This window comes from Cupriavidus ulmosensis, from assembly GCF_977008105.1.
The window spans coordinates 1,306,772-1,362,168 of the sequence record NZ_CDRMWP010000002.1; the positions used below are offsets into that span (position 1 = coordinate 1,306,772).

The 55,397-nt window shown below is 71.2% G+C and carries 50 protein-coding genes and 1 riboswitch (2 of these 51 running past the window's edge); of the genes, 20 read left to right on the plus strand and 30 right to left on the minus strand.

Features of this window, described 5'->3' with window-relative positions; translation table 11 throughout:
- A protein-coding gene (locus tag ACWTPI_RS25480; protein ID WP_454734017.1) for an MFS transporter crosses the window boundary here: on the plus strand, positions 1-1,076 show its 3' portion. The gene continues 223 nt to the left of window position 1, outside the view; only the last 1,076 of its 1,299 coding nucleotides appear in the window; its start codon lies off the left edge, out of view; the stop codon is at positions 1,074-1,076.
- Between the two features lie 66 nt (positions 1,077-1,142).
- Here ACWTPI_RS25480 and ACWTPI_RS25485 read toward each other — a convergent pair whose 3' ends face one another.
- Entirely contained in the window at positions 1,143-1,850 is a 708-nt protein-coding gene (locus ACWTPI_RS25485) for a GntR family transcriptional regulator (RefSeq protein WP_020204755.1), read from the minus strand.
- Positions 1,851-1,945: 95 nt separating this feature from the next.
- On the minus strand, positions 1,946-2,158 hold the full coding sequence (locus tag ACWTPI_RS25490; RefSeq protein ID WP_059414129.1) for a DUF3820 family protein: 213 nt from the start codon (positions 2,156-2,158) through the stop codon (positions 1,946-1,948).
- 232 nt (positions 2,159-2,390) lie between these two features.
- Between ACWTPI_RS25490 and ACWTPI_RS25495 the strand changes: the two genes are divergently transcribed.
- Positions 2,391-2,861 (plus strand): DUF2127 domain-containing protein, encoded by a 471-nt coding sequence (locus ACWTPI_RS25495; protein ID WP_020204752.1) that lies wholly within the window; start codon positions 2,391-2,393, stop codon positions 2,859-2,861.
- A 38-nt stretch (positions 2,862-2,899) separates the two neighbouring features.
- Here ACWTPI_RS25495 and ACWTPI_RS25500 read toward each other — a convergent pair whose 3' ends face one another.
- Entirely contained in the window at positions 2,900-4,780 is a 1,881-nt protein-coding gene (locus ACWTPI_RS25500; RefSeq protein ID WP_454733099.1) for an ExeM/NucH family extracellular endonuclease, read from the minus strand.
- 383 nt (positions 4,781-5,163) lie between these two features.
- Between ACWTPI_RS25500 and ACWTPI_RS25505 the strand changes: the two genes are divergently transcribed.
- Positions 5,164-5,787, plus strand: a complete 624-nt coding sequence (locus ACWTPI_RS25505) for an HAD family hydrolase (protein ID WP_020204749.1) — start codon at positions 5,164-5,166, stop codon at positions 5,785-5,787.
- A gap of 60 nt (positions 5,788-5,847) precedes the next feature.
- The gene (locus ACWTPI_RS25510) at positions 5,848-6,480 is read left to right on the plus strand and encodes a CDP-alcohol phosphatidyltransferase family protein (RefSeq protein ID WP_454733100.1); all 633 of its coding nucleotides are present in this window, start codon (positions 5,848-5,850) and stop codon (positions 6,478-6,480) included.
- 78 nt (positions 6,481-6,558) lie between these two features.
- On the opposite strand, the gene ACWTPI_RS25515 is transcribed toward ACWTPI_RS25510, so the two are convergent.
- From ACWTPI_RS25515 to ACWTPI_RS25565, 11 genes are all read right to left on the minus strand, one after another.
- Positions 6,559-8,010: an aldehyde dehydrogenase family protein gene (locus ACWTPI_RS25515; protein WP_020204747.1), complete on the minus strand. Its 1,452-nt coding sequence runs from the start codon at positions 8,008-8,010 to the stop codon at positions 6,559-6,561.
- A gap of 270 nt (positions 8,011-8,280) precedes the next feature.
- On the minus strand, positions 8,281-10,119 hold the full coding sequence (locus tag ACWTPI_RS25520; protein WP_020204746.1) for an ATP-binding response regulator: 1,839 nt from the start codon (positions 10,117-10,119) through the stop codon (positions 8,281-8,283).
- Between the two features lie 3 nt (positions 10,120-10,122).
- The gene (locus ACWTPI_RS25525; protein ID WP_020204745.1) at positions 10,123-10,818 is read right to left on the minus strand and encodes a response regulator; all 696 of its coding nucleotides are present in this window, start codon (positions 10,816-10,818) and stop codon (positions 10,123-10,125) included.
- 518 nt (positions 10,819-11,336) lie between these two features.
- Positions 11,337-12,224, minus strand: coding sequence for a phosphodiesterase (locus ACWTPI_RS25530; protein WP_454733101.1), 888 nt, complete (start codon positions 12,222-12,224; stop codon positions 11,337-11,339).
- Positions 12,225-12,279: 55 nt separating this feature from the next.
- The gene (locus ACWTPI_RS25535) at positions 12,280-13,347 is read right to left on the minus strand and encodes an ABC transporter ATP-binding protein (RefSeq protein ID WP_020204743.1); all 1,068 of its coding nucleotides are present in this window, start codon (positions 13,345-13,347) and stop codon (positions 12,280-12,282) included.
- A complete protein-coding gene (locus tag ACWTPI_RS25540; RefSeq protein ID WP_029043967.1) occupies positions 13,340-14,221 on the minus strand; it encodes an ABC transporter permease in 882 nt (293 codons plus the stop codon). The genes ACWTPI_RS25535 and ACWTPI_RS25540 overlap by 8 nt, the downstream gene beginning before the upstream one ends.
- Before the next feature lie 14 nt (positions 14,222-14,235).
- Positions 14,236-15,051, minus strand: coding sequence for an ABC transporter permease (locus ACWTPI_RS25545; RefSeq protein WP_020204741.1), 816 nt, complete (start codon positions 15,049-15,051; stop codon positions 14,236-14,238).
- A gap of 177 nt (positions 15,052-15,228) precedes the next feature.
- Positions 15,229-16,251 carry an ABC transporter substrate-binding protein gene (locus ACWTPI_RS25550; RefSeq protein WP_020204740.1) on the minus strand — a complete coding sequence of 341 codons (1,023 nt, stop codon included), beginning with the start codon at positions 16,249-16,251 and terminating at the stop codon, positions 15,229-15,231.
- Between the two features lie 47 nt (positions 16,252-16,298).
- Entirely contained in the window at positions 16,299-17,402 is a 1,104-nt protein-coding gene (locus ACWTPI_RS25555) for a substrate-binding domain-containing protein (protein WP_020204739.1), read from the minus strand.
- 493 nt (positions 17,403-17,895) lie between these two features.
- Positions 17,896-18,438: a cytochrome b gene (locus tag ACWTPI_RS25560; RefSeq protein WP_454733102.1), complete on the minus strand. Its 543-nt coding sequence runs from the start codon at positions 18,436-18,438 to the stop codon at positions 17,896-17,898.
- Positions 18,435-19,544, minus strand: a complete 1,110-nt coding sequence (locus tag ACWTPI_RS25565) for a catalase family peroxidase (RefSeq protein WP_454733103.1) — start codon at positions 19,542-19,544, stop codon at positions 18,435-18,437. Before ACWTPI_RS25565 ends, ACWTPI_RS25560 begins: the two co-directional genes overlap by 4 nt.
- 251 nt (positions 19,545-19,795) lie before the next feature.
- Between ACWTPI_RS25565 and ACWTPI_RS25570 the strand changes: the two genes are divergently transcribed.
- Together ACWTPI_RS25570 and ACWTPI_RS25575 are read left to right on the plus strand one after the other, a co-directional pair.
- Positions 19,796-20,044: a hypothetical protein gene (locus ACWTPI_RS25570; RefSeq protein WP_454733104.1), complete on the plus strand. Its 249-nt coding sequence runs from the start codon at positions 19,796-19,798 to the stop codon at positions 20,042-20,044.
- Between the two features lie 48 nt (positions 20,045-20,092).
- Positions 20,093-20,413, plus strand: a complete 321-nt coding sequence (locus tag ACWTPI_RS25575; protein WP_454733105.1) for a type II toxin-antitoxin system PemK/MazF family toxin — start codon at positions 20,093-20,095, stop codon at positions 20,411-20,413.
- Between the two features lie 236 nt (positions 20,414-20,649).
- On the opposite strand, the gene ACWTPI_RS25580 is transcribed toward ACWTPI_RS25575, so the two are convergent.
- From ACWTPI_RS25580 to ACWTPI_RS25590, 3 genes are all read right to left on the minus strand, one after another.
- Positions 20,650-20,874, minus strand: coding sequence for a hypothetical protein (locus ACWTPI_RS25580; protein ID WP_454733106.1), 225 nt, complete (start codon positions 20,872-20,874; stop codon positions 20,650-20,652).
- Positions 20,875-21,227: 353 nt separating this feature from the next.
- A complete protein-coding gene (locus ACWTPI_RS25585; protein ID WP_454733107.1) occupies positions 21,228-21,884 on the minus strand; it encodes an AraC family transcriptional regulator in 657 nt (218 codons plus the stop codon).
- Between the two features lie 117 nt (positions 21,885-22,001).
- Positions 22,002-22,670 carry a Crp/Fnr family transcriptional regulator gene (locus tag ACWTPI_RS25590; protein ID WP_454733108.1) on the minus strand — a complete coding sequence of 223 codons (669 nt, stop codon included), beginning with the start codon at positions 22,668-22,670 and terminating at the stop codon, positions 22,002-22,004.
- A 254-nt stretch (positions 22,671-22,924) separates the two neighbouring features.
- On the opposite strand from ACWTPI_RS25590, the gene ACWTPI_RS25595 reads away from it, so the two are divergent.
- A complete protein-coding gene (locus ACWTPI_RS25595) occupies positions 22,925-24,562 on the plus strand; it encodes an acyl-CoA synthetase (RefSeq protein WP_020204730.1) in 1,638 nt (545 codons plus the stop codon).
- A gap of 92 nt (positions 24,563-24,654) precedes the next feature.
- Positions 24,655-25,095: a glyoxalase gene (locus ACWTPI_RS25600; RefSeq protein WP_454733109.1), complete on the plus strand. Its 441-nt coding sequence runs from the start codon at positions 24,655-24,657 to the stop codon at positions 25,093-25,095.
- A gap of 92 nt (positions 25,096-25,187) precedes the next feature.
- On the opposite strand, the gene ACWTPI_RS25605 is transcribed toward ACWTPI_RS25600, so the two are convergent.
- The 6 genes from ACWTPI_RS25605 to ACWTPI_RS25630 all read right to left on the minus strand — a co-directional run bounded on the left by ACWTPI_RS25605 (position 25,188) and on the right by ACWTPI_RS25630 (position 34,020).
- The gene (locus tag ACWTPI_RS25605) at positions 25,188-26,507 is read right to left on the minus strand and encodes a D-amino acid dehydrogenase (protein ID WP_059414141.1); all 1,320 of its coding nucleotides are present in this window, start codon (positions 26,505-26,507) and stop codon (positions 25,188-25,190) included.
- A gap of 48 nt (positions 26,508-26,555) precedes the next feature.
- A riboswitch (glycine riboswitch) is annotated at positions 26,556-26,680 on the minus strand.
- A 150-nt stretch (positions 26,681-26,830) separates the two neighbouring features.
- Positions 26,831-27,415, minus strand: a complete 585-nt coding sequence (locus ACWTPI_RS25610) for a DUF1294 domain-containing protein (RefSeq protein WP_454733110.1) — start codon at positions 27,413-27,415, stop codon at positions 26,831-26,833.
- A 101-nt stretch (positions 27,416-27,516) separates the two neighbouring features.
- A complete protein-coding gene (locus ACWTPI_RS25615; protein ID WP_020203608.1) occupies positions 27,517-27,927 on the minus strand; it encodes an FKBP-type peptidyl-prolyl cis-trans isomerase in 411 nt (136 codons plus the stop codon).
- Positions 27,928-28,047: 120 nt separating this feature from the next.
- A complete protein-coding gene (locus ACWTPI_RS25620) occupies positions 28,048-29,493 on the minus strand; it encodes a short-chain fatty acid transporter (protein WP_020203607.1) in 1,446 nt (481 codons plus the stop codon).
- A 10-nt stretch (positions 29,494-29,503) separates the two neighbouring features.
- The gene (locus tag ACWTPI_RS25625) at positions 29,504-30,487 is read right to left on the minus strand and encodes an ornithine cyclodeaminase family protein (protein WP_454733111.1); all 984 of its coding nucleotides are present in this window, start codon (positions 30,485-30,487) and stop codon (positions 29,504-29,506) included.
- A gap of 65 nt (positions 30,488-30,552) precedes the next feature.
- On the minus strand, positions 30,553-34,020 hold the full coding sequence (locus ACWTPI_RS25630) for a molybdopterin-dependent oxidoreductase (RefSeq protein ID WP_454733112.1): 3,468 nt from the start codon (positions 34,018-34,020) through the stop codon (positions 30,553-30,555).
- Between the two features lie 96 nt (positions 34,021-34,116).
- On the opposite strand from ACWTPI_RS25630, the gene ACWTPI_RS25635 reads away from it, so the two are divergent.
- Positions 34,117-35,028, plus strand: a complete 912-nt coding sequence (locus ACWTPI_RS25635) for a LysR family transcriptional regulator (RefSeq protein ID WP_454733113.1) — start codon at positions 34,117-34,119, stop codon at positions 35,026-35,028.
- Between the two features lie 51 nt (positions 35,029-35,079).
- Here the strand turns inward: ACWTPI_RS25635 and ACWTPI_RS25640 are convergent, their stop codons facing one another.
- Complete coding sequence (locus ACWTPI_RS25640; RefSeq protein ID WP_454733114.1) at positions 35,080-36,072, minus strand: Bug family tripartite tricarboxylate transporter substrate binding protein; 993 nt, start codon at positions 36,070-36,072, stop codon at positions 35,080-35,082.
- Between the two features lie 177 nt (positions 36,073-36,249).
- Positions 36,250-37,161 (minus strand): LysR family transcriptional regulator, encoded by a 912-nt coding sequence (locus tag ACWTPI_RS25645; protein ID WP_020203602.1) that lies wholly within the window; start codon positions 37,159-37,161, stop codon positions 36,250-36,252.
- 315 nt (positions 37,162-37,476) lie between these two features.
- Between ACWTPI_RS25645 and ACWTPI_RS25650 the strand changes: the two genes are divergently transcribed.
- From ACWTPI_RS25650 to ACWTPI_RS25665, 4 genes are all read left to right on the plus strand, one after another.
- Positions 37,477-38,832 carry an MmgE/PrpD family protein gene (locus ACWTPI_RS25650; RefSeq protein ID WP_454733115.1) on the plus strand — a complete coding sequence of 452 codons (1,356 nt, stop codon included), beginning with the start codon at positions 37,477-37,479 and terminating at the stop codon, positions 38,830-38,832.
- Between the two features lie 16 nt (positions 38,833-38,848).
- Positions 38,849-41,083: an acetate--CoA ligase family protein gene (locus tag ACWTPI_RS25655; protein WP_454733116.1), complete on the plus strand. Its 2,235-nt coding sequence runs from the start codon at positions 38,849-38,851 to the stop codon at positions 41,081-41,083.
- A 46-nt stretch (positions 41,084-41,129) separates the two neighbouring features.
- On the plus strand, positions 41,130-42,293 hold the full coding sequence (locus ACWTPI_RS25660; protein WP_020203599.1) for an acyl-CoA dehydrogenase family protein: 1,164 nt from the start codon (positions 41,130-41,132) through the stop codon (positions 42,291-42,293).
- A 234-nt stretch (positions 42,294-42,527) separates the two neighbouring features.
- Entirely contained in the window at positions 42,528-43,760 is a 1,233-nt protein-coding gene (locus ACWTPI_RS25665) for a bifunctional alpha/beta hydrolase/OsmC family protein (protein WP_020203598.1), read from the plus strand.
- A 144-nt stretch (positions 43,761-43,904) separates the two neighbouring features.
- Here the strand turns inward: ACWTPI_RS25665 and ACWTPI_RS25670 are convergent, their stop codons facing one another.
- The gene (locus ACWTPI_RS25670) at positions 43,905-44,306 is read right to left on the minus strand and encodes an OsmC family protein (protein WP_454733117.1); all 402 of its coding nucleotides are present in this window, start codon (positions 44,304-44,306) and stop codon (positions 43,905-43,907) included.
- 397 nt (positions 44,307-44,703) lie between these two features.
- Between ACWTPI_RS25670 and ACWTPI_RS25675 the strand changes: the two genes are divergently transcribed.
- Entirely contained in the window at positions 44,704-45,579 is an 876-nt protein-coding gene (locus ACWTPI_RS25675) for a transporter substrate-binding domain-containing protein (protein ID WP_231586607.1), read from the plus strand.
- 43 nt (positions 45,580-45,622) lie between these two features.
- Here the strand turns inward: ACWTPI_RS25675 and ACWTPI_RS25680 are convergent, their stop codons facing one another.
- On the minus strand, positions 45,623-46,516 hold the full coding sequence (locus ACWTPI_RS25680) for a MurR/RpiR family transcriptional regulator (RefSeq protein ID WP_454733118.1): 894 nt from the start codon (positions 46,514-46,516) through the stop codon (positions 45,623-45,625).
- A gap of 202 nt (positions 46,517-46,718) precedes the next feature.
- Here ACWTPI_RS25680 and ACWTPI_RS25685 point away from each other — a divergent pair, with 202 nt between their 5' ends.
- The 6 genes from ACWTPI_RS25685 to ACWTPI_RS25710 all read left to right on the plus strand — a co-directional run bounded on the left by ACWTPI_RS25685 (position 46,719) and on the right by ACWTPI_RS25710 (position 52,321).
- A complete protein-coding gene (locus ACWTPI_RS25685; protein ID WP_454733119.1) occupies positions 46,719-48,044 on the plus strand; it encodes an aspartate aminotransferase family protein in 1,326 nt (441 codons plus the stop codon).
- Positions 48,045-48,295: 251 nt separating this feature from the next.
- Positions 48,296-49,126, plus strand: coding sequence for a phosphonate ABC transporter ATP-binding protein (gene phnC, locus ACWTPI_RS25690; protein ID WP_059414160.1), 831 nt, complete (start codon positions 48,296-48,298; stop codon positions 49,124-49,126).
- 109 nt (positions 49,127-49,235) lie between these two features.
- Complete coding sequence (gene phnD / locus ACWTPI_RS25695; RefSeq protein WP_020203592.1) at positions 49,236-50,231, plus strand: phosphonate ABC transporter substrate-binding protein; 996 nt, start codon at positions 49,236-49,238, stop codon at positions 50,229-50,231.
- A 177-nt stretch (positions 50,232-50,408) separates the two neighbouring features.
- Entirely contained in the window at positions 50,409-51,200 is a 792-nt protein-coding gene (gene phnE, locus ACWTPI_RS25700; RefSeq protein ID WP_020203591.1) for a phosphonate ABC transporter, permease protein PhnE, read from the plus strand.
- 67 nt (positions 51,201-51,267) lie between these two features.
- Positions 51,268-51,813, plus strand: a complete 546-nt coding sequence (locus ACWTPI_RS25705; RefSeq protein ID WP_059414162.1) for a phosphonate degradation HD-domain oxygenase — start codon at positions 51,268-51,270, stop codon at positions 51,811-51,813.
- A 1-nt stretch (position 51,814) separates the two neighbouring features.
- A complete protein-coding gene (locus ACWTPI_RS25710; RefSeq protein ID WP_020203589.1) occupies positions 51,815-52,321 on the plus strand; it encodes a GNAT family N-acetyltransferase in 507 nt (168 codons plus the stop codon).
- Positions 52,322-52,345: 24 nt separating this feature from the next.
- Here ACWTPI_RS25710 and ACWTPI_RS25715 read toward each other — a convergent pair whose 3' ends face one another.
- The 3 genes from ACWTPI_RS25715 to ACWTPI_RS25725 form a co-directional block, all read right to left on the minus strand.
- The gene (locus ACWTPI_RS25715) at positions 52,346-53,458 is read right to left on the minus strand and encodes an alkene reductase (protein WP_454733120.1); all 1,113 of its coding nucleotides are present in this window, start codon (positions 53,456-53,458) and stop codon (positions 52,346-52,348) included.
- A 61-nt stretch (positions 53,459-53,519) separates the two neighbouring features.
- The gene (locus ACWTPI_RS25720; protein ID WP_454733121.1) at positions 53,520-54,722 is read right to left on the minus strand and encodes an alpha/beta hydrolase family protein; all 1,203 of its coding nucleotides are present in this window, start codon (positions 54,720-54,722) and stop codon (positions 53,520-53,522) included.
- A 55-nt stretch (positions 54,723-54,777) separates the two neighbouring features.
- A protein-coding gene (locus ACWTPI_RS25725) for an FAD binding domain-containing protein (protein ID WP_454733122.1) crosses the window boundary here: on the minus strand, positions 54,778-55,397 show its 3' portion. The gene runs 574 nt beyond the window's last position; only the last 620 of its 1,194 coding nucleotides appear in the window; its start codon lies off the right edge, out of view — the gene reads right to left on this strand; its stop codon occupies positions 54,778-54,780.

The following is a 55,397-nucleotide window of genomic DNA, read 5'->3' on the forward strand; positions in this document are numbered from 1 at the left end:
GCGTGGTGTTCGGCCACCTCGGCGATAAGCTCGGGCGCCGCTTCGTGCTGGTGGCCACGCTGGTCGTGATGGGCGTGGCCACCGGCCTGATGGGCGTGCTGCCGACCTACCAGTCGTGGGGCGTCTGGAGCCCGCTGCTGCTGGTGGCGCTGCGCTTCGTGCAGGGCGCGGCCATCGGCGGCGAGTGGGCCGGCGCGGTGCTGCTGTCGATGGAGCACGGCGCGCAGCACCAGCGCGGGCGCAATGCCTCGTTCACGCAGGTGGGGCCGTCGTGCGGCACGCTGCTGGGCACCGGCTTCATCGCGCTGGTGTCGCTGTGGCTGAGCCCCGAGGACTTCCAGGCGTGGGGCTGGCGCATTCCCTTCCTGTCCAGCGTGCTGCTGGTCGTGTTCGGGCTATGGCTGCGCCGCGGCGTGGAGGAAACCCCGCTGTTCCGGGAGATGGAAGCGCGCAAGAGCACGGCGAAGACGCCGATCAAGGACGTGTTCGCGGACCACTGGCGGCGCCTGCTCGTCGCCGGCGGCGCGCGCATCGGCTCGGACGTGCTCTATGCGCTGGTGGTGGTGTTCACGCTGACCTACGTGACCGGCGTGCTGCACCTGTCGCGCCCGCTGGCGCTGACCGCCACCATGATCGGCGCCGGCTGCAACGCGCTTGCCGTGCCGCTGTTCGGCAGCCTGTCCGACAGGCTCGGCCGGCGGTCGGTGTATGTCGCCGGGGCGCTGCTGGCGGTGGCGTGGGCCTTCGTGTTCTTCCGCCTGATGGACAGCGCGCAGCCGTGGCAGATCTGCGCGGCGGTGGTGGGCGGGCTGGTGATCCACGCCATGATGTACGGCCCGCAGGCCGCCTTCGTGACGGAGCAGTTTCCCACGCGGGTGCGCTACGCCGGCTCGTCGCTGGCCTACACGCTGGCGGGCATCCTCGGCGGCGGCTTCGCGCCGCTGATCATCGCCAGCTTGTACAAGGCGTATGGCTCGACCACCGCGATCTCGCTCTACGTGAGCCTGGCGCTGGCCGTCACGCTGGTGGCCTTGCTGGTGGCGCGCGAGACGGCGCGCAAGCCGCTGGAGAACTGACGGCGGCGTTGACTGCTGTGTTGGCGGCGCCCGCGTGGCGCCGGCCGGTCGCCCGTTAGCCGGCCGCTAGCCGGCCGCGCCGGTCATGGCGAAGACCGGCTCGCGGCGGCCCTGCAGCAGGGCCTGGCGGAACGACAGCACGTGGGCCGTCACCGCGCTGGCCGCCGCCGCGCCGTCGCCGTCGCGCAGCGCCTGCAGGATGGCGCGGTGTTCCTCGCCGACCTCGCCGAGGTGCCCCTCGGACGACAGCGAGATGGCCCAGAAGCGCTGCGAGCGCGCGTGCAGCACCTTCAGGATCTCGATCAGGATGGGGTTGCCGGACAGTTGCGCCACTTCCTCGTGGAACAGGCGGTCCAGGTTCGTCACCAGCGGCAGGTCGCGCCGCGCCACGGCCGCGTCCAGCTCGCGCAGGATGCCTTCCAGCGCGGCGATCCCCTGCGCGGTGACGCGCTCGGCGGCCAGCCGCGCGCACAGCGTCTCGTTGGCCAGCCGCACGTCGATCAGGTGCAGCGCGTCGTCGAGCGACAGCGGCGCGACCACCACGCCCTTGCGCGGCAGGATCTGCACCAGGCCTTCGTTGGCCAGGCGGTGCAGCGCCTGGTTGATGGGCGTGCGGCCGATCTCCAGGTCGTCCACTAGCGTGGAGATGTTGAGATGCTCGCCGGGGCGGTAGACCAGCGTGGTCAGGCGCTCGCGCAGGCCGGCATAGGCCCGTTCGTTCTCCGACACGGTCTCGGTCCGGGCGCGCGGCGAGCCGGCGCTGCGGCGTTCCACTGATGGCAAAACTCTCCCCCTGCTGTATGGCGTTGCGTGGCAAGGGCGTAATCGTACTACCAATCCGTGGCGCCGCCGCGGCGGGCGCCGCGCGGCTAGCGCCCGCGCAGCGGCTCCAGCAGTCCCTTGAGGCCGTTGTGGTCCAGCTCGTGCATCAGCGCCAGCAACTGGCCGATCTCGCCGGGCGGGAAGCCTTCGCGCGCGAACCAGTTCAGGTAGTTGCCCGGCAGGTCCGCGATCGCGCGGCCCTTGTACTTGCCGTAGGGCATGGTGCGGGTGAGCAGGAGCTGCAGGTGTTCGGGGTTCATGGCGCGGGCGTCGGATGGCGGCGGCAGCCCGATGGTAACAGCGTGCCGGCGGCACGGCGCCGGCAATGGCACTGGCAATGGCGCTGGCAACGGCAACGGCAACGGCAACGGCGCGCCGGTGCGCGGCCCGCGTCCGGCGGCGCCGATTGCCGCGCGCGGGCGCGGCGCGGTACGATCCCGCCTTGGGTCCGCGGCGCGTCCGGCAGGCCGGTTTCGACAAAGGAAAGGCAATATGGCAAAGCACGCAGCGGGAGGCGCGGGCCTGAAGGGCATCGCCCTGTTCGAGGCCGCCAAGGGCGCGCTGGTGATCCTGGCCGGGCTGGGGCTGGTCGCGCTCCTGCACCGCGACGCGCAGGCGCTGGCCGAGACCATCGTGATGCGGCTGCACCTGAATCCGGGCAGCCGCTATCCCACCATCTTCCTGTCGCTGCTGAACCATCCGAGCGATGCGCGGCTGTGGGCGATCGGCGGCTCGGCCGCGATGTACGCGGCGATGCGCTTCACCGAGGCCTTCGGGCTGTGGCACCAGCGCGTATGGGCAAGCTGGCTCGGCGTCTGGTCCGGCGCGGTCTACATCCCGGTGGAGGCCTACGAGGCCATCGCCCATCCGACGCCGGTCCATCTCGGCCTGGCCGTGGCCAACGTGCTGATCGTGGTCTACCTGGCCAACGGCATTCGGCGCGCGCCGGCCAGCGCGCGCTAGCGCCACTGGCGCCACCGGCGTTACCTGCGCCACCGGCGTCATTTGCGCCGGCGCCAGCGGCGTGGCCAGCGCCGCCGCCGCGCGATGCATGCCGCCCCGGCCAGCGCGAGGGCCGGCAGCGGGTCCACGGCGCCACCGCCGCCACTGCTGCCTTCGGCCGGCCACGCCAGCGCGCCGTTCTCCTGACTGTCCGCTGCCGGCGTTCCGCCGGCGGGCGGCGCGGCCTCGTCGCGCATCGCCACGTCGACCAGCACCGGATCATGGTCGGACGAGCGGTAGGCGTCGGCCGCGTAGAAGGATTGCCGCTGCGCCGCGCTCTTGCCGGCGAACGGGTAGGCCAGCGCCGCCGGCTCGTCGGCGTTGATATGCCAGTGGCGCGCGGCGCGGACGCGGCCGGCCGCGGCGGCATCGGCCAGCGCGTGGTCCAGGTAGCCGGCCTCGCCGCCGAACACGAAGCTGTACGGCGGCGCCACGGAAAAGCGCGCGATCATGTCCGCGTAGCCGCGTTCGGCCAGATGGCGGACGGGGTCTTCGCGCGCATAGCTGTTGAGGTCGCCGATCACCAGCTTGCCGTCGTCGGGCACGCCGGTGGGCGAGCCGGCCAGCCAGTTGGCCAGGCGCATCGCCGCCGCGATGCGCGCGCGGTTCCAGCAGGCCTGCCCGTCGCCCTGGTCGGCGTCGGCGCCGCGCGCGTCGGTGCAGCGCTTGGACTTGAAGTGGTTCACGGCCACGGTGAGCCGGCGCGCGTGGCCGGGCAGGCTGAAGGTGGCAGCCAGCGGCTGGCGCGTGCGCTCGCCGAACCACAGCGTGGCGGGCCGGCCCGCCAGTTGCACCGCGCGGCTGTCGTAGAGCAGCCCGACCGCGATGGCGTCGCCGCCGATGCTGACCCCGCCGGGGTCGACCACGCGCCAGTCCGGCCCCATCCGCGCCGCCAGCCGGTGGATGGCGCTGCCGGCGCCGAAGCCGTCGTTCTCGATTTCCATGAGGCCGATCACGTCGGCGTCGAGCGCGCGCAGCGCGGCCAGCAGCTTGGCTTCCTGGCGGGCGAACTCGGCCGCCGAGGCCGCGCCACGGTTGGCGGGGTCGTCGAAGCCGCCGCCCTTGCCGTCGCCGGTGAAGTAGTTCTGCAGGTTGAAGGCGGCCACGCGCAGGTCGCTGCCGGCCGCGCGCAGCGGCGCGCCGGCGCGCGGGTTGGCCGCCACGAAGCGCGGCGGCGGCGCGTCCGGCAGCGGCTGCACGCGCCAGCCGCCGTAGCGCCAGTCCAGCACGCCTTGCACGCCGGCCACCGTGGCGCCGGCGCGCAGCGTGTTGGCGGCGCTCAGGCCCGGCGCCGGATGGATGACCGTGGCCGGGTTCTGGCGGCTGGAGCCGTCGTCCAGCGCCAGCCGGTTCAGCGCGTTGGCGGCGGCCTGTGCCCGGGCGCCGTCGCCGGGCGCGGCGACGCTGGTGGGGATCGGCAGGCGGCCGTTGCTGAGCACCACGCTGCCGTAGCGGCCCAGCTCGTAGGTGTCGCTCACGGTGAGCGCCTGCGGCAGGCGCACCAGCATGCCCGCGTGGGCGGCCGGCGCCTCCGCGTGCGCGAACGGCAGCGCGATGTCCACCGGCGTGAGCGGCCGGTCCCGCGCGCAGACCGTGGCCGCGCCCGACAGGCGCAACTGCATCTGGCCGGCGCGCTGCTCGACGGTGCCCTCCAGCCGCACGAGGTCGCCGGCGCGCATGCCGGCGCGCGGCGCGGACACGAACATGCCGTCCGAGATGCCGGGGCGGCGCTGGCGCTGCGCGTCGTCCTGCTGGACGAAGAAGCCGGCGAAGCCGTTGCCGCCGGTGTAGTCGGCGCTGACCACGGCTTCGAGCGTGACGCGGCGGCCGACCGAGGACGCGCCGGCCGCGCGCAGCTCGGCGATGGCCGTGGCGGGCATGCCGCACTGGGCCGCGCGCGGCGCGGCATGGGCGGGCAAGGCAAGCCACGGCGCCGCCAGGCAGGCCCAGGCGAGGCCGGCGCGGGCAAGGCGCCGGAACGGAGACGACGCGGGCGGCGCGGGTGATTCTGGTGGCGCCGATGGTGTTGGTGGCGCCGATGACGACGGTGGCGCGGGCGGAAACGGCAGGGCGGACGGCGGAGGCATCGGGCGCATGGCTTGGGCCGGCTGGCGGCAGAGGTCGCGATGCCTTCAGCGTATGGCGCGCGGCGCGCCGGTTCGCTGAGAAAAATCTCATTTTGGTCCGCCGCACGGTTTGCCGTCGACAGACTCTGCGAGAATGCCTGCTATTCCGCTGACTTCCGCCCGCCCGGCGAGATCCCGTGACCGTCAATGCCGTCGTGTTCGATTTTGGTGGCGTCCTGTTCGACTGGAACCCCGAATACCTCTACCGCGAACTGATTCCCGATGCCGCGCAGCGCGCGCGCTTCCTGTCGGAGGTCTGCTCGCCCGCGTGGAACCTGCGCCAGGACGCGGGCCGCCCGCTGCGCGAGGCGACCGAGCAGCTCGTCGCCGAGCATCCCGCGCAGGCGGGCCTGATCCGCGCGTTCTACGGCCGCTGGCCGCAGATGCTGCGCGGCCCGCTGGATGCCGGCGTGGACCTGCTGGGCCGCCTGCATGCCGCCCGCGTGCCGCTGTTCGGCCTGACCAACTGGTCCGTCGAGACCTACCCGCACGCGCAGCGCATGGGCGATTTCCTGCACGTGTTCCGTGACATCCTCGTGTCCGGCGAGGTGGGCGTGGCCAAGCCCGACCCGGCCATCTACCGCCTCATGCAGGCGCGCGTCGGCAGGCATCTGCCGGGCATCGCGCCGCACGAGATGCTGTTCATCGACGACAACGCGGCCAACGTGGCCGCCGCCGCCGCGCTCGGCTGGCAGGCGGTGCACCATGTCGGCGCCGCCGGCACCGAGCTTGCCCTGCGCGAGGCGGGCCTGCGTTTCTAGCGGCGGGCTCGCGCCTTGCGAGCCATCGCCACATGCCAACGGACCCAGGAGCCCGCCAGGATGGCCTCGACACCGGAACGTCCCAAGCATTTCTCCATGCTGCGCGAGATGCAACTCGCCGACCTGTTCACGCTGGGCAATGCCGCCTGCGGCATGGCGTCGGTCTTCTTCGCCATGTTCTACGTGGCCGCGCGCGCGCCGGCGCATTTCTACGCGGCCGCCGCGCTGGCGCCCGCGGCATTCCTCTTCGACGTGCTGGACGGCCGCATCGCGCGCTGGCGGCACCAGCACTCGGCGCTCGGCCGCGAGCTGGACTCGCTGGCGGACATCATCTCGTTCGGCGTGGGGCCGGCCGCGCTGGCGTTCGCCGCGGGCATGCGCGGCGGCTGGGACATGGCCGCGCTGATCTACTTCGTGTGCTGCGGCGTGAGCCGGCTGGCGCGCTTCAACGTGACCGCCGAGATCTTGTCCGCGGGCGCCGACAAGGTGGCCTACTTCGAGGGCACGCCGATCCCCACCAGCGTGCTGCTGACCGGCGTGCTGGCGTGGTGCGCATGGCGCGACCGGCTCGGCGACGCGCTGTTCGGCGGGGTGTGGACCATCGGCCCCGCGGACCTGCATCCGCTGGCACTGCTGTTCGTGCTGTCGGGCTCGCTGATGATCAGCAAGACGCTGCGGATTCCGAAGATCTAGCGCGCGCGGTCGCAAGACGTGCGGCGCGGGGCGGGATATTCACGGCCGCGCGCGCCACTGCCCGCCCCGCTGGGCCGCCTACTGCCGCAGCGCCAGCCAGATCGCCTTGGGCTCGGTGAAGTTGTCGATGGCCGCGTCGCCGTGCTCGCGCCCCAGGCCCGAGTCTCCGGCGCCGCCCCAGGGCAGGCGCACGTCGGTGTGGCCGTAGGTGTTGATCCACACGGTGCCCGCGCGCAGCTCGCCGGCCACCTGGTGGACGCGGCCGATGTCCGCGCTCCACACGCCGGCGGCCAGGCTGAAGGCGGTGCCGTTGGCGATGCGCACGGCGTCGGCTTCGTCCTCGAAGCGGATCACGCTGGCCACCGGGCCGAAGATCTCTTCCTGCGAGATGCGCATCTCGTGCTCGACGTTGGCGAACACCGTGGGCGCCACGAAGTAGCCCTTGTCGCCGAGGCGCGCGCCGCCGGTGACGGCGGTGGCGCCCTCGCGCCTGCCGATCTCCACGTAGTCGAGCACGGTCTTCATCTGCGCGGCGGAGACCACCGGGCCCATCGTGGTGTCGGGCGAGGCCGGGTCGCCCACGCGGATCGAGCTGGCGCGCGCCGCGAGCTTTTCCACCACCTCGTCGTAGATCTCGCGCTGGGCCAAGATGCGCGAGCCCGCCGAGCAGACCTGGCCGGAGTTGAAGAAGATGCCGGAGGCGGCGGCGCGCACGGCGGCGTCCACGTTGGCGTCGGCGAAGATCAGGTTGGCGGACTTGCCGCCCAGCTCCAGCGTGACGCGCTTGAAGTTGGCCGCGGCGCCCTGCATGATGCCGCGCCCCACGCCGGGCGAGCCGGTGAAGGTGACTTTGTCGATGCCGGGGTGCGCCACCAGCGCGTTGCCCACCACGCTGCCCTTGCCGGTGACGATGTTGAGCACGCCCGGCGGCAGCCCGGCTTCCAGCGCCAGCTCGGCCACGCGCAGCGCGGTCAGCGGCGTGATCTCGGCGGGCTTGACGATCAGCGTGCAGCCGCAGGCCAGCGCCGGCGCGATCTTCCACATGCCGATCATGAGCGGGAAGTTCCACGGCACGATGGCCGCCACCACGCCGACCGGCTCGCGCACGGTATAGGTCAGCGCGCCGGGGCGCGCCGGCACCACCTGGCCGTTGATCTTGTCGGCCCAGCCGGCGTAGTAGCGCAGCGTGTCGATCACCGCCGGCATGTCCTGGCGCCGCACCGCGGCGAGCGGCTTGCCGGCGTCCAGGCTTTCCAGCGCGATGAGTTCCTCCTGGTGCAGCTCGAGCAGGTCGGCCAGGCGGTACAGGATGCGGCCGCGCTCGGCGGCGCGCATGCCGTTCCAGACCTTGAGCGCGGCGCGCGCGGCCGCCACCGCGAGGTCGACGTCGGCGGCGCTGCCCTGCGCCACCAGCGCGATGGGCGCCTCGGTGGCGGGGTTGAGGTCGGTGGAATATTCGCCGGTGCCGGGCGGCTGGCGCTTGCCGTCGATCAGCAGGTCGTGTCGGGGCAGTTCGGGCTGCGTGCTCATGGTCGCTCCTCGCTTGGGTCGGTGGAACCGGGCGGCACGGTGACGCGGGGCGCATGCGGCTTGCCGGAGCCCGTGCCTGCTGTCATGCATGCAGTGTGGGCGGGCGCCGGCTCTAAGTCCAATTAATAGGATGGATTGATTAATACGAAATTTGCATGAGTCGGGCGAGCACGCGCCGCGGCCGGCGCCGGCCCGCGCACCTTAGCCGCGCCGTTAGTCGTACCGCGGCGGCACCTTGGTCACACCTCGGCAGCACCTCGGCCGCGCACCTCAGCCATGCGCCCGCATGCCGGCCGCGCGCGGGATCTCGGGCCGCCAGCCGGCTTCGCTCAGCAGCGCCGTCATGGCCGTGTGCAGGTGCTGCGCCACCACCGGCTTGTGCAGCAGCGCCGCGCTGTCGGCATGGACGCTGCGCAGGCGGTCCGGCGCGGTGTCGCCGGTGATGATGACGGTGGGGATGGGCCGGCCCAGCCGCGCGCGGATGGCTTCCATCGCCTGGCTGCCGGTGCGCTCGCCGCGCAGGCGGTAGTCGGCCAGCAGCAGGTCGGGCTTGAAGTCGTCGAGCGTGTCCAGCGCTTCGTCCTCGGACTCCACCGCGAGGCAGGCGGCCTGCCAGCTTTGCAGCAGTTCGCGCATGGCGGTGCGGATGTCGGGGTCGTCGTCGAGCACCAGCACGCGCAGCCCGTTCAGCGCGGGCCGCGGCAGCAGGCCGGCGGCGATGTCGTCCGGCGCGTCCTCGGGCTGCGCGGCCTGCATGGCCTGCGTGGCATGGCCCATGAGCGGCAGGGCGAAGCGGAACACCGAGCCGCGCCCGGGGCGCGAGTTGAGCAGCACGCGGGTCGAGATGGTGCGCGCCAGGCCTTCCACGATGGCCAGCCCCAGCCCCAGCCCCTTGCGCTGGTCGCGCTCCGGGTTGCCGAGCTGGTGGAACTCGCGGAAGATCGCGCGCCGCTGGCCCAGCGGGATGCCGATGCCGGTATCCCAGACTTCCAGCACCGCCGTGTCCCGCCGCAGGCGGCACGCCACCAGCACGCCGCCCTGGCTGGTGTAGCGGATGGCGTTGGCGATCAGGTTGCGCAGGATCAGCTCGACGAGGTTGGGGTCGGCGAACACCGCGACGGTGGTGTCGCGCGTGCGGTAGAACAGGCCGCGCGCGTCGGCCTGCGGCGCGAACTCGTTCTCCAGCTTGTAGAGCATCGGCTGCAGCGGGAACAGGCGCGGCCGCGGCGTGATCACGCCGGCATCCACCTTGGAGAAGTCCAGCAGCGTGTTGAGCATCTCGCGCGCCGCGCCCGAGGCCGCCTCGATATGCGCCAGCAACTGGCGCTGCTTGTCGTTGAGCTCGGAGCGGCCCAGCGTGACCACGAACAGCCCGAGCGCGTGCAGCGGCTGGCGCAGGTCGTGGCTGGCCGAGGCCAGGAACACGGACTTGGCGCGGTTGGCTTCCTCGGCCTCGCGCTGGGCCGACTCGGCGCGCGCGGTCTGCTCGCGCAGGCGCGCGATCAGCTCGACGTTGGCGAAGCGCAGCGCGATGGCGTGGCGCGCCACGCGCGCGTAGTTGCGCGCGAACACCATCAGCACCGCCAGGTAGAGCGGCGCGCCGAGGAACATGGCCAGGTAGGCGGTGTCCCCGGTGGCGACGAAGACCGCCCACACCGGCACGATGGCCGGCACGAAGAACCCGATCGCCACCGGCAGGCACGCGGAGAACACCGCCAGCGCGGCGGCGCTCATGCCGGCGATCAGCGACAGGATGCAGATCACCGTGGCCGGGGAGCCGACGTCCATGTAGAGCCACGCGGCCAGCCCCCACAGGCCGCCGATCACCGTCAGCAGCGCCGTCATGCCGCGCGCGTAGGCGCCGGCGCCGGTTTCGCCGGTGCGGTCCGGCATGGCGCGCCGGCCGAAGTGGCCCAGCGCGCAGCACGCCGCCAGCGCGGCGGCCCAGGCGAACGCGCCGGGGTGGCGGTTGCCCACGCTCAGCCCCAGCGCGAGGATCAGCCCCGCCAGCGCGCAGCCCAGCATGGCGATGCCGAAGCTCTGGTCGATCAGTTCCATCTCCGCAGCCAGCAGGCGCGGTTCGTCATAGCGGGGAACGGGCAGCGCCATGGCTCACCTGCCGTTCTGGACCAGGCCGCGGCGCTGCGCCTCGAGCACCGCTTCGACGCGGCTGACCACGCCGAGGTGGTCGAGGATGGCCGCCACGTGGACCCGCACGGTGTTCTCCGAAAGGCCCAGGTGATGCGCGATGATCTTGTTGGAGCGGCCCAGGCTGAGCTGCTCCAGCACCTCCAACTGGCGCGGCGTCAGCGAGCTGGCCTGGTAGGCGCCGCCGCCTGCGCTGCCGGCGCCGCCCGCGCCGCCGGGGTTGCGGGACGCGCCGTCCGCGGTGCCGGCGCTGTCCGGCAGCGCGTCGAGGTCGGGGCCGAAATAGGTCTCGCCGCCGAGGACGCGGGCGATGGCCTGCTCGATCTGCACGCTGTCCGCCGATTTCGGCAGGAAGCCCGCGATCTCCTTGCGCGCCGCGTCCGGAATGGCGTCCAGCCCGGACGTGCCGGAGACGATCAGGATGCGCGCCGCCGGGAAATGCCGGCGCAGCACCTTGACGCCCTCGAGGCCGTTGAGCCCCGGCATCTGGATGTCGAGCAGGATGATGTCCACGGCCGCGCCGCGGTGGTCCTGCACCGCGCCCATGACCGAGCCGGCCTCGATGATGCCGGCCACGCTGGGGCTGTCCGCCAGCACCAGGCGCAGGCCGGTGCGGAACAGGGTGTGGTCGTCGATCAGCAGCAGTCGGGCGTTGAGCATGGGGGCGGTGGGCGGCACGGTGGCCGTGGCAGAAAGACTAAGCATAGCAAGCGCCCCGCCGCGAAGCCGCGCGCGCGATGCCGGGGGCCGAAGGGCGCATTGGACTCGATTCTTGCCGCACTGTCCATCACCCCTACCTTCGAGGGGAAAGGTTTCGCCGCCGGCCCCCGCCGATTTCCCGCCAGGCCGCGCCAGCGCTGGCTTCGCGGGGTGCCGGAGCGGCCCGGCGGCGGGCCGCACTAGTCCGGAAAGATTATTTCGCCGCCGGGGTCCCGCTGTCACCATGCAGGCGTGGGCGATTTCCGCGACTCGCTCATACCACTTTTCTTGCCCACAACCACCCGGCTGTGGGCTTTTTTTCGCCTGTACGATCCGTGCGCCTCGCGGGGTCGATCGGCGCCATCGGCGCCGCATGGCCGGCGGCGGCGCGCGCCCGATGCGGCGCTGCCCGCGCCCGTTGCCCTGCCTGCCCCGCATCGTCGTGTCCGCCTCCGGCCCGCTCAACCCCGTTCAGTCGATCAGTCGATCAGCTTGCCGGCCGCGTCGAAGAACGGATGGTCCGCGCCGAACTCGCCGATCACCGCCGCGTGGCTCGCCAGCCCGTGGGCCGGATGCCACCAGTGCAGCAGGTAGCCCGGCGGCTCCATGCGGAAGCGCGAGGCCGCGCGCGGGTCGAGGTCGAGCGTGACCTGGTGCGCCGGCCCCGGCGCGGTCATGGCGATGGTGCCGCCGAAGCGGTGCACGATATGGCGATGCAGGTGCCCGCATAGCACGCGCTCCACCTGCGGATGGCGGCGCACCACGGCTTCCAGCAGGCCGGCGTTCTCCAGCCCCTGCTGGTCCATGTGGCCGATGCCGGTGTGGAACGGCGGATGGTGCAGCATCAGCAAGGTCGGCCGCGCCGGCGCCGCCGCGAGCGTGGCTTCGAGCCACGGCAGCGCGGCCGGTTCGACGCGCCCGCCCGGCTGGCCCGGCACCGTGCAGTCGAAGGCCACCAGCCGCAGCGGGCCGGCGTCCACGCTGTAGTGGACGGGCGCGTCGCCGTCGCCGTTGGCGAACAGGTAGGCGTGGTCGGCGAACACGCGGCGCAGCGAGGCGCGGTGATCGTGGTTGCCCGGCAGCAGGTGCAGCGGCAGCGGCAGGCCGGCCAGCAGGCCGCGCAGGAAGCGGTATTCCGCCTCGCTGCCGAAATCGACGAGGTCGCCGGTGACGATCACCGTGTCGGGCCGCTGCGGCGCGGCCAGGATGGTGTCGATGCAGCGCCGCAGCGCGCCGGCGGTATCCACCATGCCGTAGGACAGCTTGCCGCCGGCCTTGATGTGCAGGTCGGTGATGTGGGCCAGCAGGTAGCCGCCGGCGTCGCTGCCGGGGGCGCCTGCGGCGGGGTCTTGGTTCGGGGTGTTCATGTGTGGCTTGTGCGGTGCGGATGCGGTGCCGATGCGGTATTCGTCGCCCGTTGCTTCAGGCGGCGCGCGCTTGCGCCAGCGTGATCAGGTGGCCGGTGTCGAGGCGCAGGCCGACGCGGTCGCCCGGGTGCCAGCCGTCGCGCCGCGTGGTGTCCACCACCAGCGGCGCCGGCGCGCCCACGTCCACCAGCAGGCGCGTGTAGTTGCCGAGGAACAGCGCCGTCACCACCGCGCCGCCCAGGTGCGCGTCCTCGGGCCGCGCCAGCGCCACGTCCTCGGGGCGGAACAGCAGTTCGGCGTTCTGCGCGGCGGCCACATTGGCCACATCGGCCGCGCACGGCACCAGGCCGCCGGGCACGCGCCAGGCGTTGCCTTCCAGCGCGGCCGGCAGGCGGTTCATGGTGCCGATGAAGTCCGCCACGAAGGCGTTGGCCGGCGCGCGGTAGATCTGCTGCGGCGTGCCGGCCTGGGCGATGCGGCCGCGGTCCATCACGATGATGCGGTCGCCCAGCGCCATCGCCTCGGCCTGGTCGTGGGTGACGTAGACCGCGGTGATGCGCAGGCTGCGCAGCAACTGGTTGATGTCGGCGCGCAGCGCATCGCGCAGCTTGGCGTCGAGCGCGGTGAGCGGCTCGTCGAGCAGCAGCACGCGCGGCTGCACGGCGATGGCGCGCGCCAGCGCCACGCGCTGGCGCTGGCCGCCGGAGAGCTGGTCGACGCGGCGCCCGGCGAACGGGCCGAGGTGCATCATCGCCAGCATCTCGTCCACGCGGCGGCGGCGCGCGGCGGCATCCACGCGGCGCACGCGCAGGCCGTAGGCGATGTTCTCCGCCACCGTCATGTTGGGGAACAGCGCGTAGCTCTGGAACACCATGCCCACGCCGCGCCGCTCGATCGGCAGCGGCGTGACGTCGTTGTCGCCGAACATGACCACGCCGCCGGCGTCGGGATATTCCAGTCCGGCGATGATGCGCAGCGTGGTGGTTTTGCCGCAGCCCGAAGGCCCGAGCAGGACCACGGTCTCGCCGGCGCCGATCTCCAGGTCGAGCGGCTCCAGCGCTAGCGTGCCGTCGGCAAAGGTCTTGCCGCAGCGGTGCAGCGTGATGGGAGTGGGTTCATGCATGGCGGGCCTCGGAAGCGGGAAGCGGATCGGCGCCGGCAAGGCTCTCGGCCACGGCGTCGTCGGCGGGCGGCCGGTGCCGGCGGGCGCGCGCGCCGAGCGCGCTTGCGGCCTGCATCAGCACCAGCAGCGGAATGATCATGAAGAAGAACACGATGGTGTAGGCCGAGCCGATCTCCAGCCGCATCGAGGCATAGCTGTCGGCCAGCCCCACGGGCAGCGTCTGGGTGGTGGGCGTGTGCAGCATCCAGGTCAGGTTGAACTCGCCCACCGACAGCGTGACCACCATCAGCGCGCCGGCCAGGATGCCCTGGCGGCAGTTGGGCAGCACCACCGTGAAGAAGCGCTGGACGCGCGTGGCGCCCAGGCTGGCGGCGGCGTCCTCGAGCGTGCGGATGTCGATGGCCGACATGATGGCCAGCACCGAGCGCACCATGAACGGCAGCGTGAACAGCACGTGCCCGACCAGGATGAACACCCAGCTGGTGCGGAACGCCTGCCAGCCGCCGTACAGCAGGATCAGGCCCAGCGCCGTGGCCAGCCCGGGCACGGCCACCGGCAGCATCAGCAGCTCCTCGATCAGGCGCGTCACGCGCCCGCGCCGCAGCGCCATGTAGTAGGCCGCGGGCACGCCCAGCGCCAGCGTGCAGGCCAGGCAGGCCAGCGCGATGCCGAGCGACAGGAAGATGGTGTTGCGGTAGAGCGACCACACCTCCGCCAGCCAGCGCGTGGTCAGGCCGCTGGCCACGCCGATGAAGATGTTGTTGGTCAGCCCGGCCAGCACCGACAGCACCACCGGCACCACCATGAACAGGCATACCAGCAGCGCCAGGGCAAGCTGCAGCCAGTAGGCGCCGCCGCGTCGTCGTGAATGCATCATGTGCGCGCTCCTCAGGCGGTGGCGGCGACGGCGTCGCCGGAGAACCAGCGCGCCAGCGCCAGCAGGGCCCACGTCACCGTGCCCAGCAGCACGGACAGCGCCGCCGCCATGCCGAAGTTGGCGTAGTTGGTGAACTCGTTGTAGATGGTCAGCGGCAGCACGTCGAGCTGCGTGGCCAGCGTGAACGCCGTGCCGAACGCGCCCATGCTGGTGGCGAAGCAGATCGCGCCGCTGGAGATCATGGCCGGCATCAGCGCCGGCAGCATCACGTCGCGCACCACGCGCCAGCGGCCCGCGCCGAGCGAGCGCGCGGCTTCTTCCAGCGAGGCGTCGAGCTTGGCCACCGCGGCCATCACGGTCAGGATCACGCGCGGGATGGAGAAATACAGGTAGCCGACGAACAATCCCGTCAGGCCGTAGGCAAAGGTCCAGCGCTCGCCGGCCAGCCAGTCGCCAGCCATCGCCAGCAGGCCGTTGCGCCCGCCCAGCATGATGACCATGAAGCCGATCACCACGCCGGGGAAGGCCAGCGGGAAGGTCAGCATGGCCACCAGCAGCGCCTTGCCCGGCACCGCGTTGCGCTCGAGAAAGGTGCCCGTGATGCCGGCGATGACCAGCGTGGCCAGCGTCACCGCGGCCGACAGCAGCACCGTGACCAGCAGGCTGTGCAGGTAGCGCTGGCTGGAGAGCACGGTCCAGTAGACGCTGGCGCCGTCCTTGCCGGCGATGCTGATGGCCAGCAGCTTCGCCATCGGCAGGCAGAAGAAGGCCACGAACACGATCAGGGCGGGCAGGGCGAAGAGGAGAAGAGGAAAGGGCTTCTTCATGGGCTGGGCGCGCCGCGGCGCGGGCCGGTGGAGGCGGGTTCGCGCGGCGCCGGCACGGGCGCCGCGGCTGGAATCGGTGGCGGGCCGGGAAGCCCGCCGCCGGCTGCGGCCGGAGCCCGCGCCGGCCCAATGGCTGGCATGGGCTGGCATGGGCCGGCATGGGCGGTCATGCCGCGTTCAGCGGACTTCCTTCAGGTAGGTTTCGCTGAACGCCTTCTGCGCATCGGCCATCTTGCCGAAATCCACCGGCTTGGCGCGCGCGTAGTCCGCCGCGGGCAGGAATTTCGCCTGCACTTCCTTCGGGATGCCGGCGCTGCGCACCGGGCGCAGGTAGGCGTTGGCCCACAGCGCCTGGCCGGCGTCGGACAGTACGAAGTCCAGCACCTTGCGGCCTTCGGCGTCGTGCGGCGCCTTGTTGACCAGGCTCATCACGTAGGGCACCACCACCGTGCCTTCCTTCGGGATCACGAAGGCCACGTTGGCGTTGTCCTTGTAGCGCGCGCGATAGGCGTTGAAGTCGTAGTCCAGCAGGATGGGGATCTCGCCCGACAGCACGCGCGCGTAGGCGGTCTGCTTGGGCACGATGGGCTGGTTCTTCTGCAGGTCCTTGAAGTACTTGAAGGCCGGGCCGAAGTTGTCCATCGAGCCGCCCATCGCCTGGTTGACCGCGACCGCGCCGACGTAGCCGACGAAGGCGCTGGCCGGGTCGAGGTAGCCGACCAGGCCCTTGTACTCGGGCTTGAGCAGGTCGGCCCACGACTGCGGCACCGGCTTGCCGCGCAGCGCGTCGACGTTGACCATGAAGCCGAGCGTGCCCGAGTGGATGGCGAACCAGTTGCCCTGCGGGTCCTTGAGGCCGTCCGGGATGTCGTTCCAGTGGGCCGGCTTGTAGGCGGCGGTGACGCCGTCCTTCTTGGCCTGGATGCCGAAGGTCACGCCGTAGTACACCACGTCGGCCACCGGGCTGGCCTTCTCCGCCACCAGTTGCGCGAGCGACTGGCCGGAGTTCTTGTTGTCGTGCGGCACGGTGACGCCGGTCTTTTCCTTGATGGCGCGGATCTGCGCGGCCCAGTCGGCCCATTCGGGCGGGCAGTTGTAGCAGATCGCGGTCTGGGCGGCCACGCCCTGGCTGAAGGCGGCGGCGCCGAGCGCGATGGCGATCCAGCGTAGCGGTTTGTGCCAGGAACGGCTTGCTTGCATGGTGAACTCCTTGGTTGCGGACTGGGGCTGGGGGAATGGGTCGGGGGTCATGCCTTGCCTCGCGCCGGCGCGGCGACCGTGCCGCCCAGGCGCAGCCCGTGCGGCAGCAGCGTGACGCGCGCGCCGCCGGGCGCGGCGGCGGGATCGAAGCGGGCCAGCAGGCGCGCCACGGCGCGCTCGCCGATCTCGGCATTGGGCTGCACCACCGAGGCCAGCGGCGGCTCCACCAGCGCGCCGAGCGCGATGCCGTCGCAGCCCAGCACGGAGATGTCGCGCGGCACGCGCAGGCCAAGGCGCTTGAGGTCGGAGATCACGCCGATGGCGAGCAGGTCGTTGGTGCAGAAGAAGGCGCTGGGCGCGTCCGGCCCCGTGGCCAGCGCGCCGATCTGTTCGGCGTTGCTGGCCGTATGGCTGGGCAGGCACAGCGCCGGCGCCGGCGCCAGGCCGTGCGCGCGCATCGCGTCGCGGTAGCCGTCGAAGCGCTGGCGCGCGCGGTCGGAGGCGGCGAAGGCGCCCGACACCACGCGGATGCGGCGGTGCCCGGCGGCGATCAGCGCCGCCACGCCCTCGCGCGCGCTGGCGCGGTTGTCGACCGACACCGAATGGCGCTGGCCGCGCGCGGCGGCCTGGTTGTAGGCCAGCACGTAGGGCACGCCTTCGGTGTCGAGCTGGTCGAGCACGGCGCTGCGCGCGGCGTCGGCCACCGTCAGCACCATGCCGTCGACGCGGTGGCGCAGCAGGTATTCGATGCGCTCGCGCTCGCGCGCGGGGTCGTAGGCGCTGGTCACGAGCATCAGCGAGTAACCGGCGGCCAGCGCGGTGTCTTCGATGCCGCGCCAGCAGTCGGCGAACACGGCGTTCTCCAGCGTGGGCAGCATCACGCCGATCATGCGGCTTTGCTGCGCGCGCAGCTTGCTGCCGAGCAGGTTGGGGCGGAAGCTCAGCTCGCGCGCGGCGTCGAGCACGCGCTGCACGGTGCTCTTGCGCACCAGGCCCGGGCTGTTGAAGGCGCGCGATGCCGTGGCCAGCGATACGCCGGCGGCCTGCGCCACGTCCACGAGGGTGGCGGCGGCGTCGTGCGGGACGGCGGGCGAGCGTTCCTGGTTGCGGTTCACGTTGATGGCGCGGGTCGGGTTCGGGGAAGGAGCCAAGACGTTTTCCAGAAATGAAAACGTTTTCATTCAAGTCGCAAAAAAATCGGGCAGCAAGCCTTTGTGATATTGCGGCGCGTGAGCGAAACCCGCGCCGGCAAGGCGATAACCCGTTACAGCGCGGATTGTGGGGATGGTGCGTGACAGCACGATGACAGCGCCGGGCGCGGCGAAAGCGCCGGGATGCGTCCGGCGATGCCGTGGGCGGCGTGACGGTGGCGGTGCCGGGCGCGGGCGTGACGCATGCCGGCTGCTGGCGCTGCGGCGGAGCGTCACAAACGTCACGTGGTGTTTGCCCGGCCGGCTGGTGGCCGACCGGGCGCGGGGCCGCCCGTGATGCCGCGCCCACGCAGGGAGCGCCCCGGCAACGGCGTGACCGGGGCGCGTGGCGCGCCGTCAAGTCGGCGCGCGGCTGGCGGCGTGAGACGTGATCCTGGGCGGCGCCTTTACGCGCCCGGTGGCGGCCAGGCCGGGTGAAGACCTGGCGCGGCGCTCATTGCGGCTTGCCGCTGGTCATCGCCGCGAGCACGCCGTCGCGCCGGATCAGCCCGTGGTACAGCGCCGCGGCGAAGTGCGCCAGGACGGTGGCGAACAGCAGGAAGGCGAGCACCGTGTGGGCCGCGCGCAGCGGCGCGTACAGCGCGGCGCTGTGCGGCAGGATCGGCGGCAGCTGCGCCTGCCCGTAGAGCACGATCGGGTAGCCGCCCGCCGACTGCATGCCCCAGCCGATCAGTGGAATGGCGAACATCAGCACGTACAGCAGCACGTGCGACAGATGCGCGGCAACGCGCTGCAGCGGCGGCAGCGAGGCCGGCAGCGGCGGGGGCGGGTGGATCATGCGGTTCACCAGCCGTAGCGCCGCCAGCACCAGGATGGCGACGCCGAGCGGGCGGTGGATCGACAGCAGCAGCACATAGCGGTCCGAGACCGTGGCGACCATGCCCACGCCGATGAACAGCATGGCCAGGATCAGCGCCGCCATCAGCCAGTGGAGCAGCCGCGACGGCAGCGAGAAGCCGGGAGCGTGGGGTCTCATGATTTGCCTCCTGCGTTCACTTCCTGCCGCGTGACCGCGCTCGGCGGCTTCTGGCCCCGCTCGTTCTCGCGCAGCGTGAAGGAGCGGGCATAGGCGGCCGAGCGGGCGCTCGGGATGTCGTCGGCGGAGGTGGTGATGCCGGCGGGCAGGATGGCCGGGTCGAAATTGATGTCGGTGCAGCTGCCGCCATCGCCGCCGCCGTCCTCGCTCGCCACCTTGTCGATCGTCACCGTGCCGATGTCGATCTTGCGCCGGCTGGCGGGCCAGGCCTTGTCGGGCTCGACCGGGTCCTGCGGCTCGCCGACCGTCACCACCATCTTCCACTGCGCGGGGTGCCGCGCCACGCCGGAGATCAGCGCGTCGAACAGGTAGTTCGGATCGGCGGGCTGCGGCTTGGCCGCCGGCTCGAACGGCGTGACCGCCTCGGCGGACCAGCGCACCGGCACCGTGGCGCCGGCCTTGTCGACGAACAGGAAGGTATCGAGCGCGTTGTAGGTGCTGTTGGCGAAGCCGGACGACACCGCGCGCTGGCCCACCACGCCGACCGCGGCCACGAAGTCCGGGTGCGCGTCGGCGAACGCCTTCATCCTGGCGGGGTCGGGCTTGCCGGTCTTCGGGTCGGGCACCGACGAGATCATCTGGTCGTAGAACGCCTGCACCGTGCTGAATGGAAACACGGGAATGTCCACCATCGCCGTGCGCCATTCCTGCGCGCCGGCGGGCTTGAACTGCAGGGCGAGGCTGCGCACCAGGCCCGGGCCGTCCGGCACGAACGGCATGCCGCCGGCGAAGGCGAAGCGCCCGGCCACGGGCACGCGGCCCGGCGCGAGCAGCGCCGCGCGGGAAAGCGCGGCGCCGGCGCCGTTGCTGTCGAACCAGCCGCTCGCGCACAGGCCCTTGGCGTGATTGCGGCGGAAGCCGGCGTGCTTGCCGTTCGCGGCCTCGAACCCGGAGATGACCCGGTCCTGGGTGAGCCGGCCCGGCGACAGCCATCCGCCCGCGTAGGCGAAGGCGCAGGCGAGCACGAGCGTCGCCGCCCCGATGCCGCCGTACCGGAGGGCGGCTGCGCTGGCGCTCAGCCGGGGTTTTCCAACGTCGTCGCTCATAGCCACTCCTTTGCCGTGCGGTGGGGGAAGTTCTCTGTCTGGTGGGGATTCTGCAGTATTCCCGCGCGGCGCCTTCTTGGTATCGCCTGCTGGTTTGCAGATTCGCACTGTGGCACGGAATGGCCCACGCCGTATGAGGGCGAGGGCGGGAATGGCGCACGTCACTTTTTCCGCGGGGCGCGCATGGCACGGTGTTTGCGGCGGTATCGGACCATGCCGCCGCCGGCGGCCATCCAAGAAAGGAAACCGCCATGACCCGATCACCCCGCAAAGAACCCGGCCACGCCGCCGGGCCCGCTCGCAGCGGCGGCGCCACGCGCGCCCAGGACGGCCTGGGCAGCCCGCAGCCGCGCCTGCCGCACGAGCACGACGAAAGCCACCACAGCCAGCACAGCGGCCCGCGCAAGGAAGTCCAGCAGGCCGGGCGCGACATCGAGCGCGGGCTGGAGGACACCGACCTCTACCGCACGCGCGGCAAGCGCGTCGGCAGGCAGCAATAGACAGCCGGGCGCTGCCGGGCGGGGGCAGCGCTTGCTGCGCGTATCGACATGTTGAAACGTCCCGGCAATTCGGGACGCGAGATGAAGAACCTGCATCCCATGCTGGTCCTGTCGCCGAAAGCATTCAACGAGCGAACCGGCATTGTGATCGGGCTACCGATGACGACGGCCGAGTTCAACGACACCAATCCGTTCGCGATCCAGTTCAAGGGGCCGAAGAGCATGACGAGCTACGTGCTCGCGCATCAGCCAAAATCATTCGACTGGCGTGCCCGCGGAGCGAAGGCCCACCCGTGGAAGCAGGTTCCCGCGGACGTTTTTGCCGCGGCGTGCGAGCAGTTGAACCAGATCATTGCCATCGGCGAATAGCGAAAGACGGTGTCGCAGAGTAGGCCTGCCCACTGGTGGACTGAGTGAAACGGGTGAAATGGGTGAAGCGGCCCGATGACAAGGAAGCCAGTCTGTTGAGCCACGATCGCCGGCGCACGACGGATCGTGTGCCGGCCGGTTCAATACGTGGCTCTGGATCGATGTGCACCGGACCGTGACCGAACAACGGCAACGCGGCGGGGCTTTCGCCCCGCTCCCGCGCCGCCGCGATGCCGTCAGCGTTGCCCGCCTTGCTGGCCGCTCTTCTGCCCTTGCTGGTTCTGCTGGCCGGCCTGGTCGGTCTTCTGGCCATGCTGGCCATGCTGGCCCTGGCCGCGGTCCTGTTGCTGCTGCTGGTCGCCCTTCTGGTCATGGCTGCCGGACTGGGAGCCTTGCTGACCCGATTGCTGTTGCTGCTTGCCTTGGTCTTGCTGGCCTTGGCCGGATTGTTGCTGTCCCATCGTGCTCTCCGTGGCGCGGCGGAATGCCGCGTGACGGGAAAGGGTGCAAGCCGCGTGCCACGCGCGGTGGCGCCCGCGCCGCCCGGCGCGCGCCGCATACCCGCGAGGCGCGCGCCGGCAAGGGATCGCCGCCGCGCGCAAAGGTCGCACAAAAGCAGGGAGGCGCCATCGGGCTGCGCGGAAGTCGGCGGGGCGTCATATGCGCGGCGCCACTTTCACGCACCCGCGCCGCGGTTTCCCGGCGTTTTTTACAACGTCCGCGATTTTTACTGGTGGCGCAGGGGTTGCCCGGTATTTGCGGTTGCAAGCCCGCGCGAAGGTCCGGGCGGGTGGCGTCGAGGCTGCGGCGCGGCTCAGGCCGCGAGATGGAGGCCGGGCAGGCCGAACGCCGCGCCGGCGCGCGGCGCTTCCGGCTCGCCGGCGTCGAGCAGCCGCACGGCGGCCGGGCCCACGGTATTGGCGCAGGCCGCCGCCAGCGCGCGCGCATGAGGCAGCCCGGCCTGCCGCGCCAGCCAGTCGCCGGGAATGCCCCGGCCGGTGGCCAGCAGGTAGAGCGCGTGCGCCACGCGCTGCTCGCGCAGCAGCACGCGCAGCGCCTCGCCCTCGGCGAACAGGCGCGCGCGCACCAGCCGCGGCGGCACCTGCCAGCGCTCGGACACCAGCGCGGCGTCCCACGCCAGCCGCGGCAGTTCGAACATCGCGCCGGCCAGCGCGCGCGACCAGCATTTCTCGGCGGCGCCCTGGCCGTGCGGCAGGCCGCCCAGCGTCATGCGCGGGCAGGCCGCGTCGGGCACCGCGCGCAGCGCCAGCGCCGTGTCCTGCCCGGTCCTGGGCAGCAGGTCGCAGTCGAAATAGGCGAAGGCCGGCACCACGAAGGGCTTGCCCGGCACCACCTCGCGCCGCGCGTTGGCGTCGCGCAGGCGCGCGCCGCCGCGCAGGGCGTCCACGCGCACGGCGAAGGGAAAACGCAGGTGGGACAGGCGCAGCTCGGTGCTGCTGACGAGGGCCATGCGAGGTTCAGGGGCGCGGCTGGCGCGCATGCCGTGGGCATGCCGCGCGCGGACGGAAAAGCCGCATTGTACGTGGGTCGGCGCGCCAGATTGTCGTCGCGGCGACCATTGTCCGCGCTACAGCTCCGACAGCCCGACCCGCCGCAGCCGCTCCAGGTCGGTCACGCGGATGCTCTGGTAGGAAATGTCGACCATGCCGTCGGCCGCCAGCCGGCGCAGCGCCTGGTTGACGCGCTGGCGCGACAGGCCGGTGAGCAGGCCGATTTCCTCCTGGGACAGCTCCAGCACGGCGTTCGTGCGCGGATAAAGCGCCGCATGGAACAGTTGCGCGATGGCCTGCGCCACGCGCGCGTCCGCGCCCAGCAGCCGGTCGTTCTGCACGGTGGCGATGAACTGGCCCATGCGCTCGTTGAGCTGGCGCACCACGAAGCTGGAGAAGGGCAGGCTTTCGGCCAGCAGCGTGTGGAACACCGTGTCCGGCACCAGCGCGATGCGCGAGTCGCGGATGGCGATCACGTCGTAGCGGCGCGCCTCGCGCTTGATGACGCTGCCCTCGCCGCACCAGCCGCCCGCCGGCACGCCCGAGAACGTGCAGCCGCGCCCGTCGGGCGTGTAGACCGCCAGCTTGATGAGCCCGCTTTCCACCCCGATCCAGTAGCGCGAGGGCTCGCCCCGGCGCGCCACGAAGGCGCCCGCGGCGAAGTCCTGCAACACCGTCTGCCGCGCGGCCAGCGCCTGGTGCTGCGGCGCCAGCGCCGCGAACCACTCGTGGCGGGCAAGCAGCACGGCGGGCGGCTCGGGTGTGGCGGCAGGCGTGGCGGCAGGGGCCGTGGCGGCGGGGGCGGCGGTCCCGGGCAGTCCGGCGGAGGCAGGGGGGAGGGGCAGGCTGGACATTGATGTGGGTCAAGCCCGGAGCGCTGGCCAGGCGGGCACTGTCATCCGGACGACAAAGCTTTGTCGTGTGGGATGATAGCCTTGCGCAGCAAAAAGTAACAGCGACCGGCGGCGCAGTCAGCGCCCGGCGCAAGCGGAGACCAGCAATGCCAACCGATTTCGACACCGGCCTGGGCAAGAACCCGGCCAACCACGTTCCCCTCACGCCCCTCGACTACCTGGCCCGCGCCGCCGCGGTCTACGGCGAGCGCCTGGCCATCGTGCACGGCCCGGTGCGCCAGACTTGGCGCGAAACCTATGCGCGCGCGCGCCGCCTGGCCAGCGCGCTGGCGCGCCTGGGCGTGGGCAAGGGCGATACCGTGGCGGCGCTGCTGCCCAACACGCCGGCGATGGTGGAAGCCCACTTCGGCGTGCCGATGGCGGGCGCGGTGCTCAACGCGCTCAACATCCGGCTCGATGCCTCCAACCTGATCTTCATGCTGCGCCACGGCGAGGCCAAGGTGCTGCTGGCCGACACCGAGTTCGCCGACCTCGCGCGCCAGATCGCCAACGAGATCCCGGGCCTGAAGGTGGTGGCCGTGATCGACGCGCTCGGCCCGCAGGACGCGCCGCGCTTCGCCGAGACCGACTACGAGGGCCTGCTGGCCTCGGGCGACCCCGACTACGACTGGCAGATGCCCGCCGACGAATGGGAAGCCATCGCGCTCAACTACACCTCGGGCACCACCGGCGACCCCAAGGGCGTGGTCTACCACCACCGCGGCGCGGCCATCAACGCGGTCTCCAACATCCTCGAGTGGGACCTGCCCAAGCATGCGGTCTACCTGTGGACGCTGCCGATGTTCCACTGCAACGGCTGGTGTTTCCCGTGGACCATCGCCGCGCGCGCCGGCGTCAACGTGTGCCTGCGCAAGTTCGAGCCCAAGCTGGTGTTCGACCTGATGCGCGACGAGGGCGTGACCCACTACTGCGCCGCGCCCATCGTGCACACCGCGCTGGTCAACGCGCCGCCGGCCTGGCGCGAGGGCCTGCGCGGCCCGGTGCGCGGCATGGTGGCCGGCGCGCCGCCGCCGGCCGCGGTGCTGGCGCAGATGGAGGCGATGGGCTTCGAGCTGACCCACGTCTACGGCCTGACCGAAACCTACGGCCCGGCCGCCGTGTGCGCCGAGCAGGACGACTGGGCCGCGCTGTCGCAGGAAGAGCGCGCCACCAAGAAGGCCCGGCAGGGCGTGCGCTACCACCTGCAGGCCGACGTCGCCGTGCTCGACCCGGACACCATGCAGCCGGTGGCCGCCGACGGCGAGGAAATCGGCGAGATCATGTTCCGCGGCAACATCTGCATGAAGGGCTACCTCAAGAACGAGCGCGCCACGCGCGAAGCCTTCGCCGGCGGCTGGTTCCATACCGGCGACCTGGGCGTGCGCACGGCGGACGGCTACGTCAAGATCAAGGACCGCAGCAAGGACATCATCATCTCCGGCGGCGAGAACATCTCCAGCGTGGAGGTGGAAGACGCGCTCTACCGCCACCCGGCCGTGCTGGCCGTGGCGGTGGTGGCCCAGCCGGACGCCAAGTGGGGCGAGACGCCATGCGCGTTCGTCGAGCTCAAGGACGGCGCCAGCGCCACCGCGGAGGAGCTGATCGCGCACTGCCGCACGCTGCTGGCCGGCTTCAAGGTGCCCAAGGCGGTCTACTTCGGCCCGCTGCCCAAGACCTCGACCGGCAAGATCCAGAAGTTCGAGCTGCGCCGCAAGGTCAAGTCGGATACGGCGATCGACGTCTGACGATGTTTTCCGAGCCGTGGCGCGTTCGGTAGCGCCCGGCGGGCTCGGCAGGGCTTGCCCGAAGCATTTCGAGAATGGGGGCTGACTTGGTCATGGAGCAGGAATTCGCGGGACTTGGCGTGCTGTTCGTTGCCGGTTTCGGTCCGATCAGCAAGGATTCGGAGAGCAGTCGCGCCCTTTACGTGGATACGCTTGGCTTGCCCCTCAAGCCTTATGGCGACAACAAGGACTACTTGCTGTCCGAGGCGGGCGCCTTGGAGGGAGTCAAGCATTTCGCGCTGTGGCCGTTGGCGCAAGCGGCCCGGTCCTGTTTCGGCTGCGAGACCTGGCCTGCCGATTTGCCGACGCCGCAGGCCTGGCTGGAGTTTGACGTCGAGAATATCGCCGTTGCCACCGAAGGATTAATGGCCAAGGGCTACCATTTGCTGATCTCCAACCGGGAAGAACCCTGGGGCCAGAAGGTGACGCGCTTCCTGAGCCCGGAAGGACTACTGGTTGCGGTGAGTGAAACGCCGTGGCTGCGAACTTCCTGACCGCCCCGGTGAGGCTCGAGGTGAACGGATAAGTCCGGCCCGCTGCCGCGCGCCCGGCGCGCGGCAGCGATGGCGCCGGCTGGCCGGTGGCGTCAGTGCGCCGCGGGCCGCGCCGCGGCCGGCGCCAGCGCGGCTGGCCGTGGCGCGCCCGCCGGCAGTTCGCCGGTGAAGGCGAAGTCCACCTCCGGCACGCGCCCGCTCACGATGTCCGCGATGGCGCGGCCCGAGCCGCAGCCGTGCGTCCAGCCCAGCGTGCCATGCCCGGTGTTGAGGTACAGCCCGCGCACGGCGGAGGCGCCGATGTACGGCACGTTGCCCGGCGTGGCCGGGCGCAGGCCGGTCCAGAACTGCGCCAGCTCGGGCCGGCTCATGCCCGGGAACACCTCCAGCGTGCGCCGCACGATGGCCTCGCAGCGCACCGGGTTGAGATCCATCGCATAGCCGTTGAGCTCCGCCGTGCCGGCGATGCGCAGGCGGTCGCCGAAGCGCGAGAACACCAGCTTGTACTCGTCGTCGGTCAGGCTCACGCTGGGCGCGCGCGTGGCATCGAGCACCGGCAGCGTGGCCGAGTAGCCCTTGGCCGGGTAGATGTCGAGCTTCACGCCGAGCGGGCGCGCCAGCATCGGGCTGAAGCTGCCCAGCGCCAGCACGTAGGCGTCGGCGCTCTCGATGCGGTAGGCGCCGGTCTCGTCGGCGATCTCCACGCCGCGCATGGCGCCGCCCTCGGCATGCAGGCGCTGCACCCGCACGCCGTAGCGAAAGCGCACGCCGAGCGCCTCGCAGCGCGCCGCCAGCGCGGTGGTGAAGCGGTGCACGTCGCCTGATTCGTCCTCGCTGGTATAGGTGGCGCCGGCCAGGCGCGGCGCGATGTGCGCCAGCGCCGGCTCCAGCCGCACCACCTCGTCCGGGCCGATCACGCGGCGCTCGCAGCCCAGCTCGCGCATGATGCGCGCCGGCTCGATGGCCGCGTCGAACTCTTTCTGGCTGGTGTAGAAGTGCAGGATGCCGCGCGTCAGGTGGTCGTACTCGATGCCGGTTTCGGCGCGCAGCGCCTGCAGGCTGGCGCGGCTGTAGGTGCCCAGGTTGAGCAACTGGACCATGTTGTGGGTGGAGCGCCGCGCCGAGCACTCGCGCAGGAACTTCAGGCCCCACGACCACTGCGCCGGATCGGCGCGCAGGCGGAACAGCAGCGGCGCGTCCTCGCGCCCCAGCCAGCGCAGCATCTTCAGCGGCGCGCCCGGGTTGGCCCACGGCTCGGCATGGCTGACGGAGATCTGCCCGCCGTTGCCGAAGCTGGTTTCGCGGGCCGCGCCCGCATTGCGCTCCAGCACCACCACCTCATGCCCGGCGCGCGCCAGGTACCACGCCGAGGCGACGCCGATCACGCCGGCTCCCATTACGATGACTTTCATTTCTCAGGCTCCGGATAGCAAAAAGGGACAGCCAGGCCATCCGGCCTGTCTGTCCCCACTGTCCTTTTACCTGAGAGATTCGCCGCACCCGGCATGGGTGGCGGCTTGCCCCTTCGGCGGCCGCGTGCCGCTCACCTTGTCGGTGCGGCCCGGCGCTCTCCAGTTCGTTCGGTTTCCAGTCTTTTGCACCTGAGCGTTTCAGGGGTACGCCTTCGGTAGAGGGGCCTTCCCATGCATGGTGAAGGCGCCTCGTTCTCCTGGAAGGCGCAAGGTAACACGGCTCGATCGGCGCCGGCAAGCGCCGCCCGCGCGGGTGTTGCGGCTTACGCGTCGAGCACCGTCGCCCAGAGCACCATCGCCCCGACGTTCAGCAGGACCGTGGCCCAGAAGGTGGCCTGGAACGACGCCTTGCGGTTCTTGTGCCGCAGCAGGTGCTGGGCCGCCAGCGCGCCCGGCCAGCCGCCGCACAGCGCGAGCAGGTGCAGCTCGTTCTCCGGAATGCGCTGTTCGCTGCGCACGGCGCGCCGCTTGTCGACGGCATAGCGCGCGAAGGCCGCCACGCTCAGCCCGAGGCTGGCCAGCGCCACGCCGCGCGGCAGACGGCCGGCGAGCGAAGCCGCGAAGATCGCCAGCAGCGCGAACGCCGCCACCAGCGCCGGCAGCAGGTTCGCCCGTCCCGCCGGCCCGGCCTGCCCGGGCGCGCCCGCGATCGAGACCTGGCTCGCCTGCGGGCGGCCGTCCTTGCCCGCCGACAATTCGAACGACACGCGGTCGCCGACCTTGGGCGCGACGGCGCGGCCCTGCAGCGCGCTGATATGGAAAAAAACGTCTTTCGACTGGGCGTGGATCTCGATGAACCCATAGCCCTTGTCGGCATGCCATGCCTTGATCCGTCCGCCTTTTCTCATCCCCGTGCCTGCATTCTTGTCGACAGAGAAGTGTAGCGGATGCGGCGGGACGGCAGCGCCGCGCACGGCCCGCCGGAGCAGGCCATGCGCCGGTGCCCTGGTCAGCCGCCGATGCCCAGCAGCTCGACCTCGAAGTTCAGCGTCGCGTTGGGCGGGATCGTGCCGGGCACGCCGCGCGAGCCGTAGGCGGTCGGGCCCGGGCAGACCAGCTTGGCCTTGCCGCCGACCTGCATCTTCTGCACGCCCTCGGTCCAGCACGGGATCACGCGGTTGAGCGGGAACGAGATCGGCTGGCCGCGCTTGTACGAGCTGTCGAACTCGGTGCCGTCGGTGAGCGTGCCGCGGTAGTGGACCTTGACCGTGTCGGACGCCTTGGGCGACGGGCCGGTGCCCTTGACGAGGTGCTGGATGGTCATGCCCGAGGGCAGCGTCTCGGCCGGGCCCGCGGGCGCGGCGGCGTGGACGGCGCCGGCGGTGGCGAGGGCGGCGAGGAACAGGGTGATCTTCTTCATCGTTGGCTTGGCTGGGTGGAAAAATCGGGTTCCGGCCGTAGCCGGAAAGCCGCATCTTAAACCGGGACGCGGGCTGCCCCGGCGTTTTCCTCCCGCGCGGGTCCCCGCGCCATCGATCCGTCAGGGCATCACGGGCGGACGATAGGGCAGCGTGGTCGCGAAGGCCCACAGCATGAACAGCACCAGCGGCGCGTGGACCAGCAGCTGGGTGAAGGTGAAGCCCACCACGTCCTTGGCGCGGATGCCGAGCACGCCCAGCAGCGGCAGCATCCAGAACGGGTTGATGAGGTTGGGCAGCGCCTCCGCGGCGTTGTACACCTGCACGGCCCAGCCGAGGTGGACCTGCAGCTGGTTGGCGGCCTGCATCACGTAGGGCGCCTCGATGACCCACTTGCCGCCGCCGGAGGGCACGAAGAAGCCCAGCACCGCCGAATAGACGCCCATCACCGCGGAGAACGATTCGCGGGTGGCCACCGAGACGAAGGCCGAGGCCAGGTGGTGCGACAGGCTCGCGCCGTCCACGCCGGTGGCCTTGGTCAGCATGAACGCGATGCCGCCGTACAGCGGGAACTGGATCAGCACGCCGGCCGTGGACGGCACGGAGCGCGCGACCGCGCGCAGGAAGCGCCTGGGCCGCCAGTTCAGCAGCATCCCCAGCATCAGGAACAGGAAGTTGTAGGTGTTGAGGTTGGAGATCGCCAGGATGGGGTCCTTGCTGGTGAATTCGTGCACCAGCCAGCCGGCGCCGAGCGCGACGATGACCACGGTCAGCAGCGGGCTGTATTCGAGCCATTCGCCGGGGCGCGTGGGGCGCGCGGTCACGTCGGCAGCATCGTCGAGGTCCACGCCCATGTCCTGCGCGGTGCGCGCGCGGTCGCCGGCGGGCGCGGAGAAATAGGCCACCAGCAGCGAGGCGGCGATCAGCACGGCGGTCATCGCCATCGACTGCCACAGGAAGATGGTCTCGGCGAACGGGATCACGCCGGTGATGTCGAGCAGCGACTTGGGCAGGCTGGCCGGGTTCGCCTGCAACTGCGCCGCCGACGAGCTCAGGCCGAGCGCCCAGGTGGCGCCCATGCCCAGGTAGGCGGCCGCGCTGGCGGCCCGGTAATCCACGCGCAGCCCGCTGCGGCGGGCGATGGCGCGCACCAGCAGGCCGCTGAAGATCAGGCTGATCGCCCAGTTCAGCAGCGAGGTCAGCAGGCTCACCAGCGCCACGAAGGCGACCGCGCCGCGCGCCGTCCTGGGCAGCGCGGCGAGCCGCGCGATCAGCAGCGACGCCGGCGGCGACGCCGCCACCACGTAGCCGGAGATGGCCACCACCGCCATCTGCATGGTGAACGGGATCAGGCTCCAGAAGCCGTCGCCGAAGGCCTGCGCCACGCTCTGCGTGGAGGCGCCGATGCCGAGCGCGCCGAGCGCGACCACCACCACCGCGATCGCGGCGAAGATGTAGGAATCGGGGAACCAGCGCTCGGACCAGTCGGTGACCTTGACGGCCAGGCGTTCCAGCCCGCCGCGGCTCGGGGGATCTTCGCTTTCCAGCGACAGGGGTGTGCTCGTCATTGCTCTCTCCTTACTTTGCCAGGGATATGGCGCGCGGCGCGGTGCCGCGCGGGTCTTCGAATCCTTCGTAGGCCATGACGGCCGCGGCCAGGTCTTCCAGCGCGGTGCCGACTGCCTTGAACACGGTGATTTCGCGCTCGTCCGCGCGTCCCGCATGGGCTTGCCGGCACAGCTCGGCGAGCGTGGCGCGGATGTCGGCGGCGCGCAGCACGCCCTGCCCGATGGGGTGGAGCAGGTCGCCCGCCTTGAGGATGGCTTCGCCGGTGTCGACGAACACCGAGGTGCCGCCGAAGCAGGCGTCGTCGGCCTCGCGCATCTCGGGCGTGAAGCCGCCGATCAGGTCCAGGTGCGTGCCGGCGCCGAGGAAGGCGCGCCGCACCAGCGGCACGGTGGCCAGCGTGGCCGAGGTCACGATGTCGGCGCCATCGCAGCCCGCCTCCACGGATGCCGCCACGCGCGCGTCGAAGCCGTCGGCGCACAGCCGGGCGGCCAGCGCGGCGGCCTGCCCGGCGTCGATGTCCCATACCGCGACGCGCGCCACCGGCCGCACCGCGCGGTAGGCGTGGGGCAGCAGGCTCGCCACCCGCCCCGCGCCGATCACCAGCATGGACGACGCCCCGGGCCGGCTCAGGTACGAGGCGGCCAGCGCCGACGCGGCGGCGGTGCGGCGCGAGGTGATCTCGTTGCCGTCGATCATCGCCAGTGGCCGGCCGGTGCGCGCGTCGTGCAGCAGGTAGGTCGAGTACAGGCCGGGCAGCCCGGCCTGCGTGTTGCCGGGATAGATGGTGACGGTCTTCACGCCGAGATAGGCGCCGGTCTGCCAGGCGGGCATCAGCAGCACCGTGCCCGTGCTCGTACCCTGGCCGGGCGCGCTGATGGCGTGGCTGTGCCGCTGCGGGACCTCGCAGCCGCGGATGAAGGCCTCGCGCAGGGCGGGGATGAGCGCGTCGAACGGCAGCAGCGCGCGGGTGGTATCGGAGTCCAGTGTCAGCATGGTCGCGTGATGAAGTGAGAAGGGAGGAAACGGTCGCTGGCGGCGGCTGGCATGGCGCGCCGCGCTCAGGCGTCGAGCACGAGGTCGCTGGCGGGGATGGCCTGGCACGCAAGGCACATGCCGGGGTCCTCGGGATCTTCGCCGTGCAGGTGGCGCACCTGGCCGGAGGTGACCGGCACCGCGCAGCTCTCGCACTGCCCGACGCGGCAGCCGCTGGGCAGCGCCACGCCCAGCCGCTCGGCGAAGCTCAGCAGCGGCCCGTGCGCCGAATGCCAGGTGCCGGCCATGCCGGACCTGGCGAACACCACGCGGAACTGCTGCGCGGGGCCGGCCGGCGCGCGCCCGGGCGCGCGGAAGACCTCGCGGAAGATGTCCGAGCGGTGCACGCCGAGCGCCGCCAGCCCGTCGGCAAACGCGGTCATCATCGGCGCCGGCCCGCACATGTAGACCAGCGGGCGCGCGGCCAGCCACGGCGCGGGCACGTGGCCGGCGCCGACGCGCCCGGCCACGTCGTAGTCGGTGCCGGGCCGGTCGTGGGGGTCCGGGCAGTCGTAGAAATCGATGATTTCCAGGCCGCGGATCTGCCGGCGCAGCGCGCGCAGGCGCGCCCGGAACGCGTGGGCCTGCCCGTTGCGGTTGGCGTACAGCAGCAGGATCCGGGGCGGGTCGTCGACGCCTTCCAGCGATTCGAGCAGCGAGAGGAACGGCGTGATGCCGATGCCGCCGGCCAGCAGCACCAGCGGGCGCCGCGTGCGTACCGGCATCACGAAGTTGCCGGACGGCGCCCGCAGCGCGACCGCGTCGCCCACCGCGAGGCGCTGGTTGATGTGGGAGGACACCAGCCCGGGCACGGCGCCGCCGGCGCGGCGCACCGAGATCGAATAGCCGCGCCGCCCCGGCACCGTGGCCGGGCCGGTGAGCGAATACGAGCGCACCGCGTCCTCGCCGCCGGGCTGCGCGGCGAGCTGGATCGTCACGTGCTGGCCGGGCAGGAAATCGGGCAGGCCGCCGCCGTCGGCGGGCTCCAGGAAGACCGACGTGACCTCGTGCGCCTCCTTGCGCAGGCCGGCCACGCGGAACGCGCGATAGCCCTCCCACGCGCGCCGCGCCACGTCCAGCCCCGGCTCGCGCTCGACGTTGCAGCGGAACGCGCGCAGCGGCACGGAGCCGCTCAGCGGGTCGATGCTGTCGGTGCCGATCAGCCCGTTGTAGTTGCTGTTGCCCGGCCCGGCCACCGGCAGCGGCGCCTGGGCCAGCGCGTCGCAGCGCTGCCACCAGCCGAACTCGCCGACCACCACGCGCGAATGCAGCCCTTCCCTGACCCGGGCGGTGAAGGTGGCGCTGCCGGCGGACGTGCTCACGCGGATGGCGTCGCCGCTGGCGATGCCGCGCGCGGCGGCCAGCGCGGTGGAGATCTCCGCCTCCGGGCGCGGCGCCTTGCGCCTAAGCGACGGCAGGCCGCGATGCTGGCTGTGGCAGTAGTAGCCGCTCTTGGCCGAGGTCAGCATGAACGGGAATGGCTCCAGGGCCGCGCCGGGCGCGCTGCTCGCCGCGGGCGAATGCTCCGTGGGCGACGACGGGCGTGGCAGCGCCGGGTAGCCGTGGCGCAGCAGCAGCTCGGAGTACAGCTCCACCACGCCGGTCTGCGTGTCGAACGCGCGCCCGCGCGGCCTGGCCGCGTATTTCCTTTCCACGTCGGCCACCGGCACGCGGATGCCTTCGGGGTGCTGGCGCAACTGGCTCACCGTCAGGCCGCTGGGCGCCAGCATGTGGTTCCAGCCGGCTTCCAGGCTGCCGCCGAAGAACGAGTCCGACATGCCCAGCCTGAGCGCGAGGTCGAACACGATGTCGTTGTCCGAGCGCGATTCGCCGCGCGGCGAGACCATGCGCTGGCGTAACTGCACCAGTTGCTCGGCTTCCGCGCTGATCTCGAAGCCGATGCGCAGGCCCTCGCGCTCCCACGGCGTGTTGACCGGCAGCAGGATGTCGGCGTAGCGCGCGCTGGGTGTCTCGAACAGGTCGCAGTGCGCGTAGAAGTCCAGGCTGCGCAGCGCGCGCGCGCCGTCCTCCACGTCGGCCTGCGACAGCAGCGGGTTGGTGCCGAATGCCACCAGCGCGCGCACGCGGTACGGCTGCGCATGGAGGATGGCGCGGTAGAGGTCGCGCGCGGTGATCCAGCCCTGCGCGGGCGGGCCCAGCGGCCGCTCGCCGTAGCCGAGCGCCTTGGCCTTCTGCTCCGGCGGCAGCAGGCCGAAGCCGCTGACCGGGTTGTAGGGCGGCTTCTGGTAGACGCGGTTGCCGCCGGCGCGGTCGAAGCTGCCGGTCAGCGCGTACAGGCAGGCGATGGCGCGGTCGGTCTGGGTCGCGTTGTCGTGCTGGCCCACGCCGGACCAGGCGTGATAGGCCACCGGCCCGGCGCTGGCGAACAGGCCGGCGGCCTGGCGGATGTCGCCCTCGGGTACCCAGGTCAGCTCGGCGGCCAGCGCCGCGGGGTAGCGCGCGCATTCCTCGGCATACAGGTCGAAGGCGGGCCGGCACGCGATCGCGGGCAGGCCGGGGGCGCCGGCGTCGCCCACGCTGAACGTGCCGCGCAGCGCGACGTGGGGGAAATCGGCGGGCCGCAGCCCGGACCAGGGCTGCGCCCGCGCGGCGCGCGCGTTCCACGCCAGGTAGGCGTCGCCGTCGGCCAGGCCGACGTCGCGCCCGCGCAGGAAGCGCCCGTTGTCGCTGCGCACCAGCAGCGGCCCGTTGGTCCACTGGCGCACGAAGTCCAGGTCGAAGGCGTTGGCCTCGATCAGCAGGTTGGCGATGGCCAGCGCCAGCGTGGCGTCGGTGCCGGGGCACACGCGCAGCCACTGGTCGGCCTGCGCGGCCAGCGCGGTCTCGCGCGGATCGACCACCAGCAGCCTGGCGCCGGCCTTCCTGCCCGCGCCGATGGCGTCGGCCTGCGACAGCCAGGTATTGGCCGGGTTGTGCCCCCACAGCACGATGAGCCCGGCCTGGCGGTAGTCCGCGGTCGGCATGCCGCAGCCGAAGGTGAAGGCGTGGGCGTAGTCCTTGTGCCAGTTGCAGATTTCGGTGGCGTAGCAGGTGTTGGGGCTGCCGAAGAGCCGGATGAAGCGCTCGATCCAGTCGATGCTGTCGCTCAGCGGCGTGCCGCTCGGCGTGGTGACGGCGAACGCCACCGATTCGGCGCCGCTCTCGCGCCGGGCCTGCAGCATGCGGGCGGCGATCTCGGCCAGCGCCTCGTCCCACGAGATGCGCTGCCAGCCGGGGTCCGGATCGGTCTTGGGGTTGGTGCGCCGCATCGGGTGGAGGATGCGCTCGGCGCTGTGCACCAGCTCGGGCGCGGACTTGCCTTTCAGGCACATGGCCTTGCCGGTCGGGTGGGCCGGGTCGGGCCGCACCGACAGCAGCGTGTCGTTCTCCACCACGTTGACCGTGCCGCAGCGCGAGCGGCACAGCGTGCAGTAGCCGTGTTTTTCCATCTTGCCCGGGGTGCTTCCCGGTACGTCGTGCGGTTCGTCGTTCATTGCCGGCCCATGCGTCTTGTCTCCAGGGCGGATGCTAGCTAGCATGGCCGGGTATTTCTAATTCTTAATTTTGAAGAAGCAATATCGGAAAAATCGATGCTCCCCACTTTGAAGCAGGTACAGCATTTCCTCGCGGTGGCCGAGTGCGGGCAGGTGTCGCGCGCGGCGCTTCGCTGCCATGTCTCGCAGTCGTCGATGACGGCGTCGCTCAAGGGGCTGGAGGAGGCGCTCGGGGCGCAGCTGTTCACGCGGCACGCCAGCGGCATCCGCCTGACCGACGCCGGCGCGCGTTTTCTGCGGCATGCGCAGCGTATCGAGGATTCGGTGCTGGACGCGGTGGAGGCCGTCGGCGTGTCTCCGGTGGAGATCAGCGGCACGGTGCGCCTGGGCGTGACCGAGACCATCACGGCCTACGTGCTGCCCGGCCTGCTGCCGTTAATCGAGCGGAAGTTTCCGATGCTGCGGCTCGAAGTGCTGGAGCGCGAGCGGCACGACCTGGAAAGCGGCATCCTGGAGGGCCGGATCGACATGGCGCTGCTGCTGGTGTCGAACCTGCCGGGCCTGGGCCATGTCACCTGCGAGACACTGCTGCGCTCGCCGCGGCAGTTGTGGGGGCACCCGGAGCATCCGCTGATGACGGCCGAGCGCGTCGGGCTGGCCGACGTGGCGCGGCACGACTACATCCTGCTGGACATGGACGAGCACATCTCCACGGTCGGCAAATACTGGGGCCAGTACGGACTGGCGCCCGCGGTGCGCTACCAGAGCTGCTCGATCGAGGCGGTGCGCAGCCTGGTGGCGGCCGGGCGCGGCGTGGCCATCCTGTCCGACCTGGTCTACCGGCCGTGGTCGCTGGAGGGCCAGCGCATCACGCGGCGCGGGCTGGCCGACAAGGTGCCGTCGATGGACGTGGGCCTGGTGTGGAAGCGCGAGCCGGCCACGCCCGGCAACGTGGTGGCGATGGCCGACTTCCTGCGCGGCGCGGTGCGCGAGAAGGCCAGGTTCTAGCCGGCGCGAGCGGGGCCATGCCGGCACGGCATCCGGGCCGTCCGGGCCGCTTCAGTCGATGCGCGCGCCGCTGGTCTTGACGATCGGCTGCCAGGCCTGGTACTCGGCCACCACGAACTTGCCGAACGATTCGGGCGTGTAGGTCATCGGCTCGGCGCCCTGCATCACGAACTTCTTGCGGATGTCGGGGCGGTTGACCGCCTCGGCCACCGCCTTGTTGAGCCTGGCCACGATCTCCGGCGGCGTGCCCTTGGGCGCGAACAGGCCGAACCACGCGCCGGTCACGAGGTTCTTCACGCCGGCTTCGGCCATCGTCGGGGTGTCGGGCAGGGCTTCGGCGCGCTTCGCGCTGGTCACGGCCAGCGGGCGCAACTGGCCCGCGCGGATATGGCTCATCACCGACGGGATGGTGGCGAACATGAACTGCACGCGCCCGGCCAGCAGGTCGTTGAGCGCATCGGCGCCCTTGTACGGCACGTGCACGGCGTTGGCGCCGGTGCGCTCGTTGAACAGCGCGCCGGACAGGTGGGCTGCGGTGCCCACGCCGGTGGACGCGAAGTTCATCTTGCCGGGATGGGCCTTGGCGTAGGCCACCAGCTGGCTCACGTCGGCGGCGGGCACGCCCGGGTGCACCACCAGCACGTTCGGCACGTCGGCGATCGGCGCGACGGCGGCCAGCGTGGTCTGCGGATTGACCTTCAGGTTGGGATAGAGCGTGGGGTTGATGGCGATCGGGCCGACCGAGGTGGCCAGCAGCGTGTAGCCGTCCGGCGCGCTCTTGGCCACGAATTCGGTGCCGATGTTGCCGCCCGCGCCGGGCCGGTTTTCCACCACCACGGTCTGCTTGAGGGTCTGCCCGAGCTGGTTGGCCACTTCGCGCGCCAGGATGTCGGTGGTGCCGCCGGCCGAGAACGACACGATCATGCGGATGGGTTTGTTGGGATAGCTGTCGGTGCCGGCGATGGCAGCGGTGCTGGTGAGAGCGCTGGCGGCGCCGGCCAGCAATAGCAATGCGGCGGCGTGCAGCCGCTTTGTCGGATTCATGTCTCGCTCCACGGTTCGAGGTGGTTTCGGCCCGCGCTGCATTGGCGCGGACCGTTGGAGACATCGTAGGGGCCTGGCGCGGCCCAGCGTTGATCAAAGAGAAACGCTGCTTTCTTTGCGCATGATGGCTGGCTGCGCCGCCGCGCAACGACGCCAGGATCCTTTTGAAACGACTTCTCAGCGCGCGCGCTGGTAGTGCCGCTCCATGCTGGCGCACTGGCCCAGGTAGTCCAGCAGGCGCGCCGTGCCGGCCGGCAGCGACTGGCGGTCGCGCACGCACACGTAGAAATTGCGCGCGGCCCAGGCGTCGGTCAGCGTCAGCAGGCTCAGTCCCATCATGCCCAGGTAGTTCCTGGCGATGCCCTCCGGCACCACGGCGATGCCCAGCCCCTCGCGCACCATGCGGCAGCGCGCCTCGAAGTTCGAGACCTGCGTCTTCACCGTGAGCGGGCGCGAGATGGTGCTGCTCACCAGCTGCAGGAACGCATCGAACGTGTGGCGCGGGAAATAGCCGAGGAAATCGTAGTCCAGCGCGTCTTCGAGCCGCAGCGAGCCGCGCGCCTCCAGCGGGTGGCCGCGCGGCACCACCAGGCCGACGCGGTCCGAGCGGTAGGGCAGCGAGAACACGCCGGGGCTGGGCGCCTCGGCGTGGTAGATGCCGATGTCGGCGTCGCCGTTGGAGACCATGCGCGGGATGTCGAAGCTGAACGACTCGATCAGGTCGATGCGGCTGTCGGGCGCGCTCTGCTGGAAGCCGCTGATGTCGGTGGGCAGGAACTGCAGGATGGTGGACGGGTTGGCCGCCAGCCGGATCTTGGCGGTGCCGTCGGTGGAGTACACGGTCAGCGCTTCCTCGGCCAGCCGGATGCTGCGCACGATGGCCTTGGCGCGCTGGTAGAGCATGGCGCCGGCCGGCGTGGGCTCCACGCCGCGGCCATGCCGCACCAGCAGCGCGGTGCCCGCCTGGCGCTCCATCTCGGAGACGCGCTTGCTGGCGGCCGAGGTGACGAGGTTCTCGCGCTCGGCTGCGCGGGACAGGCTTTTTTCCTCGACGGCGGCGATGAGGATTTCCAGGGAGGCGATGTCCATGCGGGGTAGGGAATGCGTGAGGAAAGACGGCAAGAAAACGAACAGGGGACGCGCGCGGGCGCCGCATCCGTTGCGCAGCAATGCTATGCATGCGCGCCGCCGCCGTCAAACCGGATTTTCCCGGGCGTGACGGCAACGCCGCCGCAGGCCCTCCGCCGGCGGCCTGGCGGGCCCGCGCACGCGTCGCTTCACGTGCCTGCTCACGAGCTTTCACCAAATTTCAAGTCTCGGTGCCGCGCGCTCCCTAACATTGGGCACCTGGACAGACACGCCGCGCAAGGCGGAAGAACGACAAGAGACAAGGAGCGACGCAGCATGGTGATCGAAGAACTGGCCGAGTATGTCGGCGCGCAGGGCCGGCGCGCGTTGCCGCCCGAGGTGGTGCACTACGGCAAGCGTGCCGTGATCGACTGGTTTGCCGCGCTGTTCCCGGGCACGCGCATGTCGCCCGGCACGAACCTCGTGCAGGCGCACCGCGCGGAGCTGGGCGTGGGCGCTGCCTCGGTGGTGGCGCACGGCACCACGGCATTCCCGGCCACGGCGGCGTGGATCAACGGCAGCGCGTCCCACGCGGCCGAGTTCGACGACATCTTCCGCGATGCCGTCTACCATCCCGGCTGCCCGACCATCGCCGCGGCGCTGGCGCTGGCCGAGTCGCGCGACGCCTCGGGCGAGGACTTCCTGCGCGCGGTGGTGGCGGGCTACGAGGTCTCCACGCGCATCGGCGCGGCGATCCAGCCCGCGCACTACCGCTATTTCCACACCACCGGCACGGTGGGCTGCTTCGGCAGCGCCGCGGCCGGCGCGCTGCTGGTGTCGCCCGGCGACGCCACCGTGGCGGCCGACGCGCTGGCCACCGCCGCCACCTTTGCCTCGGGCCTGCAGCAGGCCTTCCGCTCCGACGCCATGACCAAGGCGCTGCACGCCGGCCACGCCGCCCAGGTGGGCGTGCAGGCCGCGCAGGCCGCGGCCGCCGGCGTCAACGGCGTGCACGACATCCTCGAAGGCGCGGCCGGCTTCGGCGCGGCGCTGTGCGGCAGTCCCGACTGGACGGCCGTCACGCAGGGGCTGGGCACGGACTACAACGTGCTGCGCATCACGCAGAAGAACCACGGCTGCTGCGGCCATACGTTCGCGGCCATCGACGCGGCCATCGCGCTGGTGCGCGAGCACGGCATTGCTGCCGAGGCGATCGAGTCGGTCACGGTCGACACCTACCAGACCGCGCTCGACGTGACCGGCAACGCCACGCCGCGCACCGCGTTCGAGGCGCGCTTCAGCCTGCCCTACGTGGTCGCGCACGGCATCCTGCACGGCGCGGTGCGGCTCGATGCGTTCTCCGACGCGCGCCTGGCCGACGCGGGCATCCGCCAGTTGATGCGCGCGGTCGTGCTGCGGGCCGATCCCGGGCTGACCGCGGCGTTTCCGCGCCAGCGCGCGGCGCGTGTGGAAATCCTGCTCAAGGACGGCACGCGCCACGCGCATTTCGCGCCGTACCGCAAGGGCGACCCCGAAGCCCCGCTCGACGACGCCACGCTGGCGGACAAGTTCACCGAGCTGGCCGCGCCCGTGATCGGCGGCGACGCCGCGCGCGCGCTGCTGGCCGCGCTGTGGCAGCTCGATGCCGGCAGCGTGCGCGCGCTGCGGCTGGCGGAACTGGGAAGGGCCTGAAACGATGAGAAACGACATGAAAGAAGTGATCGAAACCGCCGCGCAGACGGGCGGTGCCGCCGGCGTGGAAGCTGGCAATAGCGTGGGCAATAACGCTGGCAATAGCGTCGGTGGCAAGCAGTCCGACACCACGCGCCCGGCGACCGGCGCCGCGCTGGCCGCCGCGCTGTTCGCGCCGCGCTCGGTGGCGCTGATCGGGGCCTCCAGCGACATCGCCAAGAATACCGCCCGGCCCATGCGTTTCATGCGCAAGCACGGCTACGGCGGCAGCCTCTACCCGATCAACGCCACGCGCGCCGAGGTGCTCGGCGAGAAGGCCTATCCGTCGCTGGCGGCCGTGCCGGGGCCGGTGGACCACGCCTTCGTCATGGTGCCGGGCAGCCAGGTCGAGGCCGCGCTGGCGCAATGCGCGGCCAGCGGCGTGAAGGTGGTCACGGTGTTCTCCGACGGCTTCGCCGAGACCGGCGAGGCCGGCATGGCCGCGCAGCAGGCGCTGGTGCGCAAGGCCGCGGAGGCGGGCGTGCGGCTGGTCGGGCCCAACAGCATCGGCGTGGTCAACGTGGCGGCCGGCGCGGTGCTGTCCGTCAACGCGGTGTTCGAGATGGACGAGCTCCATGCCGGCCCCATCAGCCTGGTCTCGCAAAGCGGCTCGATGCTCGGCGCGCTGCTGTCGCGCGGCGCGGCGCGCGGGCTGGGCTTCGCCAAGCTGGCGTCGGTCGGCAACGAGAGCGACGTCGGCGTGGGCGAGCTGGTCGACCTGCTGGTCGACGATGCCGAGACCGGCGTCATCCTGCTGTTCCTGGAAACCATCCGCGACGCCGCCGTGCTCGGCCCGGCGCTGCGCCGCGCGCGCGCCGCGGGCAAGCCGGTGATCACCTACAAGCTGGGCCGCTCGGCGCAGGGCGAGGCGCTGGCGCAGTCGCACACCGGCGCGCTGGCCGGCAACGACGCCGCGGTCGACGCGTTCCTGCGCAAGCACGGCGTGATGCGCGTGGAAATGCTGGAAACGCTGTTCGAGGCCGCGCCGCTGGCGCAGCGCTACGGCAGCCGCGTGCCCGCGCTGGCGCGCCCGCCGCGCGTGGCGGTGGTCACCACCACGGGCGGCGGCGCGGCCACCGTGGTCGACCGCCTGGGGCTGTCCGGCATCGAGGCGGTGGCGCCGCCCGACGCCTTCATCGCCCACATGGCGGCGCGCGGCGTGCGCATCCGCCAGACCCCCATCATCGACCTGACGCTGGCCGCGACCAGCGCGCAGTACAAGGACCTGGTCGAGCAACTGCTGCAGAGCGACTGGTGCGACGCCGTGCTGTGCGTGGCCGGATCGTCGGCGCAGTTCCATCCCGAGCTGGCCGTGCGTCCCATCGTCGAGGCCGCCGGCAGCGGCGCCGGCAAGCCGCTGCTGGCCTTCCTCGCGCCGGAGGCGGCGGCATCGCTGCGCGTGCTCCAGGCCGCGGGCGTGGCCGCGTTCCGCACGCCGGAGGCCTGCGCCGACGCGCTGGCGCAACTGTTCCAGGCGGCGCGCGCGCCGGCCGACAGCGGCGACGCGCCCGCGCCGCAGGCATGGCCGCGCGGCCTGCCGCTGGCCGGCGACCTGTCCGAATACGAAGCAGCCCAGGTGTTCGCGGCGCTGGGCGTGCCGATCGCGCCGCTGGCGCTGGTGCCCGCCGGCGAGGCCCATCACGGCATTCCCTATCCGGTGGTCGCCAAGATCTGCTCGCGCGACATCCTGCACAAGACCGACGTGGGCGGCGTGCGCGTGGGCGTGCGCGACACCCGCGAGCTGGAGCAGGCCGGCGCGGCGATCCTGGCCAGCGTGGCGCGCGCCGCGCCCGCCGCGCGCCTCGACGGCATCCTCGTGCAGCGCATGGAGGACAAGCTGCTGGAACTGATGCTGGGCTACCGCGACGACCCGCTGGTCGGGCCCGTCGTCATGCTCGGCGCGGGCGGCATCGCCGCCGAGCTGCACGCCGACGTGAGCCTGCGGCCCGCGCCGGTGACGCGCGAAGAGGCCGTGGAGATGATCGGCGAGGTGCGCAGCACGGCGCTGGTGCGCAGCTTCCGCGGCCTGCCGCGCGGCGACATGGATGCGCTGGCCGACGCCATCGTGCGCTTCTCGCGCCTGGCGGCGCTGCACGAGGTGCGCGTGCGCGAGGCCGAGATCAACCCGCTGTTCGTGCGCGCCGACGGCGTGGTCGGCGTGGACTGCGTGGTGCGGCTGGCGGAAGCGGACGCGCAGGATGCGCGGCATTGAGCCGCGGCATGGACAGGATTCACCGAAACAGCAAACGGAGACAACGATGGATTTCAAGCTGACCCCGGAGCAGGCCGAGTTCGAGCAGGCCGTGACCCGCTTCGCGCAGAAGGAGCTGCTGCCTGGCGCGGTGGCCCGCGCGCACACCGACGACTATCCCTGGGACGTGGCCCGCAAGATGAGCGCGCAGGGGCTGCTCGGCATCACCGTGGCCGAGGCCGACGGCGGCCAGGGCGGCAGCCTGATGGACGCCATCATCGCCATCCAGGCGGTGGCGGCGGTGTGCCCGCGCAGCGCCGACGTGATCCAGGCCGGCAATTTCGGTGCCATCCGCGTGCTGGCGGAGTACGGCTCGCCGGCGCAGAAGGACAAATGGCTCAGCCGCCTGCTGGCCGGCGAGGCGCTGATCTCGGTCGGCATGACCGAGCCCGAGGCCGGCTCCGCCGTGACCGAGCTGCGCACCACCGCCACGCCCGACGGCGACGATTTCATCATCAACGGCACCAAGGTCTTCACCACGCACGGCCCGCACGCCGACGTGATCCTGGCCTACGTGCGCTTCGGCCCCGGCGTGGGCGGCATCGGCTCGGTGCTGATCGACACCCGCCTGCCGGGCGTGCGCATCGGCCAGCGCTCGCGCTTCATGTCGGGCGAGGAGTGGGCGCAGATCTACTTCGAGGACGTGCGCATCCCCGCCACCGACGTGCTGCTCGGCGAGGGCGGCTTCAAGAAGCAGATCGCCGGCTTCAACGTGGAACGCATGGGCAACACCGCGCGCTCGCTGGCGCTCGGCCGCTACGCCTACCAGGTGGCGCGCGAATGGGCCATGCAGCGCCGCCAGTTCGGCCGCCTGCTGTGCGAGTTCCAGGGCCTGCAATGGAAGTTCGCCGAGATGAAGATCAAGCTCGACGCCGGCCAGTTGCTGCTGTACCGCGCCGCCGCCAACGCCGACAGCGGTTTTCCGTCGGCCGAGGAGACCGCCATCGCCAAGGCCTTCTGCAACCAGGCCGGCTTCGACGTGGCCAACGAAGCGCTGCAGGTGATGGGCGGCATGGGCTACAGCCAGGAAGCGCTGGTGGAATACTGCCTGCGCCGCTGCCGCGGCTGGATGATCGCGGGCGGCTCGATCGAGATCCTCAAGAACCGCATCGCCGAGTCGGTGTTCGAGCGGACCTTCTCCCAGCGGCCGGAAAAGCCGAAGGCGGCTTAGGCCATCCCGGCAGCTTGGATCGCCCGGGCGGCGGGCAGGGCATCGCCGCCGCCCGGGGTGCCTTCCTGTGTACAACGGAAGGCGCATGCTGGCAAGCGTGCGGCGCGCGGCCGCGCGCGCGGTGTGGCGCGCCGGGGCATTGCACCCGGTAGCGCACGCCGCGCCGCCCCCCGCGGCGCGAACTTGCGCTAGAGTGGGAACCCCGCACAGCTTGCGTTACCGATGAGGATGCCCATGGAAGCCCAGCGCCTGCAGTTTCCCGGAAGCGATGGCGAGCAGCTCGCCGCGCGGCTGGATCTACCGGCCGGCCCGGTCCGGGCCTTTGCCCTGTTCGCCCATTGCTTCACCTGCGGCAAGGACGTGCTTGCCGCCACGCGCATCGCGCAGGCGCTCACCGAGCACGGCATCGGCGTGCTGCGCTTCGATTTCACCGGCCTTGGCGGCAGCGGCGGCGACTTCGCCAACACCAATTTCTCGTCCAACGTGGCCGACCTGCTGGCGGCGGCCGACTACCTGCGGCAGCACTACCGCGCGCCCGCGCTGCTGATCGGCCACAGCCTCGGCGGCGCGGCCGTGCTGGCCGCCGCGGAAGGCGTGCCCGAAGCCAGGGCCGTCGTGACCATCGCCGCGCCCAGCGATCCCGGCCACGTGGTCGGCCTGTTCGGCGAAGAAGCCGCGCGCATCGCGGCCGAGGGCGAAGCCGAAGTGCAGCTTGCCGGCCGGCCGTTCCGCATCAAGCGCCAGTTCCTCGAGGACGTGGGCGAGCAGAAACTGCTCGAGCGCGTGTCCCGGCTGCGCCGCGCGCTGCTGGTCATGCACGCGCCGCAGGACACCACCGTGGGCATCGACAACGCCACCCAGATCTTCATCGCCGCCAAGCACCCGAAAAGCTTCGTCTCGCTGGACCGCGCCGACCACCTGCTCACGCGCAAGGAAGACGCCATCTACGTGGCCAACACCATCGCCGCCTGGAGCCAGCGCTACCTCGGCACCGAGACGCTCGACATGCCGCCCGCGGTGGCCGAGGAAGGTTTCGTGCGGGTGGAAGAGGCGCACATCGGCAAGTACCAGCAGCGCATCGCCGCCGGCCCGCACCGGCTGGTGGCCGACGAGCCGGTCTCGTTCGGCGGCCTCAACGGCGGCCCGGCGCCCTACGACCTGCTGCTGGCCGGGCTCGGCGCCTGCACCTCGATGACCATGCGCATGTACGCGGACCGCAAGGGCTGGCCGCTCGAACACGTGGCCGTGTCGCTGCGCCACGAGAAGATCCACGCGGCCGACTGCTCGGACTGCGCCACCACCGAAGGCAAGATCGACTGGATCGAGCGCGAGATCACCATGCAAGGCCCGCTCGACGACGCGCAGCGCGCCGCCCTGCTGGAGATCGCCGACAAATGCCCGGTGCACCGCACCCTGCATTCCGAGGTGGTGATCCGCACCCATGCAGCGGAGGCTGGGGCGAAGTAGGTTTCTTTGCTTGTAGTCGGTCGCTGGCTTTCCCCCTCTCCCGCTCGCGGGAGGGGCCGGGGGAGCGGGTCAGCGCTCGCCAGAGCGAAGTTGCCCGCATGCCCCAACCGGGCAGCGCCCCAAGGCTTTTCCCGATAACGTCCCCTACACCAACGTCGTCTCGATCCGCGACGCCGCCTTCAGGAACAGCGTTACCGGCGTGCGCTCGCAGATCTGCGCGAGCCGCTCGCGTTCGGCTTCGCCCAGGTCGGCGCCGCTCACCTTGACCTCGCGCCGGATGAAGCGCGCCTCGTCCTTGCCCTGGAACGCCGCCGTGACTTCCACGTCGGCCACCGGCCATCCCTTGTGCTGCATGTACATCTTCAGCGTGATCGCGGTGCAGGACACCAGCCCCGACAGCACGAAGGCGAACGGCGCCGGTCCCTGGTCGGTGCCGCCGAGGCCGGCGGATTCGTCGCCGGTCAGCGCGTGGCTGCCGGCCTGCAGGTGCACGAGATAGTTGGCGTCGGCGGGGCCCAGGCGGGCGGTGGCTTGTGAGTTCGACATGATGGGTCCAGGCAGGGGTTGCGGGGCGGCGCGTGTTTTCCGTTCTCGGATCAACGGCCCGGCGGCCGCGATGCGGCAGCGCGGGGCGCGGGCGGCGAAGCCGATTGTAACCATGCCCGCGCCCGCCCGCAAAAGGGGCCGGCCGGGCCCGGGGCGCTGCCGTGCGCCAAAACCATGCCGCTTTGCACCATGTGTTTCACCATGATTGTGCATTGCATCGCCTGTTTCGGTTTTTCCTGGGGAAATACGATTGTTTCATGGTTATCCATGATGGAACAAATGTTGCTCAGTGGCTAGCATCTGAAACGACGACGGATGTCCGTATCCGCCAGACAAGGAGCAATCGATGAAAGCACTGGAAGCAACGAAGGCAATGAAGATGGCGGCGGTGTGCGGCATGGCCGCGGCGGTGTGCGGCGTGCCGGCGGCCCATGCGGCGGATGCGCCGGCCGGCGCCACGCTGGCCAAGATCCGGGAGACCGGGACGATCTCGATCGGGCACCGCACCTCGTCGATACCGTTCTCGTTCTACGACGGCAGCCAGAAGGTGGTCGGCTTTTCCCAGGACATCTGCGACAAGGTCATCGCCGAGGCCGGCAGGCGGGCCGGCGTGGCCAGCTTGCAGGTGCACATGGTGCCGGTGACGTCGCAGAACCGGATCTCGCTGGTGCAGAACGGCACCGTGGACCTGGAGTGCGGCGTGACCACCAACCTGAAGGCGCGGCAGCAGCAGGTGGCGTTTTCCACCACCTTCTTCGTGGCGGGCACGCGCCTGCTGGTGAAGAAGGGCAGCCCGGTGCAGGACTTCGGCGACTTGTCCGGCAAGGCCGTGGTGACCAACGCCGGCACCACCTCCGAGCGCATCCTGCGCAGGCTCAACGATGAAAAGAAGGCCAACATCGCCATCCAGAGCGCCAAGGACTACGGCGAGTCCTTCCTGATCCTGCAGTCGGGCCGGGTGGCCGCCTTCATGATGGACGACGTGCTGCTGTCGGGCGTCAAGACCACGGCGCCGGCGCCGGCCGACTGGACCGTGGTGGGCACGCCGCAGTCGTTCGAGGCCTACGGCTTCATGATGCGCAAGGACGATCCCGAGTTCAAGAAGCTGGTCGACGGCGTCATTACCGGCCTGATGAAGAGCGGCGAGATCCGCGTCATGTACGACAAGTGGTTCAACAAGCCGATTCCGCCGAAGAACGTGAGCTTCGAGTTCCCGATGAGCGCCGCGGTCAGGAAGGCTTACGAGCAGCCGAGCGACGAGGCGTTCGAATAGAGCGATAGGGCGATAGGGCGGCGTTCAGCTTCCCTCAGCCTCTTCAGTTCCTTTTCGCCGCCACATACGCCCCGGTCTGGTGAAGCTGCCCCTCCGCCAGTTCGAGCGCCTTGATGGCGCCCTTGCCCTTTTTTGCCAGCAGTTGCTCGACCAGCGCCTCGGCCAGCGCCACGCCGGCGGTGATGGAGGGGAAGAAGGAGGGGCTGTCGAGCGAGAACAGCAGCGTGCAGTCGGCGTGCAGGGCGATCGGGGCGACGGTGCTGTCGGTCAGCGCGATCACGCGGCAGCCGGCTTCGTGCGCGGCGGTGGCCACGCGGATGCTTTCCTGCGAGTAGGGCGCGAAGCTGGCGACCACCACCGCGTCCCTGGGCGCGAAGGCGCGCAGTTCCATTTCCAGCGTGCCGGCGTCGCCGCGCACGAGGTGCACCGAGGCGCGGAACAGGCGGTAGAGGTAGTGGAAGGTGAAGGCGATCGGGTAGCACGAGCGGAAGCCCGCCACGTGCACGCTGGGCGCGGCGCTGATGAGCTCGGCCGCGCGCGGCATGGCGTCGGCGCTGGCGGTGCCGGTGCGCTCGAGGTTGCGGTGCTGGACTTCGAGCATCTCGGCCAGCATGCGCGTGGAGCCGCTTTCGCGCACCACCTTGCGGGCGCGCTTGGCGTAGGGCTGGGAGCCGCCGCGCAGCGAGGCCACGAACAGTTCGCGCAGGCCCTGCCAGCCCTCGAAGCCGAGGAACTGGGCCAGGCGTACCAGCGTGGCGGGTTGCACGCCGGCGTCGGCGGCGATCTTGCGCATGGACAGCATGGGCACTTCCTGCGGGTGGTCGAGCAGGTAGCGCGCGCCGGCCTGGAACTGCGCGCTGAGGGAAGCGAAGTGCTCGCGCAGGTGGGCCTGCAGGTCGTCCAGGGTCTGCGGCGGCTGGGGGCTTTCGGTCGGCATCGTGGGTTCGGTGTGAATGGATGCAACGATTGTTGCACAATCTTCGGCGGCGCGTTCCGGGCGGCTGGCCGGCGGGGTTCCGACAAGGTCGGAATCAAGTGAATCCATTAATCGTATTTGAGAAACATATGTTGCATGCGCGGCAGCGTTTCCTTATACTTGCCCGGGCCGGCATCTCCGCCCCGTTCCCGTACCGCACATCATGACCCACGTCTTCCACCGCAATCCGCGCCAGGCGCTTCCCGTGGCCGTCGCCGGCCGCGGCATCGAGCTGATCGACAACCACGGCAAGCATTATCTCGATGCGTCCGGCGGCGCGGCGGTGTCCTGTCTCGGCCACGGGCATCCGCGCGTGATCGAGGCGATCAAGCGGCAGCTGGACGGCATCGCCTACGCGCATACCTCGTTCTTCACCACCGAGGTGTCGGAGGCGCTGGCCGACACGCTCGCGCGCGCCGCGCCGGGCGATCTCGATCACGTGTATTTCGTCTCGGGCGGCTCGGAGGCGGTGGAGGCGGCGCTGAAGCTCGCGCGGCAGTATTTCGTGGAGACCGGCCAGCCCGCGCGCCGCCATTTCATCGCGCGCCGGCAGAGCTATCACGGCAACACGCTCGGGGCGCTGGCCATCGGCGGCAATGCCTGGCGGCGCGAGCCGTTCCTGCCGCTGCTGGTGCCGGCGCATCACGTCTCGCCCTGTTATGCCTACCGCGACCAGCGCACCGGCGAGACCGGCCAGCAATACGCGCAGCGGCTGGCCGACGAGCTGGAAGCGATGATCCTGGAACTGGGGCCGGACAGCGTGGCGGCCTTCGTGGCGGAGACGGTGGTGGGCGCCACGGCCGGCGCGGTGCCGCCGGTGGCCGATTACCTCCGGCGTATCCGCGCGGTGTGCGACAAGTACGGCGTGCTGCTGATCCTCGACGAGGTGATGGCGGGCATGGGCCGCACCGGCTACCTGTTCGCGTGCGAGGAAGACGGCGTGGTGCCCGACATCGTGACCATCGCCAAGGGCCTCGGCGCGGGCTACCAGCCGATCGGCGCGATGCTGTCGACTGGCCGCATCTATGACGCCATCGTGGGCGGCAGCGGTTTCTTCCAGCATGGCCATACCTACATCGGCCACGCCACCGCGTGCGCGGCGGCGCTGGCCGTGCAGCGCACGATTGCCGAGGAGAATCTGCTCGACAACGTGCGGGCGCGCGGCGAGCAGCTGCGCGCGGGCCTGCGCGCGGCGCTCGGCGATCACCCCAACGTGGGCGACGTGCGCGGGCGCGGGCTGTTCGTCGGCGTGGAGTTCGTGGCCGACCGCGCCAGCAAGGCCACGCTGGACCCGGCCCTGAAGACGCATGCGCGGCTCAAGTCCGCGGCGATGCAGAACGGGCTGCTGGTCTATCCGATGGGCGGCACGGTCGACGGCGTGCATGGCGACCACGTGCTGTTCGCGCCGCCGTTCATCTGCACGGCGCAGGACATCGACCGCATCGTTGCGCGTTTCGCCGACTCGGTGGCGGCGGTGCTGCCGGGCTGAGGCGCGCCCGGGGCGGGACCGGCGTCGGCAATGTCGTCTCCCGTCTACAGGACGGGCCGCCCGCCGGAAAGCGGCCCCCCCCGGTCGCGCGCCGCGGCCGGGCGCCATGTCGTCCCGGCACCGCTTGGCATGCGCCGGCGGCATGCCTGGCCGCTTTCCAGGGCGCCATGCTCGAACCTTCATCGTTTTGTCATCAGCGCCACCCAGAATGCGCTCACTGTTTATGCAAGTGATGATGCAAGGAGAGCGGGATGACGCATGCGATCGAAGTGCACGGCTTGTCCAAGTCGTTCCAGGCGGGACGCAAGGCGCTGGACAATGTCGGCCTCGCCGTCGCCCAGGGTGAAATGGTGGCGCTGCTGGGCGCTTCCGGCTCCGGCAAGTCCACGCTGCTGCGCCATCTGGCCGGTTTCGTGGCTGGCGACGCCGGCGCCGGCAAGGTCGTCGTCAACGGGCGGGTGATCCAGCAGGACGGGCGCCTGGCGCGCGACGTGCGCCGCGCCCGCGCCGAGATCGGCTTCGTGTTCCAGCAGTTCAACCTGGTGGGGCGCCTGCCGGTGATCACCAACGTGCTGACCGGCATGCTGCCGCGCGTGCCGCTGTGGCGCAGTCTGGTGCGTTATTTCCGGAATGAGGAAATCGACGCGGGGCTGCAAGCGCTTGCCCAGGTTGGTATAGACGACTATGCGTTTCGACGGGCTTCGACCCTGTCGGGCGGCCAGCAGCAGCGCGCGGCGATCGCCCGCACGCTGGTGCAGAACGCGCAGGTGATCCTGGCCGACGAGCCGATCGCCTCGCTCGATCCGGAATCCGCGCGCCGCGTGATGGAGCTGCTCGCGCAGATCAACCGCACGCGCAAGGTGGCGGTGGTGGTGTCGCTGCACCAGGTGGACGTGGCGATGCGCTACTGCCCGCGCGTGGTCGCGCTGCGCCACGGCCAGGTGGTCTACGACGGCCCCTCGGCGGCGCTGACGGCGGCCATGCTGCGCGACCTCTACGGCACCGAAGCGGACGAACTCCTGCCGCATGACGCCTTGCAGGACGCGCCGGCGCTGGCGCCTGCCGGGCTGGCGGCCGCCTGACGCCGCGCGTCCCGCACCGGTGCCGATGTCTTTCCCGTAGCGCTTTCGCCAGTCTTACCGCAAGCAATCCCAACCCAGCCTCAATCCCGTTTTCTCCCGGAGCCTTTACATGCTGCGCAGAACCTTTGTTGCCCTGATCGCGACCGGCGCCGCCAGCGCGCTGTCGCTGCCCGCCCTTGCCCAGGAAGGCAAGACCATCACGATGGGCTTTATCTCGACCGAGACCTCCTCCAACCTGAAGTCGGCCTGGCAGCCGGTGATCGACGACCTCAGCAAGCAGCTCGGCATGCAGGTCAAGCCGTTCTTCGCCTCCGACTACGCCGGCATCATCGAAGGCATGCGCTTCAACAAGGTGCAGGTCGCGTGGTACGGCAACAAGGCGGCGATGGAAGCCGTGGACCGCGCCAACGGCGAAGTGTTCGCCTCGGTGATCGACAAGGACGGCAACCCCGGCTACTGGTCGCTGCTGATCGTCAACAAGGACAGTGACCTGAAGTCGGTCGACGACGTCATCAAGAACGGCAAGTCGCTGAGCTACGGCGCGGGCGATCCGAACTCGACCTCCGGCACCGCCGTGCCGGGCCACTACCTGTGGGGCGCGCGCAATATCGAGCCGAAGACGCTGTTCAAGACCGTGCGCGTGAGCAACCATGAAACCAACCTGCTGTCGGTGCTGAACAAGCAGGTCGACGTGGCGGTGAACAACACCGAGAACTTCGAGCGCTATCGCATCAACACCGGCAAGAACGCCTACGACCAGGTGCGCGTGCTGTGGAAGTCGCCGCTGATCCCGGCCGATCCGCTGGTCTACCGCAAGGACCTGCCGGCCGACCTCAAGCTCAAGATCAAGACCTTCTTCGTCAACTACGGCAAGGGCGCCGACGCCGCCCGCGAGAAGGCCAACCTGGCCCCGCTGACGTACCAGGGCTTCCGCGCCTCGACCGACGCGCAACTGGTGCCGATCCGCCAGATCGAGCTGGCCAAGGAAAAGGCCAAGATCGAGTCCGACACCACGCTGGCCGGCGCCGACAAGGAAAAGCGCCTGGCCGACGTGAGCCGCAAGCTGGCCGAGCTGGACAAGGTCGCCGCGGCCAGCGCCCAGTAAGCGCCACCGCCAGCTTCACCGCAGCAACGTAGCAGCCGTACCGCAGCAGCCGCGCCGCCGCGCGCGGCCCGTCCCGCAGAACCGGGGCGGGCCGCCCGGGCGGCGCCGCAGTACTCACGCCCGCCTTTCCGGGCTTCCGGTTTTCTTGTCTTTATGCATCGTCCCGCCAACCCCGCCATGATCCCAGCCACCTCGCCCCGCGCCGCCCGTCCGCCGCGCACCAGCCTGCCAGTCCTGTTCGTGTGGGCCGTGGTGCTCGCGCTGCTGGCGCTGTCCTGGCAGGGCGCCGACATGCGCCCGCTCGACCTGCTGCGCGATTCCGGCAACATGGGCAAGTTCGCCGCCGACTTCTTCCCGCCGAGCTTCCGCGACTGGCGCATCTATCTCGACGAGATGATCGTGACGGTGCAGATCGCCATCTGGGGCACCTTCCTGGCCGTGGTGGCGGCGGTGCCGCTGGGCCTGGCGTGCTCGGCCAACATCGTGCCGGGCTGGGTCTACCAGCCGATGCGGCGCGTGATGGACGCCTGCCGCGCCATCAACGAAATGGTGTTCGCCATGCTGTTCATCGTGGCGGTGGGTCTGGGGCCCTTCGCCGGCGTGCTGGCGCTGTGGGTGCATACCACCGGCGTGCTGGCCAAGCTGTTCTCCGAGGCGACCGAGTCGATCGACCCGCGCCCGGTCGAGGGCGTGCGCGCCACCGGCGCCAACGCGCTGGAGGAAATCGTCTACGGCGTGATCCCGCAGGTGCTGCCGCTGTGGATCTCGTTCGCGCTGTACCGCTTCGAATCCAACGTGCGCTCGGCCTCGGTGCTGGGCATCGTCGGCGCCGGCGGCATCGGCACCGTGCTGTGGGAGATCATCCGCAGCTTCCAGTACGCCGAGACCTGCGCCGTGATGATCATCATCGTCATCTTCGTCACCGGCATCGACGTGCTGTCCGCCCAGATCCGCAAGGCGCTGGTCTGAGCGCGACGCCACCACGTCCGGCGCGCAACCCGGAAGACGCCGGCTTTTCCACTCGACACATCAGTTCATGACCATCCTCAGGCGCATCGAAATCCTTTTCTCCGGCCACGGCGCCAACTACTACGGCGGAGAAGCCATCACCCAGACCGAGCACGCGCTGCAATGCGCCCACCTGTCCGAGCAGGCCGGCGACCCCGAGCCGCTGGTGGTGGCGAGCCTGCTGCACGACCTCGGCCACCTCGTGATGGCCGAGGACAGCACCACCGACATGCGCCACCAGGAAGTCGGCGCCGACCTGCTCGCGGTCGGCTTCGGCCCGGCCGTGACCGAGCCGGTCCGCCTGCACGTGGCCGCCAAGCGCTACCTGTGCGCCATCGAGCCGGGCTACCAGGCCGCGCTGTCGCCGGCTTCGCAGCAGAGCCTGGCGCTGCAGGGCGGCCCGTTCGACGCGGCCCAGGCCGAAGCCTTCCTCGCGCAGCCCCACGGCGCGGAGGCGGTGCGCCTGCGCCGCTACGACGATCTCGCCAAGGTGGTCGGCCTCGCCACGCCGCCGCTGGAACATTACCTGCCGATCGTGGCGCGCTGCCTGCGCCGGCCGGCACAGGCGGCCTGACATGGCCGAGGACAATGCGCCGGGCCGGGGCGATGTCGTGTCCGCCGCGCCGGGCGCGCTGACGCTGCACGAAGTCACCGGCACCGACGCCGAGCTGGCGCAGGTGGCCGCGCTGCTGTCCGAGATGGACGGCGAGGCGCCGCTGCCGCTGCCGCGCATGCGCGCGCTGTTCGCCCGCGTGCGGGCCGTGCCCGACTACCGCTGCTACCTGATGCGCGATGCCGGCGGCGCGGCGCTGGGCACCTTCAGCCTGCTGGTGTTTCCGGTGCTGGTGCACGCCGGGCACAACGAGGCCGTCATCGAAGGCGTGGTGGTCACGCAGAGCGCGCGCGGCGGCGGCGTCGGCTCGGCCATGATGGATGCCGCCATGCGGCTGGCGCGCGAGGCCGGCGCGGACAAGCTGGCGCTGTCGTCCAACGGGCGCCGGCTGCAGGCGCACCAGTTCTACCGCCGGCTCGGCTTCCGCGAGCACGGCATCAGCTTCAGCATCGACCTGGCCGGAGGCTGAGCCGCCAGCCGGGCCGCCTGCCGTTCAGCCGAGCGCCGGATAGTCGGTGTAGCCGCGGCTGTCGCCGCCGAAGAAGCTGGCCGCGTCGGGCGTGTTGAGCGGGTGGCCGCCGCGCAGGCGCGCGGGCAGGTCGGGGTTGGCGATGAACAGGCGGCCGAAGGCGATCAGGTCGGCCCGGCCGCTGGCCAGCGCCTGCTCGGCGGCCTCGCCGTCGTAGCCGCCGGCCAGCATCAGCACGCCGCGGTAGGCCGCGCGCATCTGGCCGATGATGGCGTCGCGGCGCGGGTCGGCGCTCTCATCCTTCACGGTTCCCGCGATGGCCGGCTCCACCAGGTGGAGATAGGCCAGGTTCCAGTCGTTGAGCCGGCTGGCGATATGGCCGAAGGTGGCCTCCGGGGTGTCGTCGCCCATGCCCATGAAGCGCCCCATCGGCGTGAGCCGCACGCCGACGCGCCCGGCGCCCACTTCGTCCGTCACGGCTGCCACCACCTCCAGCAGCAGGCGCGCGCGGTTCTCGATGCTGCCGCCGTAGGCATCCTGGCGGTGGTTGCTGCTGCTGTTGATGAACTGGTCGAGCAGGTAGCCGTTGCCGGCGTGGATCTCCACGCCGTCCATGCCGGCGCGCATCGCGTTGCGCGCGGCGCGCCGGTAGTCGGCGACGATGGCGCCGATGTCTTCCACCGTGAGTTCGCGCGGCACCGGGATGTCGCCCCAGGCGCCCTTGCCCTGTTCGTCGATGATGAAGGTCTTGCCCGGCACGGGCAGGGCGCTGGGCGCGACCGGCAGCGCGCCGTCGGGCTGGAACATCGGGTGCGAGACGCGGCCGACGTGCCAGAGTTGCATGAAGATGGTGCCGCCCTGGCCGTGCACGGCGTCGCCGACCGCGCGCCAGGCCTCGACCTGCGCGTCGCTGTAGATGCCGGGCGTCCACGCATATCCCTGGCCTTGCCGCGAGATCTGCGTGGCCTCGGTGACGATGAACGCGGCGCCGGCGCGCTGCCGGTAGTATTCGGCGTTCATGGCGGTGGGCACGTCGCCGGGCTGGCCGGCGCGCGAGCGCGTCAGCGGCGCCATGACGACGCGGTGCTTCAGGGTGAGCGGGCCGAGCGCGATCGGCCGGAAGAGGTGCTGGTTCATGGTCTTGCTCCGTGGGGTGAGGGGGTGCCGCCGCGCGGCGCACGGCAGCCTGCGGCAGGGGTCAGGCGCGGGCCAGGGTGTCGTCGAGCCAGTCGAAGATGGTCTGGTGGGCGCGGTACATCGCGCCCATGTGGCAATGCTCGCCGGCGCCTTCGGCCTCGGTCAGCGTCACCAGCGCCTTGGGCGCGTTCAGCGCCGCGTGGATCGCCTGGGGCTGGCCCTTGAGGAACTGGTCGTTCTCGGCGTCGAGCACCAGCGTGGCGGCGCGGATGTCGCCGGCCACGCCGGCGAGCGTGTAGCGCCGCGTCAGGCGTACGAACTCGCTGGGCGAGGACGTGCCGAAGGTCCACATGCCGTTCCGCATGGCCCAGCGCGCGCCGGTCTTGGCGAGCATCAGCATGCGCAGCACCGCGTCGGCTTCGGCGTCCTTGTGCGCGCCGATCCAGTCCAGCAGGAACGGCGGCAGCATGTGCTCGAAGGCGGCGTGGAAGTCCAGGATGCCGTCGTCGAGGATGATCGCGGCGGGGCGGTGGTCGAAGGCCGCGGCGCGGGCGACCAGGTAGCCGCCGAGGCTGTAGCCGAACAGGGCGATCCTGGCGGGGTCGACTTCCGGGCGCGTGAGCGCGAAGTCGATGACCGGCGTGATGACGTGCTCCCAGTCGTGGCGGAACGGCAGCCCGGCGCGGCGGATCGCCGCGCCCTGGCCGGGGCCGTCGAAGGCCAGCACGTTGTAGCCGCGCCGCAGGGCCGCGGCGCCGATCGCCACGTACGACTCTTCCTGCGTCGAATCGAAGCCGTTGTTGTAGATGACGGTGGGGCGCGGCTCGCCGGTGCTGTCCGCCAGGAACAGGTAGCCGGGCAGCGTGGTGCCCTCGTAGGGGATCTCGACGATCTCGAACGGCGTGTCGAGCCGTTGCGCGGCCTGGATGAAGGTCTGCGTGGAGCGGCCCGACAGCCGCGCGACGTCGGCGTCGCCCACGGGCGCGGCGCGCTTGAAGAACTCCGCCGTGCGGTAGTAGTTGGAGGCGCGCAGGAACGCTTCGCGCGCGCTCACGCGGTGCCCCGCGGCGAGCGCGTTTTCGCCGATGCGGGCCACGCGGTCGGCGGTGGCTTCCCACTGCTTCAGCCAGGCGGCTTCGTCGCCTTCGGGAATGGCGCGCGCGGTGACGATGACCTCGCCGAGATCGGCGCCGCCGTAGTTGGCGAAGCCGGCGGTGCGCAGGGTTTCGAAAGAAAACGATTCGTCGTCGAAGAGGAATTTCATGGCATGGCTCCTTGGCTCGGGTGGAAAAAAAGACCTGGGTGTGGCGCGTGGGCGGCTAGCCCACGCCGACGGGATGGGCGGCATGAAACAGCAGGCGCTGGCCGATGTCGCGGCCGTGGTCGCGCAGGCGCTGGCCCAGCAGCACCTGCTGCGGCTCCCAGCTTGCCAGCGCGCGGTCGGGGTCGTCCGGGAAGGCGCGCAGGGCGGCGGCGAGCGCGATGGCGTTGGCGGCGGCCTTCGAGGTGCTGGCGGCGGTATGCGGGCGGGGAATCGAGGCGGCGTCGCCCAGCAGGATCACGCGGCCGTCGACCATGTGGTCCACCGCGAGGTCGCGGATGGCCTGGGCGAAGGGCTGCGCGGTGGCCCTGACCACCGCGCGGAACGGCGCGGGCAGCAGCGCGTCGGCCTCGCGGTAGACGTGCTCGCGCCACGCCGGCGCCAGCAGGCCTTCGGGAATGGCGTGGCCGCGGTGGCGCCCGGTTGCGTCGGTCATGATGCTGCGCAGTTGCGTGGCGCCGGCCACGCGGTACCAGACCCAGTTGTAGAGGCGGTGCCCGGGGCGCGTGTCGTTGCCGGGGCCGGGCACGAGATAACCGAGGATATGGGAGCCGCGGTTGTTGGCGAAGCCGAAGTCGCCATGCAGGGCCTCCCGGGCGACGGCCGGCATGGCGTCCT

What these genes read in the sequence shown, in the direction of transcription:
- ACWTPI_RS25490 (WP_059414129.1), bottom strand. Translation starts at nt 2,158, where the DNA reads ATGAACCCCGAACACCTGCAGCTCCTGCTCACCCGCACCATGCCCTAC.
- ACWTPI_RS25495 (WP_020204752.1), top strand. Translation starts at nt 2,391, where the DNA reads ATGGCAAAGCACGCAGCGGGAGGCGCGGGCCTGAAGGGCATCGCCCTG.
- ACWTPI_RS25500 (WP_454733099.1), bottom strand. Translation starts at nt 4,780, where the DNA reads ATGCCCGCCACGGCCATCGCCGAGCTGCGCGCGGCCGGCGCGTCCTCG.
- ACWTPI_RS25510 (WP_454733100.1), top strand. Translation starts at nt 5,848, where the DNA reads ATGGCCTCGACACCGGAACGTCCCAAGCATTTCTCCATGCTGCGCGAG.
- ACWTPI_RS25515 (WP_020204747.1), bottom strand. Translation starts at nt 8,010, where the DNA reads ATGAGCACGCAGCCCGAACTGCCCCGACACGACCTGCTGATCGACGGC.
- ACWTPI_RS25520 (WP_020204746.1), bottom strand. Translation starts at nt 10,119, where the DNA reads ATGGCGCTGCCCGTTCCCCGCTATGACGAACCGCGCCTGCTGGCTGCG.
- ACWTPI_RS25525 (WP_020204745.1), bottom strand. Translation starts at nt 10,818, where the DNA reads ATGCTCAACGCCCGACTGCTGCTGATCGACGACCACACCCTGTTCCGC.
- ACWTPI_RS25530 (WP_454733101.1), bottom strand. Translation starts at nt 12,224, where the DNA reads ATGAACACCCCGAACCAAGACCCCGCCGCAGGCGCCCCCGGCAGCGAC.
- ACWTPI_RS25535 (WP_020204743.1), bottom strand. Translation starts at nt 13,347, where the DNA reads ATGCATGAACCCACTCCCATCACGCTGCACCGCTGCGGCAAGACCTTT.
- ACWTPI_RS25540 (WP_029043967.1), bottom strand. Translation starts at nt 14,221, where the DNA reads ATGCATTCACGACGACGCGGCGGCGCCTACTGGCTGCAGCTTGCCCTG.
- ACWTPI_RS25545 (WP_020204741.1), bottom strand. Translation starts at nt 15,051, where the DNA reads ATGAAGAAGCCCTTTCCTCTTCTCCTCTTCGCCCTGCCCGCCCTGATC.
- ACWTPI_RS25550 (WP_020204740.1), bottom strand. Translation starts at nt 16,251, where the DNA reads ATGCAAGCAAGCCGTTCCTGGCACAAACCGCTACGCTGGATCGCCATC.
- ACWTPI_RS25560 (WP_454733102.1), bottom strand. Translation starts at nt 18,438, where the DNA reads ATGAGACCCCACGCTCCCGGCTTCTCGCTGCCGTCGCGGCTGCTCCAC.
- ACWTPI_RS25565 (WP_454733103.1), bottom strand. Translation starts at nt 19,544, where the DNA reads ATGAGCGACGACGTTGGAAAACCCCGGCTGAGCGCCAGCGCAGCCGCC.
- ACWTPI_RS25570 (WP_454733104.1), top strand. Translation starts at nt 19,796, where the DNA reads ATGACCCGATCACCCCGCAAAGAACCCGGCCACGCCGCCGGGCCCGCT.
- ACWTPI_RS25575 (WP_454733105.1), top strand. Translation starts at nt 20,093, where the DNA reads ATGTTGAAACGTCCCGGCAATTCGGGACGCGAGATGAAGAACCTGCAT.
- ACWTPI_RS25580 (WP_454733106.1), bottom strand. Translation starts at nt 20,874, where the DNA reads ATGGGACAGCAACAATCCGGCCAAGGCCAGCAAGACCAAGGCAAGCAG.
- ACWTPI_RS25585 (WP_454733107.1), bottom strand. Translation starts at nt 21,884, where the DNA reads ATGGCCCTCGTCAGCAGCACCGAGCTGCGCCTGTCCCACCTGCGTTTT.
- ACWTPI_RS25595 (WP_020204730.1), top strand. Translation starts at nt 22,925, where the DNA reads ATGCCAACCGATTTCGACACCGGCCTGGGCAAGAACCCGGCCAACCAC.
- ACWTPI_RS25600 (WP_454733109.1), top strand. Translation starts at nt 24,655, where the DNA reads ATGGAGCAGGAATTCGCGGGACTTGGCGTGCTGTTCGTTGCCGGTTTC.
- ACWTPI_RS25605 (WP_059414141.1), bottom strand. Translation starts at nt 26,507, where the DNA reads ATGAAAGTCATCGTAATGGGAGCCGGCGTGATCGGCGTCGCCTCGGCG.
- ACWTPI_RS25610 (WP_454733110.1), bottom strand. Translation starts at nt 27,415, where the DNA reads ATGAGAAAAGGCGGACGGATCAAGGCATGGCATGCCGACAAGGGCTAT.
- ACWTPI_RS25615 (WP_020203608.1), bottom strand. Translation starts at nt 27,927, where the DNA reads ATGAAGAAGATCACCCTGTTCCTCGCCGCCCTCGCCACCGCCGGCGCC.
- ACWTPI_RS25620 (WP_020203607.1), bottom strand. Translation starts at nt 29,493, where the DNA reads ATGACGAGCACACCCCTGTCGCTGGAAAGCGAAGATCCCCCGAGCCGC.
- ACWTPI_RS25625 (WP_454733111.1), bottom strand. Translation starts at nt 30,487, where the DNA reads ATGCTGACACTGGACTCCGATACCACCCGCGCGCTGCTGCCGTTCGAC.
- ACWTPI_RS25630 (WP_454733112.1), bottom strand. Translation starts at nt 34,020, where the DNA reads ATGAACGACGAACCGCACGACGTACCGGGAAGCACCCCGGGCAAGATG.
- ACWTPI_RS25635 (WP_454733113.1), top strand. Translation starts at nt 34,117, where the DNA reads ATGCTCCCCACTTTGAAGCAGGTACAGCATTTCCTCGCGGTGGCCGAG.
- ACWTPI_RS25640 (WP_454733114.1), bottom strand. Translation starts at nt 36,072, where the DNA reads ATGAATCCGACAAAGCGGCTGCACGCCGCCGCATTGCTATTGCTGGCC.
- ACWTPI_RS25645 (WP_020203602.1), bottom strand. Translation starts at nt 37,161, where the DNA reads ATGGACATCGCCTCCCTGGAAATCCTCATCGCCGCCGTCGAGGAAAAA.
- ACWTPI_RS25650 (WP_454733115.1), top strand. Translation starts at nt 37,477, where the DNA reads ATGGTGATCGAAGAACTGGCCGAGTATGTCGGCGCGCAGGGCCGGCGC.
- ACWTPI_RS25655 (WP_454733116.1), top strand. Translation starts at nt 38,849, where the DNA reads ATGAAAGAAGTGATCGAAACCGCCGCGCAGACGGGCGGTGCCGCCGGC.
- ACWTPI_RS25660 (WP_020203599.1), top strand. Translation starts at nt 41,130, where the DNA reads ATGGATTTCAAGCTGACCCCGGAGCAGGCCGAGTTCGAGCAGGCCGTG.
- ACWTPI_RS25665 (WP_020203598.1), top strand. Translation starts at nt 42,528, where the DNA reads ATGGAAGCCCAGCGCCTGCAGTTTCCCGGAAGCGATGGCGAGCAGCTC.
- ACWTPI_RS25670 (WP_454733117.1), bottom strand. Translation starts at nt 44,306, where the DNA reads ATGTCGAACTCACAAGCCACCGCCCGCCTGGGCCCCGCCGACGCCAAC.
- ACWTPI_RS25675 (WP_231586607.1), top strand. Translation starts at nt 44,704, where the DNA reads ATGGCCGCGGCGGTGTGCGGCGTGCCGGCGGCCCATGCGGCGGATGCG.
- ACWTPI_RS25680 (WP_454733118.1), bottom strand. Translation starts at nt 46,516, where the DNA reads ATGCCGACCGAAAGCCCCCAGCCGCCGCAGACCCTGGACGACCTGCAG.
- ACWTPI_RS25685 (WP_454733119.1), top strand. Translation starts at nt 46,719, where the DNA reads ATGACCCACGTCTTCCACCGCAATCCGCGCCAGGCGCTTCCCGTGGCC.
- phnC (WP_059414160.1), top strand. Translation starts at nt 48,296, where the DNA reads ATGACGCATGCGATCGAAGTGCACGGCTTGTCCAAGTCGTTCCAGGCG.
- phnD (WP_020203592.1), top strand. Translation starts at nt 49,236, where the DNA reads ATGCTGCGCAGAACCTTTGTTGCCCTGATCGCGACCGGCGCCGCCAGC.
- phnE (WP_020203591.1), top strand. Translation starts at nt 50,409, where the DNA reads ATGATCCCAGCCACCTCGCCCCGCGCCGCCCGTCCGCCGCGCACCAGC.
- ACWTPI_RS25705 (WP_059414162.1), top strand. Translation starts at nt 51,268, where the DNA reads ATGACCATCCTCAGGCGCATCGAAATCCTTTTCTCCGGCCACGGCGCC.
- ACWTPI_RS25710 (WP_020203589.1), top strand. Translation starts at nt 51,815, where the DNA reads ATGGCCGAGGACAATGCGCCGGGCCGGGGCGATGTCGTGTCCGCCGCG.
- ACWTPI_RS25715 (WP_454733120.1), bottom strand. Translation starts at nt 53,458, where the DNA reads ATGAACCAGCACCTCTTCCGGCCGATCGCGCTCGGCCCGCTCACCCTG.
- ACWTPI_RS25720 (WP_454733121.1), bottom strand. Translation starts at nt 54,722, where the DNA reads ATGAAATTCCTCTTCGACGACGAATCGTTTTCTTTCGAAACCCTGCGC.